General features: G+C 43.7%; 56 protein-coding genes and 1 riboswitch (2 of these 57 cut by a window edge). Of the genes, 14 read left to right on the forward strand and 42 right to left on the reverse strand.

Annotated features, from left to right (window positions below; genetic code table 11):
- The 7 genes in view from murD to mraZ are tightly spaced (at most 11 nt apart) and all read right to left on the reverse strand, a layout consistent with a single transcriptional unit that may run on beyond the window.
- Window positions 1-1,129: the 5' portion of a UDP-N-acetylmuramoyl-L-alanine--D-glutamate ligase gene (murD, locus tag EO131_RS10335; RefSeq protein WP_127021566.1), read on the reverse strand. Its footprint begins 206 nt before the window's first position; the window shows 1,129 of its 1,335 coding nt (coding positions 1-1,129); its start codon is at window positions 1,127-1,129; the stop codon falls past the left edge of the window.
- A complete protein-coding gene (gene mraY / locus EO131_RS10340; protein ID WP_127021568.1) occupies window positions 1,130-2,350 on the reverse strand; it encodes a phospho-N-acetylmuramoyl-pentapeptide-transferase in 1,221 nt (406 codons plus the stop codon).
- Window positions 2,351-2,358: 8 nt separating this feature from the next.
- A complete protein-coding gene (locus EO131_RS10345; RefSeq protein WP_127021570.1) occupies window positions 2,359-3,822 on the reverse strand; it encodes a UDP-N-acetylmuramoyl-L-alanyl-D-glutamate--2,6-diaminopimelate ligase in 1,464 nt (487 codons plus the stop codon).
- Entirely contained in the window at window positions 3,819-5,828 is a 2,010-nt protein-coding gene (locus EO131_RS10350; protein ID WP_127021572.1) for a penicillin-binding protein, read from the reverse strand. The genes EO131_RS10345 and EO131_RS10350 overlap by 4 nt, the downstream gene beginning before the upstream one ends.
- Entirely contained in the window at window positions 5,828-6,145 is a 318-nt protein-coding gene (locus EO131_RS10355) for an FtsL-like putative cell division protein (protein ID WP_127021574.1), read from the reverse strand. The genes EO131_RS10350 and EO131_RS10355 overlap by 1 nt, the downstream gene beginning before the upstream one ends.
- A gap of 11 nt (window positions 6,146-6,156) precedes the next feature.
- On the reverse strand, window positions 6,157-7,059 hold the full coding sequence (gene rsmH / locus EO131_RS10360; protein ID WP_127021815.1) for a 16S rRNA (cytosine(1402)-N(4))-methyltransferase RsmH: 903 nt from the start codon (window positions 7,057-7,059) through the stop codon (window positions 6,157-6,159).
- Window positions 7,052-7,507, reverse strand: coding sequence for a division/cell wall cluster transcriptional repressor MraZ (gene mraZ / locus EO131_RS10365; protein ID WP_127021576.1), 456 nt, complete (start codon window positions 7,505-7,507; stop codon window positions 7,052-7,054). The genes rsmH and mraZ overlap by 8 nt, the downstream gene beginning before the upstream one ends.
- A 265-nt stretch (window positions 7,508-7,772) precedes the next feature.
- Between mraZ and EO131_RS10370 the strand changes: the two genes are divergently transcribed.
- From EO131_RS10370 to EO131_RS10390, 5 genes are all read left to right on the forward strand, one after another.
- The gene (locus EO131_RS10370; protein WP_127021578.1) at window positions 7,773-8,537 is read left to right on the forward strand and encodes an alpha/beta fold hydrolase; all 765 of its coding nucleotides are present in this window, start codon (window positions 7,773-7,775) and stop codon (window positions 8,535-8,537) included.
- Window positions 8,538-8,539: 2 nt separating this feature from the next.
- Window positions 8,540-9,151, forward strand: coding sequence for a ribosome biogenesis GTP-binding protein YihA/YsxC (yihA, locus tag EO131_RS10375; RefSeq protein WP_127021580.1), 612 nt, complete (start codon window positions 8,540-8,542; stop codon window positions 9,149-9,151).
- A gap of 102 nt (window positions 9,152-9,253) precedes the next feature.
- The gene (locus EO131_RS10380) at window positions 9,254-9,982 is read left to right on the forward strand and encodes a pirin family protein (RefSeq protein ID WP_127021582.1); all 729 of its coding nucleotides are present in this window, start codon (window positions 9,254-9,256) and stop codon (window positions 9,980-9,982) included.
- An 86-nt stretch (window positions 9,983-10,068) separates the two neighbouring features.
- The gene (locus EO131_RS10385) at window positions 10,069-10,725 is read left to right on the forward strand and encodes an SH3 domain-containing protein (RefSeq protein ID WP_127021584.1); all 657 of its coding nucleotides are present in this window, start codon (window positions 10,069-10,071) and stop codon (window positions 10,723-10,725) included.
- Window positions 10,726-10,754: 29 nt separating this feature from the next.
- Window positions 10,755-11,252: a hypothetical protein gene (locus tag EO131_RS10390; protein ID WP_127021586.1), complete on the forward strand. Its 498-nt coding sequence runs from the start codon at window positions 10,755-10,757 to the stop codon at window positions 11,250-11,252.
- On the opposite strand, the gene gldC is transcribed toward EO131_RS10390, so the two are convergent.
- Both gldC and gldB read right to left on the reverse strand, forming a co-directional pair.
- Window positions 11,249-11,590, reverse strand: coding sequence for a gliding motility protein GldC (gene gldC / locus EO131_RS10395; protein ID WP_127021588.1), 342 nt, complete (start codon window positions 11,588-11,590; stop codon window positions 11,249-11,251). The genes EO131_RS10390 and gldC overlap by 4 nt on opposite strands.
- Window positions 11,591-12,580, reverse strand: coding sequence for a gliding motility lipoprotein GldB (gene gldB, locus EO131_RS10400; protein WP_164731674.1), 990 nt, complete (start codon window positions 12,578-12,580; stop codon window positions 11,591-11,593).
- 66 nt (window positions 12,581-12,646) lie between these two features.
- Here gldB and nadE point away from each other — a divergent pair, with 66 nt between their 5' ends.
- Window positions 12,647-13,435 carry an NAD(+) synthase gene (gene nadE, locus EO131_RS10405; protein WP_127021592.1) on the forward strand — a complete coding sequence of 263 codons (789 nt, stop codon included), beginning with the start codon at window positions 12,647-12,649 and terminating at the stop codon, window positions 13,433-13,435.
- 161 nt (window positions 13,436-13,596) lie between these two features.
- Window positions 13,597-14,226 carry a response regulator gene (locus EO131_RS10410; RefSeq protein WP_127021594.1) on the forward strand — a complete coding sequence of 210 codons (630 nt, stop codon included), beginning with the start codon at window positions 13,597-13,599 and terminating at the stop codon, window positions 14,224-14,226.
- Between the two features lie 60 nt (window positions 14,227-14,286).
- On the opposite strand, the gene dnaG is transcribed toward EO131_RS10410, so the two are convergent.
- Window positions 14,287-16,260 (reverse strand): DNA primase, encoded by a 1,974-nt coding sequence (gene dnaG, locus EO131_RS10415; protein WP_127021596.1) that lies wholly within the window; start codon window positions 16,258-16,260, stop codon window positions 14,287-14,289.
- Window positions 16,261-16,435: 175 nt separating this feature from the next.
- Between dnaG and EO131_RS10420 the strand changes: the two genes are divergently transcribed.
- Both EO131_RS10420 and EO131_RS10425 read left to right on the forward strand, forming a co-directional pair.
- The gene (locus tag EO131_RS10420; protein WP_164731669.1) at window positions 16,436-16,957 is read left to right on the forward strand and encodes a flavodoxin domain-containing protein; all 522 of its coding nucleotides are present in this window, start codon (window positions 16,436-16,438) and stop codon (window positions 16,955-16,957) included.
- Window positions 16,958-16,977: 20 nt separating this feature from the next.
- Window positions 16,978-17,286 (forward strand): phosphoribosylpyrophosphate synthetase, encoded by a 309-nt coding sequence (locus tag EO131_RS10425; RefSeq protein ID WP_127021600.1) that lies wholly within the window; start codon window positions 16,978-16,980, stop codon window positions 17,284-17,286.
- Window positions 17,287-17,289: 3 nt separating this feature from the next.
- On the opposite strand, the gene EO131_RS10430 is transcribed toward EO131_RS10425, so the two are convergent.
- Window positions 17,290-17,919 (reverse strand): 2OG-Fe(II) oxygenase, encoded by a 630-nt coding sequence (locus tag EO131_RS10430; protein WP_241243828.1) that lies wholly within the window; start codon window positions 17,917-17,919, stop codon window positions 17,290-17,292.
- 117 nt (window positions 17,920-18,036) lie between these two features.
- Here EO131_RS10430 and EO131_RS10435 point away from each other — a divergent pair, with 117 nt between their 5' ends.
- Window positions 18,037-18,279 (forward strand): zinc-ribbon domain-containing protein, encoded by a 243-nt coding sequence (locus tag EO131_RS10435; RefSeq protein ID WP_127021602.1) that lies wholly within the window; start codon window positions 18,037-18,039, stop codon window positions 18,277-18,279.
- Window positions 18,280-18,334: 55 nt separating this feature from the next.
- Here the strand turns inward: EO131_RS10435 and EO131_RS10440 are convergent, their stop codons facing one another.
- The 13 genes from EO131_RS10440 to rsgA form a co-directional block, all read right to left on the reverse strand.
- Window positions 18,335-19,408, reverse strand: coding sequence for a porin family protein (locus EO131_RS10440; protein WP_127021604.1), 1,074 nt, complete (start codon window positions 19,406-19,408; stop codon window positions 18,335-18,337).
- An 84-nt stretch (window positions 19,409-19,492) separates the two neighbouring features.
- On the reverse strand, window positions 19,493-20,227 hold the full coding sequence (locus tag EO131_RS10445) for a hypothetical protein (protein WP_127021606.1): 735 nt from the start codon (window positions 20,225-20,227) through the stop codon (window positions 19,493-19,495).
- A gap of 4 nt (window positions 20,228-20,231) precedes the next feature.
- A complete protein-coding gene (locus tag EO131_RS10450) occupies window positions 20,232-20,807 on the reverse strand; it encodes an RNA polymerase sigma factor (RefSeq protein WP_127021608.1) in 576 nt (191 codons plus the stop codon).
- 108 nt (window positions 20,808-20,915) lie between these two features.
- The gene (locus tag EO131_RS10455) at window positions 20,916-21,890 is read right to left on the reverse strand and encodes a polyprenyl synthetase family protein (protein WP_127021610.1); all 975 of its coding nucleotides are present in this window, start codon (window positions 21,888-21,890) and stop codon (window positions 20,916-20,918) included.
- Window positions 21,891-22,062: 172 nt separating this feature from the next.
- A complete protein-coding gene (gene rlmN, locus EO131_RS10460; protein WP_206512878.1) occupies window positions 22,063-23,106 on the reverse strand; it encodes a dual-specificity RNA methyltransferase RlmN in 1,044 nt (347 codons plus the stop codon).
- Window positions 23,107-23,176: 70 nt separating this feature from the next.
- Complete coding sequence (gene queA / locus EO131_RS10465) at window positions 23,177-24,226, reverse strand: tRNA preQ1(34) S-adenosylmethionine ribosyltransferase-isomerase QueA (protein WP_127021614.1); 1,050 nt, start codon at window positions 24,224-24,226, stop codon at window positions 23,177-23,179.
- Window positions 24,227-24,312: 86 nt separating this feature from the next.
- The gene (locus tag EO131_RS10470; protein WP_127021616.1) at window positions 24,313-25,542 is read right to left on the reverse strand and encodes a 3-phosphoshikimate 1-carboxyvinyltransferase; all 1,230 of its coding nucleotides are present in this window, start codon (window positions 25,540-25,542) and stop codon (window positions 24,313-24,315) included.
- Between the two features lie 69 nt (window positions 25,543-25,611).
- Entirely contained in the window at window positions 25,612-25,938 is a 327-nt protein-coding gene (locus tag EO131_RS10475; RefSeq protein WP_127021618.1) for a nucleotide pyrophosphohydrolase, read from the reverse strand.
- Between the two features lie 63 nt (window positions 25,939-26,001).
- Window positions 26,002-27,921, reverse strand: a complete 1,920-nt coding sequence (locus tag EO131_RS10480; RefSeq protein ID WP_164731670.1) for a DUF3857 domain-containing protein — start codon at window positions 27,919-27,921, stop codon at window positions 26,002-26,004.
- Window positions 27,922-27,984: 63 nt separating this feature from the next.
- On the reverse strand, window positions 27,985-29,937 hold the full coding sequence (locus EO131_RS10485) for a DUF3857 domain-containing protein (RefSeq protein WP_127021622.1): 1,953 nt from the start codon (window positions 29,935-29,937) through the stop codon (window positions 27,985-27,987).
- Window positions 29,921-31,828 (reverse strand): DUF3857 domain-containing protein, encoded by a 1,908-nt coding sequence (locus EO131_RS10490; RefSeq protein ID WP_127021624.1) that lies wholly within the window; start codon window positions 31,826-31,828, stop codon window positions 29,921-29,923. The genes EO131_RS10485 and EO131_RS10490 overlap by 17 nt, the downstream gene beginning before the upstream one ends.
- An 83-nt stretch (window positions 31,829-31,911) precedes the next feature.
- On the reverse strand, window positions 31,912-32,364 hold the full coding sequence (gene dtd, locus EO131_RS10495; RefSeq protein ID WP_127021626.1) for a D-aminoacyl-tRNA deacylase: 453 nt from the start codon (window positions 32,362-32,364) through the stop codon (window positions 31,912-31,914).
- A complete protein-coding gene (rsgA, locus tag EO131_RS10500; protein WP_127021628.1) occupies window positions 32,364-33,302 on the reverse strand; it encodes a ribosome small subunit-dependent GTPase A in 939 nt (312 codons plus the stop codon). The genes dtd and rsgA overlap by 1 nt, the downstream gene beginning before the upstream one ends.
- 95 nt (window positions 33,303-33,397) lie before the next feature.
- Here rsgA and EO131_RS10505 point away from each other — a divergent pair, with 95 nt between their 5' ends.
- Window positions 33,398-33,838, forward strand: coding sequence for a hypothetical protein (locus EO131_RS10505; protein ID WP_127021630.1), 441 nt, complete (start codon window positions 33,398-33,400; stop codon window positions 33,836-33,838).
- A gap of 77 nt (window positions 33,839-33,915) precedes the next feature.
- Window positions 33,916-34,638 carry a DUF2756 domain-containing protein gene (locus EO131_RS10510; protein ID WP_241243829.1) on the forward strand — a complete coding sequence of 241 codons (723 nt, stop codon included), beginning with the start codon at window positions 33,916-33,918 and terminating at the stop codon, window positions 34,636-34,638.
- A 52-nt stretch (window positions 34,639-34,690) separates the two neighbouring features.
- Here the strand turns inward: EO131_RS10510 and EO131_RS10515 are convergent, their stop codons facing one another.
- The 5 genes from EO131_RS10515 to EO131_RS10535 form a co-directional block, all read right to left on the reverse strand.
- Window positions 34,691-35,365, reverse strand: coding sequence for a head GIN domain-containing protein (locus EO131_RS10515; RefSeq protein ID WP_127021632.1), 675 nt, complete (start codon window positions 35,363-35,365; stop codon window positions 34,691-34,693).
- Between the two features lie 126 nt (window positions 35,366-35,491).
- Window positions 35,492-36,574: a bifunctional 3-deoxy-7-phosphoheptulonate synthase/chorismate mutase type II gene (locus EO131_RS10520; protein ID WP_127021634.1), complete on the reverse strand. Its 1,083-nt coding sequence runs from the start codon at window positions 36,572-36,574 to the stop codon at window positions 35,492-35,494.
- A gap of 8 nt (window positions 36,575-36,582) precedes the next feature.
- The gene (locus EO131_RS10525; RefSeq protein ID WP_127021636.1) at window positions 36,583-37,443 is read right to left on the reverse strand and encodes a prephenate dehydrogenase; all 861 of its coding nucleotides are present in this window, start codon (window positions 37,441-37,443) and stop codon (window positions 36,583-36,585) included.
- Between the two features lie 2 nt (window positions 37,444-37,445).
- Window positions 37,446-38,588: a pyridoxal phosphate-dependent aminotransferase gene (locus EO131_RS10530; RefSeq protein ID WP_127021638.1), complete on the reverse strand. Its 1,143-nt coding sequence runs from the start codon at window positions 38,586-38,588 to the stop codon at window positions 37,446-37,448.
- Window positions 38,585-39,415 (reverse strand): prephenate dehydratase, encoded by an 831-nt coding sequence (locus EO131_RS10535; protein WP_127021640.1) that lies wholly within the window; start codon window positions 39,413-39,415, stop codon window positions 38,585-38,587. Before EO131_RS10535 ends, EO131_RS10530 begins: the two co-directional genes overlap by 4 nt.
- A gap of 370 nt (window positions 39,416-39,785) precedes the next feature.
- On the opposite strand from EO131_RS10535, the gene gldA reads away from it, so the two are divergent.
- Both gldA and EO131_RS10545 read left to right on the forward strand, forming a co-directional pair.
- The gene (gene gldA / locus EO131_RS10540; protein ID WP_127021642.1) at window positions 39,786-40,682 is read left to right on the forward strand and encodes a gliding motility-associated ABC transporter ATP-binding subunit GldA; all 897 of its coding nucleotides are present in this window, start codon (window positions 39,786-39,788) and stop codon (window positions 40,680-40,682) included.
- 90 nt (window positions 40,683-40,772) lie between these two features.
- Window positions 40,773-42,224 carry a pyridoxal phosphate-dependent decarboxylase family protein gene (locus EO131_RS10545; protein ID WP_127021644.1) on the forward strand — a complete coding sequence of 484 codons (1,452 nt, stop codon included), beginning with the start codon at window positions 40,773-40,775 and terminating at the stop codon, window positions 42,222-42,224.
- Here the strand turns inward: EO131_RS10545 and EO131_RS10550 are convergent.
- The 13 genes from EO131_RS10550 to EO131_RS10610 form a co-directional block, all read right to left on the reverse strand.
- Window positions 42,221-43,285 carry a serine hydrolase domain-containing protein gene (locus EO131_RS10550; RefSeq protein WP_127021646.1) on the reverse strand — a complete coding sequence of 355 codons (1,065 nt, stop codon included), beginning with the start codon at window positions 43,283-43,285 and terminating at the stop codon, window positions 42,221-42,223. The two genes, EO131_RS10545 and EO131_RS10550, sit on opposite strands and share 4 nt — an antisense overlap.
- Before the next feature lie 53 nt (window positions 43,286-43,338).
- Window positions 43,339-44,001, reverse strand: a complete 663-nt coding sequence (locus tag EO131_RS10555; protein WP_241243830.1) for a head GIN domain-containing protein — start codon at window positions 43,999-44,001, stop codon at window positions 43,339-43,341.
- Window positions 44,002-44,142: 141 nt separating this feature from the next.
- Window positions 44,143-45,243, reverse strand: coding sequence for an acyloxyacyl hydrolase (locus EO131_RS10560; protein ID WP_127021650.1), 1,101 nt, complete (start codon window positions 45,241-45,243; stop codon window positions 44,143-44,145).
- Window positions 45,244-45,262: 19 nt separating this feature from the next.
- On the reverse strand, window positions 45,263-46,216 hold the full coding sequence (gene metF / locus EO131_RS10565) for a methylenetetrahydrofolate reductase [NAD(P)H] (protein WP_127021652.1): 954 nt from the start codon (window positions 46,214-46,216) through the stop codon (window positions 45,263-45,265).
- Window positions 46,217-48,916, reverse strand: a complete 2,700-nt coding sequence (metH, locus tag EO131_RS10570) for a methionine synthase (RefSeq protein WP_127021654.1) — start codon at window positions 48,914-48,916, stop codon at window positions 46,217-46,219.
- Complete coding sequence (locus EO131_RS10575) at window positions 48,913-49,263, reverse strand: four helix bundle protein (RefSeq protein WP_127021657.1); 351 nt, start codon at window positions 49,261-49,263, stop codon at window positions 48,913-48,915. The genes metH and EO131_RS10575 overlap by 4 nt, the downstream gene beginning before the upstream one ends.
- Before the next feature lie 21 nt (window positions 49,264-49,284).
- On the reverse strand, window positions 49,285-50,286 hold the full coding sequence (locus tag EO131_RS10580; protein ID WP_127021659.1) for a homocysteine S-methyltransferase family protein: 1,002 nt from the start codon (window positions 50,284-50,286) through the stop codon (window positions 49,285-49,287).
- Window positions 50,287-50,389: 103 nt separating this feature from the next.
- Window positions 50,390-50,501: riboswitch (SAM riboswitch) on the reverse strand.
- Between the two features lie 141 nt (window positions 50,502-50,642).
- Window positions 50,643-51,404 carry an SDR family oxidoreductase gene (locus EO131_RS10585; protein ID WP_127021661.1) on the reverse strand — a complete coding sequence of 254 codons (762 nt, stop codon included), beginning with the start codon at window positions 51,402-51,404 and terminating at the stop codon, window positions 50,643-50,645.
- 83 nt (window positions 51,405-51,487) lie between these two features.
- On the reverse strand, window positions 51,488-52,405 hold the full coding sequence (locus EO131_RS10590; RefSeq protein ID WP_127021663.1) for a helix-turn-helix domain-containing protein: 918 nt from the start codon (window positions 52,403-52,405) through the stop codon (window positions 51,488-51,490).
- An 81-nt stretch (window positions 52,406-52,486) separates the two neighbouring features.
- Window positions 52,487-53,548, reverse strand: a complete 1,062-nt coding sequence (locus EO131_RS10595) for an NAD(P)/FAD-dependent oxidoreductase (RefSeq protein ID WP_127021665.1) — start codon at window positions 53,546-53,548, stop codon at window positions 52,487-52,489.
- 46 nt (window positions 53,549-53,594) lie between these two features.
- Entirely contained in the window at window positions 53,595-54,371 is a 777-nt protein-coding gene (cobA, locus tag EO131_RS10600) for a uroporphyrinogen-III C-methyltransferase (RefSeq protein WP_127021667.1), read from the reverse strand.
- The gene (locus tag EO131_RS10605; RefSeq protein ID WP_127021669.1) at window positions 54,364-56,454 is read right to left on the reverse strand and encodes a HEPN domain-containing protein; all 2,091 of its coding nucleotides are present in this window, start codon (window positions 56,452-56,454) and stop codon (window positions 54,364-54,366) included. The genes cobA and EO131_RS10605 overlap by 8 nt, the downstream gene beginning before the upstream one ends.
- A 78-nt stretch (window positions 56,455-56,532) precedes the next feature.
- Window positions 56,533-57,671, reverse strand: the 3' portion of a protein-coding gene (locus EO131_RS10610) for a sulfate adenylyltransferase subunit 1 (RefSeq protein WP_127021671.1). 109 nt of this gene lie beyond the right edge of the window; the window shows 1,139 of its 1,248 coding nt (coding positions 110-1,248); its start codon lies beyond the right edge, outside the window — the gene reads right to left on this strand; it ends in the stop codon at window positions 56,533-56,535.

The following is a 57,671-nucleotide window of genomic DNA, read 5'->3' on the forward strand; positions in this document are numbered from 1 at the left end:
CCATTCCCAAACAGACAATCGCCTTTACCTTTTCGCGCACCAAAGGCATCAATTCCGCATAGTCGTTTCCTTTGTCCACACCGCCCACGATCCAAACAATGGGTTTTTTAATGCCATCCAAGGCATAAAACGTAGCGTTCACATTGGTCGCCTTGGAATCGTTGATGTATTCCACATGGTTGATTTTCAACACCTTTTCCAATCGATGGGGTGCTCCCTGGAACGACTGGATACTTTGGCGAATGGTCTCCTTGCGTACCTTCACCAGCAGGGCGGCCATACTTGCGGCCATTGTGTTCTTCACGTTGTGTTGCCCTTCCAAGGCTAAAATATCTGTACTCATTTCCAAGGTTTTATGTTCTAATTTTATTTTTATCGTTTCATTTTCGAGCCAGGCTCCTTCTTCCACCTTTCCCCTCAGGGTAAATGGAACCAATTTGGATCGAACTGGGTGTTGTTTCAACCAACCTGTTATCACTTCATCGTCGGCATCATAAATCAGGTAATCGTTTTCATCCTGGTTCATGGCTATCCGAAATTTGGAGGCGATATAGTTTTCAAATTGGTACTCATATCGGTCCAAATGATCGGGCGTAATATTAGTGATCACTGCAACATGGGGCTTGAAATCGACAATCCCATCCAACTGAAAACTGCTGATCTCCAGCACATACTGATCAAAATCCTGCTCCGCTACCATTTTAGCATAGCTATCACCAATGTTTCCTGCCATTCCCACGTTCAGCCCTCCTTCTTTCAAAAGATGGTAGGTCATCATGGTCGTGGTGGTCTTTCCGTTGCTCCCGGTTATTCCCAATAGGGTCGCATCCGTGTATTTGGATGCAAACTCGATTTCCGAAATCACAGGAATGCCCTTGGCGACCAATTGTTTTACCAGTGGCACCTTATCCGGAATTCCAGGACTTTTCATGACCACATCGGCATTCAAAATCTTGGATTCGGTATGAGTGCCCGATTCCCATTCAATCCCAAAATGTTCAAGAACTTCTTTGTATTTCTCTTTGATCTCGCCTTTGTCCGAAACAAAGACTTCAAATCCTTCTTTTTTTCCCAAAATGGCGGTTCCCACACCACTTTCTCCACCTCCAAGTATCACCAACCGGCCCATCTATCGAATTTTTAGCGTAACAATGCTAATGATGGCCAACAATATGCCTATGATCCAAAAACGGGTCACGATCTTACTTTCGTGATAGGATTTTTTCTGGTAATGATGGTGCAATGGCGCCATCAGGAATATGCGTTTGCCTTCCCCATATTTCTTCTTGGTATGCTTGAAATAGCCTACTTGCAACATCACCGACAACGACTCGGCAAAAAAGATTCCGCACAAAACAGGCAGCAACAATTCCTTTCGAACGATGATGGCTATGACTGCGATGACACCACCAATGGTTAAACTTCCCGTATCGCCCATAAATACCTGGGCCGGATACGCATTGTACCATAAAAACCCGACCAATGCCCCTGTGAAGGCAGCAATGAACACTACCAATTCACCCACACGTGGCAGGTAAAAAATATCGAGGTAATCCGAGAATTGGATGTTGCCCGAAACCCAGGCAAAAATGCCCAGCGTGAGCACAATGATCGCGGAAGAACCGGCGGCCAATCCATCGATTCCATCCGTTAAGTTGGCTCCGTTGGAAACTGCAGTAACAATCAAAATGACCACAGGTATGAAAATGAGCCAAGCATAATCGGCCATACCCTCTCCCATCCAACTGATGAAATCTGCATAATCCAACTCATTGTTCTTAAAAAAGGGAACATTGGTGCGAACTGCTTTGGTCTCCTCACCAAATACCCGCTCTACTTTAAAATTTTCGGTGATAGTGCTGCTATCTTTTTCCTTGATGGTCACTTGGGGATGGAAATAGAGCGTCAATCCCACTATGAGTCCCAAACCGACCTGGCCCATGACCTTGAAGCGACCTTTTAGGCCTTCCTTATCCTTTTTGAAGATTTTTATATAGTCATCAATAAAGCCGATGATGCCCATCCAAACGGTGGTCACAATCAACAAAATGACATAAATGTTCTTGATATCCGCAAAAAGAACTACAGGCAATAGGGTTGAAATTATGATGATGATACCGCCCATTGTGGGTGTTCCCGCTTTTTGTTTTTGCCCCTCCAGTCCCAAATCGCGGATACTCTCCCCTATCTGTTTCTTCTGAAGGTACAGGATGATTCGTTTACCGTATACCATTGCAATTAAAAGAGACAACAATACGGCCATGGCCGCCCTAAAGGTGAGGAACTGGAACAGGCTAGCTCCCGGCAGTTGGTATTGTTTCTCTAAAAACTCGAACAAGTAGTATAACATGGACTACATTATTTATTAAGGCTTTCCAGCGCTTCTTTAACTTCTTTAAAATCATCGAACTCTACCCGAACCCCATTGGTTTCCTGATAGGTTTCATGGCCCTTTCCAGCCACAAGAATGATGTCGTTGGGCACGGCCAGTTTACAAGCCGTTTTTATGGCCTGCTTTCTGTTTTCGATGGACAACACTTTTCTTGCATTTTGGGGCTCCACACCCGCTTCCATTTCTTCAATGATTGCTGATGGTGATTCCGTTCTTGGGTTATCGGAGGTGAAAATGGCTTGGTTGCTCATCTCTGTGGCGATATGACCCATAACCGGACGCTTAGACTTATCTCTGTCACCACCACACCCCACTACGGTGATAACATTTTCATTTCCAGTCCTCAATGCATTGATTGTAACCAATACATTTTTTAGTGCATCCGGCGTATGGGCATAATCAACAATAGCCGTTATCTTATTTTTTGAAATGTAATATTGGAACCTTCCGTCCACATTCTCCAACTCGCTCATCAACCGTAGAATCTCCATTTTTTCCAATCCCAAAATATCTGCAGTGGCATAAATGGCAAGCATGTTATAGGCATTGAAATCACCTATCAATCGGGACCACAATTCATTGTCATCCACCTTCAGCAATTGACCGTTGAACTGCTTTTCCAAGATCTGTGCCCTGTAATCCGCAAAGGTTTTGAGGGCATAGGTATATTTTTTGGCCTTGGTGTTCTGCAACATTACCAAGCCATTTTTGTCATCGATGTTCACCAATGCAAAAGCGGTCTTGGGCAGGCCATCGAACAATTTTTTCTTGGTATCTCGATACTCGGCAAAGGTTTTGTGGTAATCCAAATGATCGTGGGACAGGTTGGTGAAAATGGCACCGGTAAAATGCAAACCCTCCGAGCGCTTTTGATGGATACCATGCGAGCTGACCTCCATGAAACAGAACTCCACTCCGGCAGCGTTCATCTTGCTCAAGTAGCTGTTGATGGTCATCACATCCGGTGTGGTATGGGTGGTTGGATATTCCTTTTCATCCACCATGACCTTGATAGTCGATATCAACCCGACCTTAAATCCTGCCTTCTTGAACAAATTGTACAACAATGTGGTCACAGTAGTTTTGCCATTGGTACCCGTAACACCGACCAACTTTAGGTTTTTTGATGGATTATCATAAAAGTTGGACGCAATTATGGCAAGGGCACTGTTACAATCCGTTACTTCCATATAGGTAACACCATTGACCATAAGTTCTGGCAGCTCTTCGCACACTATGGCCCTGGCCCCGGAATCGACTGCCTTTTGGATATAGTTGTGGCCGTCGGTAACGGTGCCACGAACGGCAACAAAAACATCATCCATTTCCACTTTTCGGGAATCGAAATGAATATTGTTCACCATTACATTGGTATCCCCGCTGACAGCGTTAAGGCCTACACCATATAATATGTCCTTCAATAACTTCATGAAAGCTCCAGTACTATTTTTTTCACTTGTTTAATGTCCGTTCCTTGATCAATGGACTGCTTCTTCACTTTGCCATTGCCATGAACTTCCACTTCAATACCCAAATTTTCCAACAAGGAAACGGCATCCATACCGCTCATGCCTTTTACATTGGGTACGGTATTGTATTTTTTTTGCGCTGCGGCATAATATTTTTCAAAATCTTGATCCAATTCCTCATCTCCCAGTTGACCTTCTTCCACCTCATCCACCATAGGGGATATAGCATGGATTTTCTGGGCCATGGATTTAAAAACCGGTCCAGAAACATCGGCACCATAATACCCGACACTCTTATCGGGCTCATGAATGATCACGATGCAGGAATATCTAGGATTGTCAGCCGGAAAGTAGCCAGCGAATGTGGATATATAGGCCAATCGGTCTGGATCCTTTTCTACATAGTTCTTTTGGCAAGTCCCTGTTTTTCCGGCCATGGAAAAGTTTTTGGAATAGAGTTTATGACCGGTCCCGTAATCCTTTTCCACCACATCCTTCATGAGTTGCTGTACCTTCTTCACCGTTTCCTCGGAACAAATGGATGGGTTAATGACCTGCTTTTCAAAGCGTTTTACCACCTTGTTGCCTTCGCGTACTTCTTTGATCAACTGTGGTTTCACGAACTCACCATCGTTAGCAATCGCATTGTAAAAGGCGAGGGTCTGCATGGGGGTCAGGGAAACTTCATAGCCATGGGACATCCAGCCCAATGAAATTCCGGACCACCCTTTATCTCCAGGATAACGAATCACGGGATCTCCCTCACCGATAATGGGAAGACCCAATTTCTTGTGAAGGCCCATGTTCATCAAGCGGTCGACAAACTTTTCAGGGTGTTCCTTGTAATTTTCGTTGATGATCTTGGCAAATGCCGTATTGGACGAAACGGCAAATGCTTTGGCGGTTGAGATTTTTCCATAACCTCCCCACCTGGAATCCTTGACCACTCCATCATAAATGCGGTACCTTCCATTTTCCGTATCGATAACCGTGCTGGTATCGACCACTTTATCTTCCAAGGCAGCGACCAAGGACATCAACTTAAAAGTGGATCCTGGCTCGTGTGACTCGCCAATGGCATAGTTCAACTTTTCATAATATTTTCCTTCGGAGGTGCGGCCCAGATTGGAAATGGCCTTAATCTCTCCTGTTTTGGTCTCCATCACCACCACGCAACCATGGTCGGCTTTGTATTTTTCTAATTGCGCCAACAATTCATGATGTGCAATGTCCTGAATGTTCACATCGATGGTGGAAACCACGTCCAAACCATCTTCGGGCTCCACAATATTGTCCAGACCCACCGGCTTCCATTGCCCCTTCGCTATTTTTTGCTTTAAACGCTTGCCTTCCTTCCCTCGCAAATAGGATTCGCCAAAGGCGCCGTCCATACCCACACGGGTGTAGTAGCCGTTTTCATCCACACGCTCGTAACCAATGCTACGGGCCGCCATTTTACCCAAGGGATATTCGCGCACCACACGATGGGTTTCGATAAAGCCCCCTTTATAAGGTCCAAGATTGAACAATGGAAACTGCTTTATACGAACATAATCGAGATAATCTACATCACGGGCCACCAATTTGTAGCGGTTACCGTTAGCCCTCGCCTTGCGGAACAATTGTCGGTAATAGGATGATGGCCGGTTGAACATTTTGCCCAACGAATCGGAAAGGGCGGCCACATTGTTCTGGAAATTCTCTTCGGTTACTGTCTTGGCATCAAACCTGATTTCATATTTGGGCACCGAGGCGGCCAGCAAACTGCCATCTTCCGAATATAGGTTGCCGCGATTGGGCTCTATGGTGAACATTTTTTCGGTTTTGCTCAAAGCCAGTTCCTTGAATTCATCCCCTTTCACCATTTGGATATCCACCAGCTTAACTACCACGGCAATGGCCAATACCAAAAGACCCCCGGAAACCAGGTACAGTCTGTTCATGATATTTTTTTCAGTGATAGGCATCAATCGGCTGATTTAACTTTTATTTTTTTAGGGGGATCCTGGGACGGCACCAGTCCTTTGTCGGCCACCGCTTCTCGCAAGGTGGACTCCAATTTGAGTTGCTGTACCCTGGAACGACCCTCCACAAATTCACTGCGGAGCTTGCGAACCTCTTCGCTCAAGGATGCTATTTCCAAAACTTTTTTATCGGCATTGTGGCTACTGGAAATCATGAGTGCAGCCAAAAAGGAGGCATATAACAAAAACATCCAGTTCTTGGGTGCATCGCCGCTCACCAAAAACTTTCCTTTTAGTATGTCCAGTAATCCCTTTTTCATTTTATTGTTCTCTATATGCGTTCCGCGATGCGGAGCTTGGCACTTCTCGCCCTGTTGTTCCTTGCAATTTCTTCCGCTGATGGCACAATCAATCCGCCAACTTTTTTTAAGGGCACATTAATGTTCCCGTAGAAATCCTTTTCCGGCTCTCCCTCAAAACGCCCATCCCTGATGAAGCGCTTTACCAATCGATCTTCCAAGGAATGGTAGCTGATCATGCTCAGCCGCCCCCCTTCCTTCAACACTTCGGGAACCTGTTCCAAAAATTCCTTCAATGCTTCAATTTCTTGGTTGACCTCGATTCTGATCGCCTGATAGATCTGCGCCAGAATTTTGTTTTCTTTCATCTTGGGAAGGAACCGTTTCAAGACGGTTTTCAGGTCGTCCGTTGTCTTTATCGGATTTTGCCCCCTTGCCTCCACAATGGCTTTTGCCATGGCGTTGGCATTGCGCAATTCCCCATATTGAAACAGCACCGACGCAAGATCCTCCTGCGGATAGTCATTGACCACTTCAAACGCTGACAATGCTCCGGATCGGTTCATCCGCATATCCAAATCAGCATTGAACCGGGTGGAAAACCCGCGTTCCGCCTCGTCGAACTGATGGGAGGAAACCCCGAAATCCGCCAAGATTCCATCAACTTTCCGAATGCCATAGAACTTAAGGTATTGCTTGAGGTAGCGAAAGTTTTGATTGATCAACTGAAATCGCTCATCATCAATCGCATTCTGTAGGGCGTCCTCGTCCTGATCAAATGCGAACAACTTTCCCCCTTCTCCCAATCGCTTCAATATTTCTTTGGAATGTCCTCCGCCACCAAAGGTGACATCTACATACACCCCATCCTTTTTTATGTCCAATCCGTCCACCGACTCCTGTAACAAAACCGGATTGTGGTACGCACTATTCATCATCAGCAAATATCTCTTCGGCTAGATCAGCATAATCCTTCTCCCCTTCGGCCAAGACTTTTTCGTACATGTCCTTGTTCCATATTTCGATCTTGTCAAAAACGGCATTGAGGACGACCTCCTTTTCTATTTTGGCATATTCCACCAAATTTTTGGGAATCTGAAGTCTTCCGGTATCCCCATCGATGACCACTTCCTTCATGCCTGCCACAAAGTTTCTCACGAAAGCATCGTACTTTCTATTGATCTTACTTTTCTTCATGACCTTTTGCATGAGCACATCAAATTCCTGCTTGGGATACAGCTCCAGACATTGCTGAAAAACGGACCGCTTGATCACGAACCCCTCCTTTAAAACAGGCAACAACTGGTTCTTCAAGGAAATAGGCAGGAGCACCCTTCCCTTGGAGTCAGCTTTACAATCATGTTGTCCTATGATATGGGTCACTAGAAATCAATTGGTTAGTTAATACAACTCAAATATATATATTTTATTTCCACATTTCTCCACATAACTCCACATTTGTTAATAAATTCCCCACTTTTCGATGTAAAACCTTTTTTTGGGACCAAAAATCCACTTGATGGATGCTTTTGGGAACTTCTTCAATTTTCCATTACACAAATATTCTTGTGCGCCATATGACAAAAACCTGAAATCTTTGTGATATGAATTGCCTATATTTGCGCCTCCTACCACCAACTAACTATAGATGGAAGAGCATTTAAAAGAGGATGGCAAATACAGGTATATAGAGAAGGGCGAAGGAACCCCAATGATCATTTTACATGGATTGATGGGCGGATTGAGCAACTTTCAGGGTGTATCGGAATATTTCCCATCCAAAGGGTACAAGGTGTTGATTCCCGAACTACCCATTTATGACATGCCGATTCTAAAGACCACCGTAAAAAACTTTGCCAAGTTCTTGGAAGAGTTCATCGAGTACAAAGGATTGAAGGATGTGATTCTTTTAGGCAATTCGCTGGGTGGCCATATTGGCCTTTTGCACACCAAAATGTTTCCAAAAATGGTGAAGGCCCTGGTGATCACAGGAAGTTCCGGGCTTTACGAAAGTGCCATGGGCGATGGTTATCCAAAGCGTGGTGACTACGAGTTCATCAAAAAGAAGGCCCAGGATGTTTTTTACGATCCAGAAGTGGCTACCAAGGAAATCGTGGACGAAGTTTTCGCAACGGTGAACGACCGGATGAAATTGGTCAAGACCCTCGCCATTGCCAAAAGTGCCATTCGCCATAACATGTCCAAGGATTTACCCAAAATGCACACCCCTACTTGCATTATTTGGGGAGAGAACGATACGGTGACCCCCCCAAATGTAGCGAAGGAATTTCATGAGTTGTTGCCCGATTCCGATCTTTATTGGATCGAGAAATGTGGGCATGCCCCGATGATGGAGCATCCTGAGGATTTTAATCGCATACTGGACGCTTGGTTGAAAAAGCGTAACTTCTAAGCATGAAAATTACATCGGCGGAATTCGTAATGAGCAACTCAAGTGTGGCCAAATGCCCCAATGAGCCTTTGCCAGAGTATGCCTTTATTGGTCGATCGAATGTGGGTAAATCATCATTGATCAATATGTTGGTGGACCGCAAGGGATTGGCCAAAACTTCCGGCCGACCCGGAAAGACCCAATTGATCAACCATTTTAAAATCAATAACAATTGGTTTTTGGTGGATTTGCCAGGCTACGGGTATGCCCGGGTTTCCAAAAAGGACAAAAAGACCTTTCAGAAATACATCACCGAATATTTCCAAAAACGCAAACAATTGGTGTGCGGCTTTGTACTTGTCGATATTCGCCATGATCCACAACCCATAGATCTGGAATTTATGGAATGGTTGGGCACCAATCAAATTCCATTTGCCATCATCTTTACCAAGGCAGACAAACTGAAGCCCGGGGCAGTGGAAAGACAGGTAAACGCCTACTTGCGAAAAATGGTGGAAGGTATTTGGGAAGAAGCGCCCCCACATTTTACCACCTCATCCACCAATAGAATGGGTCAAGAAGAGCTATTGGCCTTCATAGACGGAATCAATCAGGATTTTTTCAAACAATCCTAAACCGCTGCTTTGTCCTCTTGTTCGGGAGCAACCCAAAATCGTAAGGAATTTAGGCTCTTATCGACTAAATTTGCTTGAAAATTGGTTAGAAAAAGAAGATTTATGAAGACAGTTTACCACAAAGCCAACACTCGAGGACACGCCAACCATGGTTGGCTGGATTCCCACCACACCTTCAGTTTTGCGAGCTACCAAAATCCGGAACGGATGCATTTTGGGGTGCTTAGGGTTCTTAACGATGACCAAGTGGCTGCCGGACAGGGTTTTGGCACGCATCCGCACGACAACATGGAAATTATTTCCATTCCCTTGGAAGGCGACTTGGAACACAAAGACAGTATGGGCAATGTGGCCACCATTAAGGAAGGGGATGTACAGGTTATGAGTGCAGGCACCGGAATTTACCATAGCGAATACAACAAGAACCAAGACAAAGAGGTCAAGTTTTTGCAGATTTGGGTGTTTCCCAACAAGCGCAATGTAGAACCACGTTACGATCAGATTTCCATCCGAGATATTGAAAAGAAGAACAGCTTTTATCAAGTGCTTTCGCCCAAAGCAGATGATCAAGGGGTTTGGATCCATCAGGATGCCTGGTTCCATTTGGGGAGATTTGATGCAAACGCCTCCGATATCTATACCTTGAAATTGAAAGACAATGGTGTTTATGTCTTTGTCCTGGACGGTGAAGTGGAAATTAATGGGCAAAAATTGGAAAAACGGGATGGCTATGGGATTTGGGAGACCGAATCTTTCGAGCTCAAATCCCTTACCGATAGTCGAGTGTTACTGATGGAAGTCCCGATGAGCCTCGGCAAAATTGGGAGATAACCCTTAAATAGAATTTGAAAGCCCCTTTTTGGGGCTTTTTTTATGGAATAATTGGATATTTTAGTGGCAACCAACCATTTTCCAAAATGAAAAAATTACTGTTACCGCTACTATTTCTCGTTGCCTTCCAAATTTCAGCTCAAGGTAAATTGCAGCCTCCCTGTCCCGAAATCTCCGATTATTCCCTTTCCCAATTTTTAACCAAACTGACATTGGCCGTTGGCAAAAAGGACAAAAAATTTATTCTGGACCATATGTCACCCCACATACTCAATAGTTTTGGGGGCGATGGCGGCATAGAGGAGTTTAAGGCCTATTGGGATTTTGATTCGGCAGACTCAAAATTTTGGGAGGTCACCGAACAAGTATTGCTCATCGGCGGACCCAAACACAAAAAGGACGCTGAAGACTATATTATACCGTTCACATTCAGCGATTGGCCCGAAGATTATGATGCCTTTGAACATTTTCTGGTATTGGGCACCAATGTAAATGTTCGGGACAAACCCAACACCCAGGATTCCCAAATTTTGGGACAATTCAGCTATCAAATTGTAAAATGGAACAGGACAGAAAATGATAATTCCAACACGGAACCGCAATGGTACAATGTGAGTTCTGTGGATGGTAAGCTTACAGGATATGTTTTTGGCAACTACTTGGTAAGTCCCATTGGATATCGAATGGGCTTGACCAAAACTGAAAAGGGCTGGGTCATTTCCTTGTTGGTGGCAGGGGATTAATCTGTATTTTGCAACCAAACTTTTTGATTATGGCAAATACCGTAAACCGAATTACACCAGGAGGATTTCTAAAAATGCTATCGTTTTTGCATCTAGGCATTGCGGCAACCCCAATTGCCCTGGGCATCTTTTTTTACGTGCAATCCCAAAATGCGGAGCTTAGTCTAGAGGATGAGGGCGATATGTTTATGGCCATTGTTCCCTTAATAGCCGTCAGTAGCATTTTTATTGGAGACTTTCTGTTCAAAAAATGGATAGGGAGCCTGCCCGAAAAAATGGCACTACGCGACAAATTGGCCAAGTTCCAGTCGGCGGCGATCATCAAATATGCCTTAATGGAAGGGGCAGCTCTGTTCGCCATGGTCATTTTCTCGAACACACAAAACCTCACCTATCTTTTAATAGGGGTCTTCATGATTTTCTATCTCATCCTTCAAAGGCCCACAAAAGATAAAATCGAAAGAATACTGAATCTTAGAGGTGAGGAAAAGGCCCAATTTGACCAATTGAACGAGCCTTTGGACTAGCGCAGTTTATCCAGCTCCAATTTTTCTTCGAAGTAATCGCAAAAATCCTTCATGGTAGCGGTCATCTTCTCGTCTTGGGTGGCTTTCATGAAAGTATCGGCCATGGTCACCAAGGTCTGATGGAAAAATATCTTCATTTCATCCACGGGCATGTCCTTCGTCCAAAGATCTATCTTCAATGATTCCCTATTGTTGCTGTCCCAAACTGAAAGAAACATGGCCTTGGCTTCTTCATTGTTCACACCGCCATCTTCGGCAGACCAATGCAATGTTTCGGGCACCCGATTTTCATCCAACCCTACTTTTAATTTTATTTCTGATGTATGTTCTACAGCCATCTATTTTCTTGGTTTGTAATTCGATTGTTTTAAAATTTCGTCAGCTGGCATATCCAACAACTGTTTTAAGGATATCGGATTTTTATCAACAAAGGCCCTCACAATCTGCCAGCCCATGTACCTTCCCAATCGTGGTGGTGACTCATTATCGAGCTCCAGACCAAACTTGGAAAAAGGGGCCGGATCCAAAAACCTACGATCCAATTGGGAGTCTGTGCTGTACAATAGTTCCCGTTCCACAAAATACGTCCAGATCTGCTCTTCGTTGGCCATGGCCCAATCCATTTCGGCATCGGAATAACCCATCTTTTGGGCATCGGTATCGTTTGGCAATAGCCTATCTTTCAGATACAACTCTTTGCCATAATAGATCATTCGTGCCAAAAATGTACGGTTTCTTGGCATGGGAACCACTCTTTTTGAAAAGGCACTTGCCACATCGGAAGCCATAAATTTTTTATCAAGACCTGCGGCAATATAGCGTTGGATACCTTCATAAAAATGATGGTCCTCGCCCAAATAATTATCAAGTCCGATCAATAAAAGGGTATCGGTGAGTATGATGCGGTCTTCATAACGCACATCAGAAGTCAAGGTGACCACCTTGGGCACCGGAAATTGGGGAAAATAATACTTGATATGTTGAAACAGGGATTCCAATGCATCGGTTTCCTTGGTAAAACTCCCAAATTCCCTATCCACTTCACTGGATAGTTCCATTTGTATGGTATCCGTAAGCTTGGCCACCCAAATACTGTCGGGAAACTGGGTCGGAAACAGATAGGGATATTTTGATTTCAAACCTGGTATGGCCGCTGCATCAGCTTCTGCAAACTCGCGATCGAACCTTGCAATTTTCAGTTCCAAAGGAATTTTGGCAATCTCGGCCTCCACCTTATCTTCTTCCTTACAGGATAAAACCAAAAGGGAAAATGCAAAAAGCACCCCCATTATAACTCTATTTTTAAAGTATTTGGACAACCACTTCATTTTTAAGGGCACAGCGATTAAATTTACAGGCCACAAAGGTAAATTATAGAAACTAAATAGGAAGATATGCAAACAGAAAAGGTGATAGACCATATCGTAAATTGGCTAAGGGATTATGCCACCAATGCAAAATGCAAGGGATTTGTGATCGGTGTTTCCGGTGGGATCGATTCGGCAGTTACCTCCACATTATGTGCCAAAACAGGTCTGGACCTTCTTTGTCTGGAAATGCCCATTCACCAAGGCGAGAACCAAGTAACCCGAGCCGACAGGCATATTGATTGGCTCATGGAGCATTTTCCCCATGTTTCTCGTCAACCTGTGAACCTGACACCTGTTTTTGATAGTTTGGTTGCAGCCTTTCCGAAGGTGGACAATGAGGAGTACAGACATATGTCGCTGGCCAATACCAGAGCCAGACTTCGGATGACGACCCTATATTATTTTGCGGCACTTGAAGGCTATTTGGTTGCAGGCACAGGCAATAAAGTTGAGGACTTTGGCATCGGATTTTACACCAAATATGGTGATGGAGGTGTAGATTTGAGCCCAATCGCCGACCTTGTTAAAACAGAGGTCTATGAATTGGGAAGGGTTCTTGGCGTAAACCAGGACATTATGGAAGCGCCACCAACGGATGGACTTTGGGGTGATAGCAGAACCGACGAAGATCAAATCGGCGCCAGTTATCCCGAATTGGAATGGGCTATGCAAATGGATGAAGCGGGGAAAAATTTGGATGACTTTTCTGATAGGCAACGGGAAGTATTCGCTATTTACAAAAAGTACAATACTGCCAATAAACATAAGATGGTTCCCATCCCCATATGTGAGATTCCAGAAGACTTAAAATAACCATTCAACCTATAAACCCCAGTTTAAAACGAAAAAAACCATAGTTTTTCTGTGGTTTTAAGAAAAAAATTACAGTTTTACGACCGCAATGTGTTATCTTGCTGGCTATGTTAAGCTTATTGCGCAGCACTAACCAAACGAAAAATTAATTTTATTACCGAATGATAAAAGTATTGATCGCTGACAGCCATCCCGTAGTCAGATTAGGTATAAAAAAGGTACTTGAATCCAGTTCAGACATCGAAATCATTGGCGATGTTTCCACCACAGAAGAGCTTTTTGAATCCTTAAAAAACGTTTCCCCGGAGGTCATCATTTTGGAGATGGACATTCCCGAAATCAATGGCATTGCAGCCCTAAGAAAGTTGAAATCAGAGTTCCCTGACATCAAGACTTTGATGTTCAGCGGACAATCCGAAGATGTGTATGCCCTGAGCACCATCCGTGCAGGCGCTTATGGCTACCTATCCAAAACAGCCGATTTGGACTACATCGTATCCGCCGTAAAAAAGGTGAGCGAAGGCAACATGTTCATCACCAATGAACTTGCGCAGCGTTTAGCATTTGACGAAGGCACACAAAAACCACGTAGGTTCTTTAGAAAATTATCTTCAAGAGAGGTCGAAGTACTTAAACTTTTGGCCAGTGGAAAGCGTAACAAGGAAGTGGCCGAAGGCCTCAACCTTAACGAAAAAACCGTGAGCACCTACAAGGCAAGGTTGATGAAGAAGTTGAACGTTGATAATTTGGTGGACCTATTACAGCAGGCCAAAGCCTTGGAATTGTATTAAAATACCCAACCAAACCAACTATAGTAATTCCCTTTCGTTTTTACGGAAGGGTTTTTTTGTTCAGGAAAGTACCCGGTTCAATTTGGCGTTCAATAGTTTGTTCAGCTGAAGGTAATTCACTATTTCTTCCAAGATCTCGGAATTGTCGCCATTGTGGTCCTCGGTTTTCTCTTGCAGTTTTTGGATACGGTTTTTGATCAGATTGCATCGCAAGGTCAATATGGTTTCCCCTACCAATTGGGCCACGCCCAGTTGTTTTTCTTTGGGGTAGATTTCCCTACGCTCCCAATCGTGCAATACATATTGCTCTTCTTCCATTAAAATGGAAGAAACCTCAGCAACAATCTCTTGATCCAACTCTGCCATAAAGGTATTGATGGAAAAATCGGCATCCTCATTCAACCGTTCTATCAACTTATAGTAAATGACCTTAAATTGTTCGTTGGTAAGTTCAATCTCATCTTCCTGAAGGTCCAAATACACTTTTTCATAGACCTTAGCCTCCACAATTTCCGGTTCCAAAACCAATTCCCCTTTTTCATTTTCCTTAAGGACCAAATCCTCGAACTCCTGTTTTTGGTCCCCATAGAGCAATAGCATCTCAATGATCTTGCGCTCGAGTTCGTACTGCACGTCCACCTTTTCGACCACAGCATCGTTTCGGACCACTTCGAAGGCCTTTTGTTCCTGCTTCACCTTCTTGGAAGCGTCGGACAGTCCTTTTTTATCGATTTGTGCCAGCGTGTTGTAGAGCACTTCTTCCGAGATTTGCATGATCTTGGCGCACTCTTGCACATAGATTTCCTGCTGTATCCGATCGGGAATCTTGCTGATACTATTTACGATGTCCCGGACGGTATCGGCTCGTTTTATGGGGTCGTTGGCAGCTTCGTTGGCCAACAATGAGGTCTTGAACTGGATAAAATCCTTGGCGTTCTCTTCCAAATAGAGCACCAAATCTTCATAGGTGTTGCCCTTGGCAAAACTATCGGGGTCTTCACCTTCTGGAAAGGTACACACCTTAACGTTCATGCCCTGTTCCAAGATCAAATCGATTCCACGGAGCGAGGCCCGTAATCCGGCCGCATCGCCATCGAACAATACCGTGATGTTCTTGGTCAACCGATTGATCAACCGAATCTGTTCGGGAGTAAGTGCCGTGCCACTGGACGATACCACGTTTTCCACTCCTCTTTGGTACATCTGGATCACGTCGGTATACCCTTCCACCAAGTAGCAATTGTCTTCTTTGGCTATGGCCTGTTTGGCATAATAAATACCGTACAGCACCTTACTTTTGTGGTAAATCTCACTTTCAGGGGAGTTCAGGTATTTGGCCGCTTTCTTGTCGTTGCCCAAAATTCGGCCACCGAATCCCAGCACCCGACCGCTCATGGAGTGGATGGGAAACATGACCCTTCCCTTAAACCGGTCAAAAGTTTTGGCATCACCACCGGTCTGCTCCTTCACAATGGTCAAACCTGTTTTTTCCAAGAACTCCAGTTGATAACCTTCATCCAAAGCACTTTTGGTAAAGGCTTCCCACTCATCCAAACTATAGCCCAGTCCAAATTTCTTTATGGTATCGTCGGTAAACCCACGTTCCTTAAAATAGGAAAGTCCAATGGCCTTGCCCGGTTCTGTTTCCCAAAGGGTATTTGAAAAATATTTTTGTGCGTACTCCGAGACCAAGTACATACTTTCCCTTTCGTTGGCCTGTTCCTTCTGCTCGTTGGTCTGCTCGGTCTCCTCTATTTCAATGTTATACTTTTTGGCCAAATATTTTATGGCCTCCGGATAGGTAAAATGTTCGTGTTCCATTAAAAAAGCAACCACATTGCCTCCTTTTCCGCTACTGAAATCCTTCCAGATCTGCTTCACCGGACTTACCATAAAACTGGGAGTGCGCTCATCAGTGAAAGGACTCAACCCCTTAAAATTGGAACCTGATTTTTTCAATTGCACAAAATCCCCGATCACCTCCTCTACCCGGGCGGTCTCATACACTTGGTCTATGGTATTTTTTGAAATCAAGGAGTTGTAAATCTTAGACCGATAAAGGTAACTAAAATACAAGATTCATCCCTAACGAAATCTGCCCATACCTTACCAAAGAATTTGCTTTTCCAATGGGCACATGCTGACCAAAGTCATAGGGCATTTACAATGTTTTTTGTCCCTTTGATGGATGGAACAAAACAGCGAAGTCATGAAAATTTTGATCATTTACGGAACCATTGAAGGACAGACCCGCAAGATTGCGCGGTATATGGAAGATGTACTGCAAGAGGCCAAACATGCGGTCGTAATTTCCAACGCAACCGAAGATCCACCATCACCCAAAGAATTTGACATGGTACTGATCGGAAGCTCCATACACCTGCACAAATACAACAGCGCCATCAAACACTACGTTACGGAGCACGTAGACGAGTTGAACAAGAAACCGAGTGCGTTCTTTTCCGTATGCATGGCGGTAGCCTCCAACATTCCCGAAGAGCACGAAGAAGTAGCAAAGATCGCATCCGATTTCCTGGAACAAACTGGTTGGAAAACCAATACCGTTTGGCATTGGGCAGGGGCATTACGCTATACCCAATATGACTATTTTAAAAAATTGACCATGCGTATGATTGCCAAAAAACAAGGGGGCGCCACTGATACGAGCAAGGATCATGAATACACGGATTGGGATAAAGTAAAAACTTCGGTTCTGGATTTTGTGCAATAAAATCGTTAACTTAAATGCATATGGACAAGCATAGTTTTGACACCCTTTCCGAAGCAGTAAATACATTGACCCAAGAAGGGTACGAAGAAGATTTTGAAGCTGTAGGCAATTGTATTAAAGCACTCTATTCCAAAAAGGAATACCAGCCCAATGACTTATTGATCGTTGACACCTATCGATTCGAGGGCATGACCAACCCCGACGATCAGGCAACGGTTTTTAGTATAATGGCCAATGATGGGACCAAAGGCACCTTAGTCATGTCCTATAGTGCCGAGCATAGTCAAAATGTTGCATTGATCCAACAAATTCCTATTAAAAGGGATTGATTGTTATCCGAAGAATTTCCCTAGAGCCGAAGGCTGATACAATAGCCACCCTGTTAGGCTAAATCTACTTTTGTGGGCTTCCAAAACGGCGTGGGGCACTGTGGCACTTTTAAACATCACGCAACGAGCCGCCAACGGTTCCACCAAAAAGTTGGAGCCGTCCTTTTCGAAAATTTCCAGCTCGCCCCCATCTCCTGGTTGCCAATTTTCATTCAGGTACATGATCACGGAAATCATCCGGTTGTTCCTATGTTCAAACTGGTCCAAATGTTTGTCATAATGGCCACCGGATGGGTAATGGGCCAAATGGAACTCATAACCCGACAAGCTTAAATAGCAGTATCTGTTGAACATGTGGACAATCTCATCCACCAAAAACCAAAAAGGTTCCAGTTCGGTATCACGTTTACGATCCAACCAATAGGTGAAATCGCCACGGACCTTGGTATTGATTTGGTTGTCGGCGTTCGCACCGATACCGGCTTCGGTAAAACTGTTCAACTTGGACAAAAAGAAAGAACGGACCTTTTCGTAAAGATCTTGGGGTAGAAATTGGTCCACGACCACATAATCGTTTTCGGAGATGTCATCCATCCAGGACAACCAGTTCTCCTCACCATGTACGGTTTTCAATTGTTATAAAACGTGCGCGAATGTAGAAAATATTTAAAAAGGAAATTCAAAATTTTAATCAAGCCAAAGGAATGCTATAACTTAGCCTTGTCATATCAAAACAACAACCCCTACGCAATGATTCTCTTTTTCGGAACACGGCCCGGTAAAAAAAACATCAAAAAACTGGACGGTGCAACCTGCCCTTATTGTCATCAGGTAGACACAATGACCGCTGTTATGCAACCGAATTATGCCCATCTATTTTGGATTCCGGTCTTTACCATAAGTAATGTGAAATATGCGGAATGTTCGTATTGCAAACGCGGTTTTGACAAAGAGGAATTTACACCGGAAATGGAAGGGGCACTTACTGAATAAAAAACGCAGTTGGAAACGAATCCCAACTGCGCTTGAATCAACTGCTTGTTATCGGTTAAATATCGAACCGAAGGCCCAAGGAAATATTGTTCTGTTTGATATCGGCATCCTTAAAAATGGGATTCAGGTCATATTTCAAATACAACAAAACCCCGTCAAAGCCCATGTACCCACTTACTCCGTAGATCAGGTCGCTGGTATTGTAGTCGCGTTTCAATTTATCCTTTACATTTTCGCCATCGCGGTCATATTTCAATTTCTGTCGCGTACCCAAATTGAATCCACCATAGCCGCCGACACCCAATCTAAATTGATTTCTGATGGAATAACGAACAGTGCGGTCGGTCTTTTTGAATTTTGAGGGTCCAAATTCAAAATGAACGGGGAATACAAGGTTATCCATACGCAATTTGGCCTTGTCCAGATCAAACTCGAAATCTTCCAAGACGGTTTGATCGCCATTTTGGACAAAAATCTGGTTTCCTTCGGGCTTTAACCCGTTAAACTGAAATGAAAATCCATAGTTAAAGCGCAACCAGTTGGAATTCCGAAATACACGGGTACGCCATTGCCATCCCATTTCAAAAAATCGGCTACCTCCAATTTTATAAGGTGAATCATCGATGGACTGTCCCTCGATCAAGGCATTGTTCAACCCAATGGCAAACACAAAATCGGAATACGTTCGTCGGTCGTATTTGATCTTATGCCTCCATCGATGGGTATTAAAGGAGAAGGCAGGTCTACCATCGATCATGATACCCAAGTGCACCCGGTCATCATTATCCAGGGAATCCACCGTCGTAAGAGTCAACACATCACCTTCATTTCGTTCCAACAAAGCAATTTTGTTATCGATGATACCTACACGGTTCTCGATGTTCAAGGCGCGCCTTTTGGCTACCTCTTCTTTCAGGATCTTGGCTTCGGCCTCCGAAATATCGCCCCGTTCCATTCGTTTGTTGATATCCCTGACCTCAAATTTCAGGGCCTCCTTTTCCTGTTCAATGATTCGCTCCCGTTGGGCTTTGAGGATTTCAACCTCTCTTTTGTAATCTTCTTGTCCCCTTACCTGAAAAGCAACGAACAAAAAAAACAAAGCTGCTAAATGAAGTGTAATTTTTCTCATGATTGTTTTTGATTTATGGACCTCCGCTCCCTGCCCACCCATTGTTGGGCAGGAATCTGGAAAATCCTTTTGATTGATGAATAATTAATTGTTTCTATCGGCCACGGCAGTCCGCAATTTGAGATAGCCGTCTTTAAGGGCATCAAAAATTTGGTCACGGAACGATTCGTCGAGCTCATCCTCCACTTCGGCCAAAAGGGACATCGCATCCACTGAACCGCTTTGGGTGAACAGTTTATCGGTCAGTATTTGTCGTTGTGCCCTGCGAAGCAGGGAATCTACTTCCGCGTCGCTGACCTCCTGTTTTTGGTGCTCCAAAAGTTGTACCTGGGCAACCACTTCCTCCACTTTGAGTGCAATCAATTGGTCGGTAGGCTGTTCAAGTTCATTGTTAATAGGGGTCTTGGGAGTTTGGAGGGCCAATTCCCGTTCTTCACTTGAAAGTACATCCTCTACAGCATCATTACTTTCCCCTTTGTGTTGCGGTGGCAATGCATTTTCAACCCATCCATCTTGTTCCTTAATCGGCTCCTCTTGAACGATGGTGCTCTCGCCTTGGATTTCCTCAACATATTCGATACGTTGATTTCCCTCCACCACTTGGGGTTGCATTTCCTTAGCGGACTCCGCAGTAAAGAACAAGTAAGCAACCAGTACTATACCCAGAAAACTGGCTGCAATGGCCAAAGGGTACCAAGTACGCTTTCTTTTTTGTGGGGCGGTCGAAAGTTGGGACGCAATTTTTTCCCAAGCCTCTGGCGAAGGAGCAATTTGTCGCTCCTCCAATTTGTCTTTGATATGTTTTTCCAGTTTGTCCATATCCTTATCTTTTGTTGGCCCCGGTCTTTTGGGGTGCCATTCCATTCAATCTTAAATTTTCCTGTAACATTTTTCGCGCCTTGAACAACTGGGATTTTGAAGTTCCCTCCGAGATGTCCAGCATTTTGGCTATCTCTTGGTGTCCATATCCTTCAATGGCATACAGCAAAAAAACCGTTTTGTACCCTTCGGGCAGATCATCGATCAACTGTTGCACATATTCAACATCCAATAGTCCCTCCGTAACGGAATGTTCCGGATTTTGGGACTCAAAAACGTAATCATCATATACCACAAACTGTCTTTTTCGCAAGTAGGAGATACTTTCCCGGACCATAATGGTCCTGATCCATCCCTCAAAACTTCCCTTGCCCTGAAAATCAACCAAGTGGTTGAACACTTTGATAAAACCATTGATCATTACATCTTCGGCAAAATGTTGATCTCGTATGTACTGTCTGCATACCCCTAACATTTTGGCAGCATACTTATCGTACAAAACCTTTTGGGCCTGTCGATCCCCCTTGATCGACTTTTTGATCAATTGGGTTTCATTGCTATATAAAGAAATAATCTTCAATGGTTCGGTTTCAACAGTGTTTCTATTTACATAGACGGAAAGATGGGACAAAGCGTTGCCTGAAAAATAAAATTTTTCACAACAAATTGAATATCAAAATATTAAAAATTACTTTTTTCGGTCGACCACATATTCGACCATTAAGGTGAGGGCGCTTTTATATTCAGAATCGGGGTAAGCATCCAAAAGGGAAAGGGCCTCATCCTTAAACTGGAGCATTTTGGCAACGGCGTACTCCAATCCCCCCATTTCCTTGACATAGGCAATAACCTCCTTAACCCTTTTTTTGTCCTTGTTGTGTTTTTTGATGGAGTTGATCAACCATTTTTTCTTTTGGTCGTCACTTTGATTCAAGGCATAAATAAGGGGCAGGGTCATTTTTTGTTCCTTGATATCGATACCTGTGGGTTTGCCAATTTTCTCGGCGCCGTAATCAAAAAGGTCGTCCTTGATCTGAAATGCCATACCACAGAGTTCCCCAAATTTTCGGAAGGTCTCCACCTCTTCGGAATCGGGACGTACGGAACAGGCCCCCATACTGCAACAGGCTGCAATAAGAGTGGCTGTTTTTTGGCGGATGATATCGTAGTACACCTCTTCGGTGATATCCAATAATCGGGCCTTTTCAATTTGAAGGAGTTCACCTTCACTCATATCGCGGACCGCATTGGAAATGATATGTAGCAGATCATAGTCCTTGTTTTCCAAGGACACCAACAAGCCTTTCGAAAACAGAAAATCGCCCACCAATACGGCAATCTTGTTTTTCCAAAGGGCATTGATGGAGAAAAAACCGCGGCGTTTGTTGCTATCGTCCACCACATCGTCGTGCACCAAACTTGCCGTATGGATCAATTCGATGATGGAAGCCCCGGTATAGGTACGTTCGTTGACTTCCCCATTGAGTAATTTGGCAGTAAGGAACACAAACATGGGGCGCATTTGCTTGCCCTTCCTATTGACGATATAATAGGTAATCCGGTTGAACAACGCCACCTTGGAAGACATGGATTTAAGGAATTTTTCCTCAAACAATTCCATTTCAACCTCTATGGGTTCCCTTATCTGAGATACAATTTTCAAGGTTTGGGTTTGGCCTTTGGTTTTGAATGTCTAAAAGTAGCGAAAATGACAGAGTTGCTCGAATGAAATCGAAGTTTTAAGATAGTGTACAAAATCTATCGACGATTGGTGACGGATTGAGGGTGAAGGGTGAAGGGTGAAGGGATAAAACTAAATGATAATTGTTAATTGGTCATTGCTTATTCGCCAACTGTCCACAGGCAGCGTCGATATCTTTGCCCCGGGATCTACGAACCGTTACCGTAATCCCGTTTTGTTCCAGGGTGTTTTTGTACAGCTCCACCGCTGAATCCGAAGCTTGTTGGAACTCTCCATCATCAATGGGGTTGTATTCGATGATGTTTACTTTGGATGGCGCAAACTTGCAGAACTTTACCAAAGCATCGGCCGCTTCTTGGGTATCATTGATCCCTTTCCAAACCACATATTCGTAGGTGATCCTGTTTTTGGTCTTGTTGTACCAATATTGAAGGGCCTCCCTCAATTCTTTGAGTGGAAAAGTGGCATTGAAAGGCATTATGGAGGTCCGCACCTCATCGATAGCGGAATGAAGGGATACTGCCAATCCGAACTTCACTTCTTCGTCCGCCATTTTTCGGATCATTTTGGGTACGCCCGATGTAGAAACCGTGATACGTTTGGGTGACATCCCAAGCCCTTCCGGCGAAGTGATCATGTCAATGGCCTTGAGCACATTGTTATAGTTCATCAACGGCTCGCCCATGCCCATGAACACAATATTGCTCAACGGACGATCATAATACAATCGACTTTCGTTATCGATGGCCACTACTTGATCATAGATCTCATCGGCATTCAGGTTACGCATACGTTTCATTCGGGCTGTGGCACAAAATCGGCAATCCAGGCTGCACCCCACCTGACTGGACACGCAGGCCGTGGTTCGGGTATCGGTCGGGATCAACACGGACTCGACCACCAAGCCATCGTGCAACCGAACCGCATTTTTAATGGTCCCATCGGAACTGCGTTGCATTTGATCTACCCGAATATGGTTGATCACAAAGTTGTCCTCGAGCATCTGGCGGGTTTCTTTGGAAATGTTGGTCATTTCATCAAAAGAATGGGCAGACTTTTGCCACAGCCATTCGTAGACCTGATTGCCACGAAAGGCCTTGTCGCCCTGCGACACAAAAAAATCGCGGAGCTGATTTTTGGTCAGTGCCCTTATGTCCTTCTTTTTTATTTCCACCATTTAAAGATACGCAAGAAAAAATCCCGTCGGTCGATTCACCGGACGGGATTTCCATCTATGAAATTAGTTGTTATAGAATCAACATGGCATCCCCGTAGGAATAGAACCGATATCCTTCCAAGATAGCCTGTTTGTAGGCCTTTTTAATCAAATCATGACCCGCAAATGCCGATACCATCATCAACAGGGTTGATTTTGGCAAGTGGAAATTGGTGATCATACAGTTGGCAATGCTAAAATCATACGGAGGGAATATGAACTTGTTGGTCCATCCTTCAAACGTATTCAAGGTGTGTTCGGAGGAAACCGCACTTTCCAAGCCCCGCATCACAGTAGTTCCCACGGCACAAACCCTTTTCTTATTGGCCTTGGCCTTGTTCACGATTTCAGTGGCCTTTTCATCGATGACCAACTCTTCACTGTCCATTTTGTGTTTGGACAAATCTTCCACCTCAACTGGGTTGAAGGTTCCCAAGCCTACGTGAAGTGTCACTTCGGCAAAATCGATGCCCTTGATCTCCAAACGCTTCAATAGGTGTTTGGAAAAGTGCAGCCCGGCTGTAGGAGCTGCAACGGCACCTTCGTGCTTGGCATATATGGTTTGGTAACGCTCTTCATCTTCTGGGGTTACTTCCCTTTTTATGTATTTTGGAAGCGGGGTTTCGCCCAACTCCCTCAATTTTCTTCTAAAATCGGTATAGGATCCATCATACAGAAAACGCAAGGTACGACCTCTGGAAGTGGTGTTGTCGATTACCTCTGCCACCAAACTTTCGTCATCTCCGAAATACAGTTTGTTCCCGATTCGAATCTTTCTGGCCGGATCTACCAAAACATCCCAAAGACGTTGTTCTTGATTCAATTCACGCAACAAGAAAACCTCGATACGTGCCCCGGTTTTTTCCTTGTTACCATACAATCGGGCAGGAAATACCTTGGTATTGTTCAAGACCATTACATCACCTTCATCAAAATAGTCGATAAGATCTTTGAACATTTTATGTTCAATTTTTCCAGTATCCCTATGAATTACCATTAGTCTGGATTCGTCCCTGTTTTCCGCAGGATGTTCCGCCAATAGTTCCTTTGGCAATTCAAAATTGAAGTTGGATAATTTCATGTATGCTTTTTTTGGATTTTTTAAAGAGGGGCAAATATACAACCTCGTGATAGGGGATGTCAAGTAAATCCATGATTAAATGTCCCTTACACTTCCGCAATGCCAAAACCAAGGGTTTCGAGGTCGCGCCAGAAATCGGGATAGGATTTGGAGACCACACCTGCATCGTTCACGATCAAATCGGTTCGGAGGGCCAAGGGGCCAAAGGCCATGGCCATGCGGTGGTCATTGTAGGTATCTATGGCAACACCAGTTTTAAGGCTGTTTGCCGGTTGCAATGTTAAACTTTCTGAATCGATTGCTACCTGGGCTCCAAATTTGGACAACTCTGTTTGAAGAGCCGCCAATCGGTCGGTCTCCTTAATGGGAAGGGTGTGCAACCCTGTGAGGTGACATCCCATTCCGAGTCCAAGACAAGTAACCGCAATGGTTTGGGCAATATCAGGAGCATTGGCCAAATCATAATTGACGGTTTCAGGATGTTCGTTTGAGATTTTTGAAAGTGTTATTTGATTTCCATAAAAGTTTGTTTTCACCCCAAAATCAGCATATATTTTTGAGAGCACACTATCTCCTTGCAACGAGTTCTGTTTGTAGGACGATAAATCAATTGTTGTACCCACATCGCAAAGGGCAACAATACTGTAAAAATAGCTGGCCGAACTCCAGTCGGACTCCACGACTAATGTGATATCTTCCACCGAAGTTTTCGGCAATACCACAATGGTGTTGCCCTCAAAAGTTGTCTTTATCCCAATCTGTTCCAGCAACCCCAGTGTCATTTTAATGTAGGGCACCGAGGTAATCTTGCCCACCAGTTCTAACTCCAAACCATTGGGTAAACTGGGAGCTATCAACAAAAGGGCAGAAATATACTGGCTACTGATGTTGGCCGGTAGGGAAACTTTGGACTGCTCCAATTTTTTCCCACCGATCTTTAGAGGGGGATAACCCTCATTTTTCACATATTGAATGTCTGCTCCCAAGGTGCGCAAAGCCTCGACCAAAACCTTAATGGGCCGTTCCTGCATACGTTCTGAACCTGTGAGCACCACTTCCTTGCCGGGTTGAGAGGCAAAATAGGCGGTCAAGAACCGCATGGCGGTGCCTGCATGGTGAATATCCACTTCCCCTGTAGCAATTTTTAATCCTTTTTGCATGACCTCCCCATCGTCCGAATTGGAAAGGTTCTCAATATTGATTTGGGGATACAGGGCCTGCAGCAATAAAGATCGGTTGGTTTCACTTTTGGAACCCGTGATCCGCACAGATTTCTGAATCAATTTTACTTGAGGGAAGGAAAGATGAAGTCTCAATTCGTTTTAGTTAGCATGAAATTTCAAAACTAGAAAAAACCGAACCAATATGCCCTTAGGGCACCAACTTTATTTGAGCTTTTTGTTATTTTGGTGACGATCGTGGTCGCGTTTGGTCTTCAAATCCAATTTTTTGTCGAATGCCGCCTGAAGATCGATGCCCGTTTGATTGGCCAAACACAACACCACAAACACTACATCGGCCAACTCTTCACCAAGATCCTTGGCCTTGTCGGATTCCTTTTCACTTTGCTCCCCATAACGCCGGGCAATAATACGCGCCACTTCTCCCACTTCTTCCGTAAGTTGAGCCATATTGGTAAGCTCGTTAAAATAGCGAACCCCATGGTTTTGAATCCACTCGTCTACCGCCTTTTGTGCATTTGCTATGTTCACCTTCGATGCTTTTTTTTGATCATTTGTTTCCTATTCCAAATGTACCAATCATTTTTTTAAAAGCTATTCCTTTTCGAAGACCATGTAACTTTGGTTCTGCACTGCCACAGCATTTTCAAAAAACTTTTTGACGTAGGCGTACCCCTCACTGGTATATTGGGTCGACTTTAATTGAAGTGCAAACTGCACCATGACCATACCTTCCGACTCGATACAATTGAAACGCAAAATCCCGCTATTATCCGGTAGGCCGATATTTATCGATTCCGGCAGTTGCTTTAAACGATAACCGGACGGGACCTTGAAATTTGCAAAATATTTGTAGGATCGTACATACCCGAAATCAATCGGATAGTTCCTTGTTTCTGTTTTAAATGGATTGGATTTAAAAAATTGGATGATAAACGGATTCACGTACATGGTTTGTTTTGCTTCCAAATTCTCCGTTTCAAAAGAAAAACGTTCCACCAACTTGAGCTCATTGGAACTTTCCGCATCCAAACTGTAGGATCTGATGAAAAAATCTTCGAGAGTGCTCTCCTCTATTTTCTTGAGATAGTCCTCTTCGGCCAAATTTGCCAATTGATTCCTTTTAAAATAAGCTTCATATCCAGTAGAAATTTCATCCATTTCCCCAGTTCCCTTGCCGTTTTCAAAATCCAGTTCCATTAGTACCCGAATGGCACGTCCGTGCGATTTTTCAGGCTCTATTTCATACCAATAGCTGTCGCCATCCAAATCCATGACTCTTCCATAATAATTGAGACAGCGGTAGGGCAACATTCCAAATGGCAGTTCTTTTTCGGTTGCATCCAAAAGGTAGATTACTCCATCAATTTCTGTCTTGGCCACCAAATAATTGAAATCAGTCATTACGGGATGGCTTCTTTTAGGAAGTCCGTGTGCCCTGGTTGAGATCATCATCAGGTCGGTTTCGATGTCAGCAGCATTTAATAAGTTGATCAACGTAATATTGATTTCTGCCACATTTCCCGTTCTTTCATCAAATGCCTGTTTTACCCGATTGTCCCTTAGTACGCCGAACTTTTCGTTCCACGTATAATGGGACTTGACAAATGCATAGATACGCTTTGCCTTGGTTAGTTTATCCTCATTTGCCGATAACAATTCCAAAGGAACATTTCTCTCGAAATAATTTTTCTTACGTAGCTGCCCCCCTATATCGCGATCGGTCCTAAATTCCTTGTCCACATCTTTCCAAGATTTGGTGAATTTCTCTTTTCGTCCATCAAACCCAAGGTATTCGGACATTTCGAACTCCAACCTTGCCCTATAATTATTTTCAGACAACATGTAGTCTTCATCTGCCTTGAAAGCAGGAACGTCATGCATGACATATTTGAGCACTTCGCAATCGGCAGGTTCTACTGAAGAATCTGGAATCCTGAAACAATTCTTGCGTATGGTTGCATCATTCACATCAAGGGTCAGCTCACCAATTAAGGCTCTATTGTACCTATAATTTCCAGGAATTTTGGCAGCATACTCGGTATATACTTTTGGTATATCTCCTTGAAAGTCCCAACCGTTAAGATTAAATAGAAAAGGGGACTGTACCTCATAAACGTATTCCAAAATGGAGCCTTCTTTTACATTGGGAAATGTGAACCGTTTTTCGGACCAGCGATCATTTACATCCACTTCATATACATCTTCTTGCAGCAAACTGGATTTGACAATACCGTTATGGGTAATGGCCCTGATGTTACTGATTTTTTCGGTCCGATCCTCGGTGTGGTAATAGGGAATGGCAATTTTGGATTCATCAAAACCCTGCTTATCCAGAATCTTAATTTTGGCATGGTATTTTGTGATCAAATACACATAGTTGCGTCGTACCTCAAAGTAATTCTCCCCTTTTTCAAATAGATACACGGCATGGGCCGTAGTATCCTTTTCATAGACCTTGAAATTTTGTTCCGAAGGAGCAAGTTGGCCAAATTCTGTTTCTTTTTGCGCCATGGCTGAAGTTCCAGCAAAAAGAAGTAAAGCCAAAATTGTCTTTCCAACGAGATTCATCTTCACTTATGCTTTGACCAAAACTACCTTTTCCGCTTCCTTTTCCACCACTTGACGGTACAGCTCTTTTAAATTTTGATAGTAATGTGGCGGAAAGATCGACGCATTGACCTCCATTTCCACACGAAGTGAAATTTGATTGTTGGTTGCCGAAATATTATAGGTGAATTTACCCAATCCTTCCGGTAATGCCAGACTGATGGGTTCAGGCAAATGTTCCACTTTGTACCCTTGGGGTATTTGAATTGTGACAATGTGCTTATCCTCCCAAGGAAACCCATAATCTATTGGATATTCCCTACTCTCAGATTTGAACGGATTTTCCTGTACCGCCAGATGAAACAAAGGTGATACATAAATTTTCCCCGCTATGGCCTCAAAGGCATCTTCCTTGTAGAAGTCATATGTTTGGACAATTGGTTTTCCAAGATCCAAATTATTGTCCAATTTATAGTCATTTATCTCGATATCTCCCTGCTCTTTTTCCAATTCATCCAAAAACGCCTCTTCTGTTCCCTTATTGTATTGATTTCTAAACACAAAAGCATTATTATTGGTGTATTGTTGTCTTAGTTTCGCTTCTATGGATCCATCCTCGTTTAAGGAAACACTCATCATAACAGCATCCATGGATTTGTGTTTGGGCATTAAATCGATTACCTCTGATGTACCTCCCTCAGAAACAATTCTTCCGAACCAATTTAATGCCCTTGTTGGCAAAACATTGACTGTACTGAAAGCATTGGTGGCATCCAATAACTGATAAGTTTCCCCAACCTTTGCTGCAGCAACTACATAATTGAACCCTTCCAAAGTGGGGAAAATGGGGATTCCGTTATCCCGTGTGCTTACCAATACAGGATAGGCTTTAACATTGGCATGATTTAACATGGAGACCAACATAAGATTGATATCGGCGCTATTGCCTGTGCCTTCCTTGTAAGCCTTTCGTGTACCTTCATCAGAACCAAACCCCAGATAGGTATTCCATTTCACTTTTTGTTTGACAAAGTTCAGCACAATAAACATTCTTGCAACCTCATCCGATGTTGTTGCCAGCAATGCGTCCAATTCTTCTTCAAAGTAATTTGTGCGCTTGAGCTCCTCTCCAAACGAACTACTTTCATAAATGGTACGCACTACATCATCCCAAGTTTTGGCATAAACTTCGTACAAAGAACCAGGTATTTCCAAGGATACAATTTCAAACTTCACACCGGATCGGTAATTGTCCATATTGGTCACAAACCTCTCTTCTTTTAGGGCCGGTATATCAGCCATGTCAAAAGCCACTTCCGTCACATTGATGCCCAAACTATGGTCGGTAACCACATTGGTATTGGAGTCGATTATCAAAAATCCCTTTGTTCTCTGGTTAAACTTAAAATATTCCAATATCCGCATCTTTGCCACCAGCTTTTTAACCGGTATGGCATGCTGGAAAACAAACTCATCTATACTTTGTACGAATGGAGAGGTAATTTTATATTGGTATTCAACCACCGAACCTTCCTTAACGTTCGGCATTGTAAATTTTACTTGTTTGTGATTTTTTGATACTTGGGTGTCAAATATGCTTTCCTTGTCCAATTTGGTCTCGACCATTTCCCCGTCATCCATAGTATAGGTATAACCCTTTAACCCGCTTACCCTCTCATCTGCCCCACTTGTCTCATATAAGTTGATAGCCTCGGAGGCATAATCAAATCCATCCTTAGAATAGATTTTAATCCTGTTATGAACTTCGGTGATCAATCGTAACCCAACACCTTTGTCGTAACGGTAATAGGAATTCCGCTTTTTGAACAGATAGGCAGCTGACGCCGAGGAATCAGTAGGATGCTGTTTTTCAAGTACTTCCTCTTCAGAAACCTTCCCAAATTTATAGTCTTGGGCATGCACGGACCCGAAAAAGAACAAAACGATCAATAGTTGTACAAGTTTAGTTTTGGCTGTCATTCTTTAAAATGATTTTTTGGTTGTCATTTTTTGCAATTGCTCTCATAAACGCCCTGAAATCTTGATAGGATTCCTTGGGATATTCCCCAGCATTGAGCTGTAGGGATCTTTTGAACAGCAATTGTTTTTCACTTTTTTTGATGACCTCGGTCTTGTAAGCACCAAAAATTGTTTCTTGAACCATTTTTTCCGGAAGCGCGGTAAAATGAAAATTATCTGGGATTTCTATTATGGTTTCGTCTTCATCCAAAAACCCACGTTGTACCACAAAGGGCATTTTCCTGTCCCTGTACCTGGGGGGCACATACAAACCATTGTTGAATGCATTGAGGGTTAGGAGATAATCATTACCATTTTTGGACAGATAGTTCAAGGCACTCAATTTCACATTTTCCGTGAAAACTACATTCTCCTTATCATTATCAAACTTAAAATCGAGTATGTCAAGCCCATTGATGTTGTCCCAGAAGTTTTTGTAATACTCAGTGTTGTCTTCTCTAGATCCTTTCTCCAAGGAAAATCGACCATCATATTGGATTCCCGTTGTTTTCAGTGTAACCTCACCCTTCATTGAAAGATTCTCCAAAACTCTATATCTGGCTTTAATGCTCTGTTTGTTCTGTTGGTTCAAGTATGAAGTTGTCGTCATAATCTCGCCACCATCAGGTTTAACCACCAATACTTTTCTACCATCGGTAAAATCTCCGATAAATCCAAATGGTAGGATTTGAGAGGTACAGTCTACCCAATAATACTGACCTTGATAGGGTATGGCCAGAATTACATGGTCTCCCTGGACCAAATCCGCAAAATCTTCCTCAAAATCAATTTTTGCACTACCCGATTCCACTACCGCATAAAAAGATTCGACTCCTACAGCCTTTAGCAAGGCCTTGGTGTAATTGGTCAAGCCTTTGCAGTCACCATATTTAACCTTATCAACTTCTATGGCACTGATGGGCTGGATACCCCCTATTCCAATTTGAACACTGATATACCTCGTGTTGTCCTGGACATAGTTGTAGATTATTTTGGCCTTTTCCAGGTCATTATCAATCCCTTTGACCAGTTGTTGTATTTCTTTTACAGTGTTCTCCTCCAAAACATCCCTTCCTGCCAGCAATTCTTCTTGTATCCATATACCCATCTCGTGCCAATCATTCACTACGGCTTGGTATCCCTTGTAATGGAATTTGGGCAAGCGTATGGATAAGCTGGGTGCCAACAAACTGAATGAAGGGCTCAAACTTTCGGCCTCCATTGCTGGTATATTGGTGGCACTATACTGAAGTGAGCCCGCAATATCTGTCTTTTCAACCTGAACATTCTCCAAGTTCTTTTCCTTTACGATAGGTTTAAATTCAATAGAGGGATAGACAATGGAATATTCACTTTGCTGCACACTTATCCCATAACCTGATAAAAAATACCACGGTGGAAAAAATCCGGTGTCCGAAGTTTCAATCTCATAAGTAAATTCAACCGTATAAGGATATTGGGTTGGCACGTACTTATAGTACAACACCCGATTGTCCAAATACAATGAAAAACCATCCACAGCAGCAACATCCTTGAAATCCCTTCTTTTTGCAACTTCAAGTTCATTTCCAAAAGCATCAAAAAAGGTAGCTTCAATTTTTTTTATTTTTCTTTCATCATCATACATTACCCTAGTGGCAGCATATTCGCTACCTGACTTGTTCAGGACTGTAACCACCTGCTTTACTGAATAGGTCATTTTATCTATGGATTCAATATGGATATCCATCCGATCTAAACGACCAACGGCATCGGCATTCTCCAACATTTCTTTGGGAATCTCGGCTACGCTATAATTTTGGGAAATGGAAAACTGGGCAACTAGGAAAAGGAGAAACGTAAGAAATCGCATTCGAGGTTAAGTCTGGCTAATTAATGGTCTGGCTAAAGTGGTTAATTTCTTACAATGTAAAGAACTTTTTCGACAAAAAACAACTATTCTTTGTTTTTGGTGTCGATACTGATCGTCACTGGACCATCGTTCAACAGTTCCACTTTCATGTCGGCACCGAAGATTCCCGTGCCCACTTTTTTGCCCAAAATTGCTTCCAATTTATCCACAAACTCCTCATACATTGGAATGGCAATAGCTGGTTTTGAAGCTTTTATATACGACGGACGATTGCCTTTTTTGGTGAGTGCGTGCAAGGTAAACTGGCTTACCACAATAACTTCGCCACCGGTATCCATCACCGAAAGATTCATAACACCGGCTTCATCATTAAAAATTCGAAGATTGGCAATTTTTTGGGCCAACCAATCAATATCATCAGTTCCATCGGCATCCTCAATGCCCAATAGCACCAACAGTCCATGACCAATGGAGGAAACTACTTCACCATCAACGGTAACACTTGCTTTGGAAACACGCTGAATTACTGTTCTCATTATCGTTCCCTATATGGATTATCCTCTTCCCCGGTCAACATTTGCACATAACTGCGGTAACGGCTCCATGCCACCTCATCATTTTCCAGTGCTTCCTTTACCGCACATTTGGGTTCATCCAAATGCAGGCAATTATTGAACTTGCAATGCCCCTTCAATTCGAAAAACTCCGGAAAATAATCCCCGATTTCCTCTTTCTCCATATCCACGATACCAAATCCTTTAATGCCGGGGGTGTCAATGATCCGGGCATCGAATGATAGATCATACATTTCGGCAAAAGTTGTGGTGTGCTGCCCTTGAAGATGTTGCTCGGATATTTCTGCGGTTCTTAAATGGAGGCCTGGTTCCAGTGCATTTACCAAGGTAGATTTACCAACACCGGAATGGCCCGCGAACATACTGGTCTTACCCAGCATCATTTCCTTTACCTTATCCACGTTTTTGCCAGATTTCGCTTCTATTTGCAAACAAGTGTAGCCAATTTTGGAATAAAGATCCATAAGAAAGGCCACCTCACCTGTTTCCTCTTCGGAATAGGTATCCATCTTATTGAAAAGTAAGACTACTGGGATATCGTAGGCTTCGGCGGTGACCAAAAAACGGTCAATAAAACTGGTGAAGGTCATGGGGTTGTTCAAGGTGACCAACAAGAAAACCTGATCCAAATTGGATGCAATGATGTGGGTCTGTTTGGACAACTTGACCGATTTTCGGATAATATAGTTCTTGCGCTCCCCTATCGCTGAAATGACCCCAACAGTTTCATTGCCAATGGTTTCCAATTCGAACACCACATGATCTCCCACTGCGACCGGATTGGTGCTCTTGATGCCTTGGGTACGGAACTTTCCTTTGATGCGACATTCGTAAAATGCACCATCTTCAGCTTTTACGGTATACCAGCTACCGGTTGATTTATAAACAGTTCCGTTCACAATTTGTTCAAATTTTCACTACAAAGAAACAATATTCCTCGTTTTCCGTCGTATATCTTTGTCAACAGTTATTAATAAACATTAACGTATCCAACATGAAAAAAATCGTTTTTATCGCAGTGATGACCCTAGCTGCCGCATTCGGAGGGAATGCCCAAGAGTACAAGGTAATTACCAGTGTGGAGTCCATTGTGCCCAACGGATTGGGAAGATCCAGGATCATCAATGCCCTTGAAGACAAAGATTATAGGGAGTTTACCAGTGTTCAGACCGAAGATGACAACACCCGAAACAAGTCGGACAGGGGCGAAATCAGGGTAAAAAACTTTGAGGAGACCAAATTGTTGAACTTCTACAACATTGGTGGTATCCGATTCCAGAACATTGCGGCCAACGATGCCGTGATCACCTCTATGATCAACGACATGATCGCCAACGGCTGGGAATTGGCCTTTGTGGTAAGTGGTGTGGAAAGTGAAGGCGGAAAAGGAGACGGACAGGGCATCTTTATCACCCGTTATATTTTTAGAAAATAACAATCTTTGTTTAAATAACTATTGCCCTTTGATTTGGTTCGAAGGGCTTTTTCATTTCATCTACTTTTAAAGACAATTTGACAAAAAAACTAACCGTAAGCTTTTTCTTTCAAATAATTGAATTAGTTTTTACCTCAATTTTAATAACTAAACACATTTTTATGAGAAAGTTCTTATTGCTTTTTTTACCATTTTCGGTATTTGCACAAACCAATCTTTATGAAAATCCAGATTTTGACAGAATTGCGATTGATCACAAAATAATTGCCGTCGTGCCTTTTAAAACACAGGTCAAACTTAGACCCAAACAAATGAAGGATATGACCAACGAACAATTACATAGGCTTGAAAAATCGGAGGGAGAAAGCATACAAACCGCTATGTACTCGTGGTTTTTAAAACGAAAAAAGAGAGGTGACATGCAACGCATCGAGGTACAAGATCCAAATACCACGAATGCCATATTGGGAAAACAAGGTATCGACTATAATAATATAAGGGACTATACTCCCATGGAACTTGCCAACATTTTAGGTGTAGATGCCTTAATTTCTGGTAATTACGAAACCGATAAGCCAATGTCTGAAGGTGCATCGGTCGCCCTTGGACTTTTGATAGGCTTTTGGGGAAGTACCAATAATGCACTGGTAAATATGAGTGTCCACAACGCAGCAGATGGCATTTTGCTTTGGAACTATAACAAAAAAGTAAGTGGCAGCATTGGTAGTAGCCCTGATGATCTAATTAATAAATTGATGCGAAAAGCTTCCAGGAGATTGGCTTATACAAAAGAAAACTAACAAAAAAGCCCCTTCAGTTTTGAAGGGGCTTTTTTTATCCATCTATTTTTCATCAGTCTTTTATATAGACCCTGCCGCCTACAAAGGTCTTTTTGTTGACCTGTTTTGGACTACCGTACACATACACATCACCACCGGCCTTCACATTGATATCCACCACTTCGGAAGCGAACACATCGGCCTCTCCCCCTGCTGAAATTTTAACATCGGTATTGGTGGTTTGTAAAGCCCTGCCTTCAAAAATACCACCGGTATTGAGCACCACAGTTTGGCTTTTGGCCAACCCGGAAGCTTCAACAATACCTCCGGTCACAGCCCTAATGTCGGCATAATCGACATCCATTCCAATATGGATCCTGGCACCTTCCTGGGCACGCAATTCGATCCTGTTCCTTTTCACCAGCTCATTACAGGTAATTTGGGCTCCTTCGTTCCCATCGATCACATCGAGGTCGGTGTAATAAACTTCAATCATCGTATCCTCACCCTGAAACTTTTTGTCCAATTGCATGCGTAGTTTTAATACGCCGTTTTTGTTGGTCCAGATAATGTCGTCCACGTTCCAACCCTTGATCAAGATTCGGTTTTCATCGGATTGGATCAAATTGACTTCAATAAGATCAAAAACCTTGATTTCGCGGAATTCTCCCACCTCCCTGTCAATGATTCGCTGGGAAAACATGACCAAGGGAAGCAAGAGCAAATTAAGTGTATATATTTTTTTCATGATAGAGTGTTTTTACTTTTGAAAGAGGGCAGAGAAATGAAATTGTTACAGTAGAAAACAAAAAAACCACCCAAAGACTGGAAAAATTCCTATCCTTGAATGGTTCCTTATCAAAGAATTAAACGACTATGCGTTGATGATCTTTTCTTGGTGGTTGATGGATTCCTGATGGATGGCTTTGAACATTTTCAACACAAATTCCTCGCTCAATCCACGTTGCTCTCCTTCCAAGATCATATTGCCCAAAATGGCGTTCCAACGATTGCTTTGCAAAACGGCAACGTTTTTCTGTTTCTTTAATTCACCAATCCCGTCGGAAACCTTCATTCGTTTACCCAACAACTCGATCAATTGGTTATCGAGCACATCGATCTGTGCGCGAAGATTGCTCAATTTGCTATTGTATTCTGCTTCTTCATCGGTTTCCTTACGAATGCGAAGATCTTTCATGATCTGCACCAATCGTTCCGGGGTCACCTGCTGAGCCGCATCACTCCATGCGTTATCTGGATCACAATGGGTCTCAATCATCAAACCATCGAAGTTCAGGTCCAACGCGGTTTGGGATACGTCAAAAATCATATCGCGCTTTCCGGTAATGTGGCTTGGATCGTTGATGATGGGCAGATCGGGGAACTTGGTCTGCAACTCAATGGCCAACTGCCATTCCGGGATGTTACGGTATTTCGATTTTTCATACGTTGAAAATCCACGATGGATAACACCCAATTTTTCGATATTGGCAGAGTGCAACCGTTCCACTGCACCCAACCACAAGGACAAGTCTGGATTTACCGGGTTTTTCACCAAAACAATTTTATCGGTCCCCTCCAAAGCATCGGCAATTTCCTGAACAATAAACGGACTTACCGTTGACCGAGCTCCGATCCACAACAAATCCACATCATATTCCAACGCCAATTCCACATGTGCCCTGTTGGCCACTTCGGTAGCGGTTTTCATTCCGGTCTCCTCCTTCACTTTTTGCAACCATTTTAAACCTATGGCACCCACGCCCTCAAAATTTCCCGGACGGGTTCTGGGTTTCCAAATGCCTGCCCTATAATAGTTGACATCGGTGTCTTTAAGTTCGTGTGCGATCTTTAGCACCTGTTCTTCGGTTTCGGCACTGCATGGTCCTGCTATCACCAATGGATGACCCAAATTCATGTCATCCAACCATTTTCTCATTTCCTTCGTGTTTTCCATACTACTGTCTATTTTTTTGTAAGTGGAATTCCTTTTAGTATTTGTTTTATTTTATTGGTATTGCTCATTTCTTGATGGACATTTTCAAAATCGTTGTCCTCTATCATTTGTTTGAACGCGGTAAGGTTTTGGATATATTCTTCCAACGTCTCAACCACATTGTCCTTGTTCTGTTCAAAGATGGGCGCCCACATGTCGGGAGAGCTTTTTGCCAACCGCACGGTGCTTTCAAAACCACTGCCCGCCATGTCAAAAATATCGCGTTCGTTCTTTTCTTTTTCGATAACCGTTTTTCCCAACATAAACGAACTGATATGTGACAAATGGGATACATAGGCAATGTGCTTGTCGTGCGCCACTGGGTTCATGTACCGAATTCGCATCCCGATATCTTGTACGAGGGTCAAGGCCCTTTCCTGAAGTTTGAAGGCAGTTTTTTCCACCTCACAAATGATCATGGTCTTATCTTGGTACAAACCTTCCAAAGCAGCGGTAGGCCCTGAGAATTCGGTACCTGCAATGGGGTGGCATGCCAAAAAGTTTCTTCGCTTGGGATGTTCGGACACACTATCACAAATCAATCGTTTGGTAGATCCTGCATCTAAGACTACCGTGTCTTCACCAACCGCATCCAAAATCTTCGGCAGCTCCATTACCAAGGCATTTACGGGTATGCTCACATAGACCAAATCAGCAGAGGACAAGGAAGCATAGTCGCCCTTTTCATCAATGATTTGCAATTCCAAGGCCTTATCCAAGTGATCTTCACGTTGGTCAAGACCGATGATCTTGGCATACGGATGCAATTTTTTGACATCCTTGGCAAACGACCCTCCAATCAACCCTATTCCTATTATCGCAACTTCCATGGTCAAAATCTAGCTATGGCTTCTTTAATTTTTTCTTCCTTTACGCAAAGGGAAAACCGGATATACCCTTCCCCATTGCTCCCAAAAATGGTTCCCGGTGCAATAAAAATGTCCTTTTCGTACAACACCTCATCAATGAATTGTTCCGAGGAAGGTGCACCTTCGGGCAACTTGCACCACACGAACATGCCTACAGCATTTCTGTCATATTCACAGCCCAATTTATCGGCCAACTCAAACATCAACTCCCTTCTTTTGGTGTAGACGTGATCCAATGCTTCAAACCATTCCGGACCGCTTTGCAGGGCCACAACGGCTCCTTTTTGAATACCGTAGAACATGCCCGAATCCATGTTGCTTTTCACCTTGAGCACTGCATTGATGTGCTCCGCATTGCCCAAAACCATGCCCACTCTCCATCCCGCCATATTGAACGTCTTGCTCAAACTGTTCAATTCAAGTGTACATTCCTTGGCGCCATCAATGGACAATATACTGGTTGGGTTGTTGGACAGCACAAAACTGTACGGATTATCGTTTACCAAAAGAATATTGTTTTCCTTGGCGAAGGCCACCAACGACTGCAATTGTTCCAGAGTTGCAGTTGCCCCGGTGGGCATGTGCGGATAACTCACCCACATCAATTTCACATTGGAAAGATCTTGTTGCCCCAACGCTTCCAGATCGGGAAACCAGCCATTTTCTTCCTTAAGGTCATAGCTGATGGGTACACCACCCACCAAATTGGTCACCGATCCATAGGTTGGGTAACCGGGGTTCGGCAACAAAACCCCATCGCCAGGATTTAGGAATGCCATGCTAATGTGCATGATGCCCTCCTTGGAACCCATCAGTGGCAAGACCTCAGTGTTGGGGTCTACTTCAACCCCAAATTTTTCATTATAAAAATTGGCAATGGCTTTTCTCAGTTCCGGCAAACCTTGATAGCTCTGGTACTGATGCGCACCCGTATCCGATATACAACTTTGCAAAGTTTCCAAGACTTGGGGCGATGGCGCCAAATCCGGACTGCCTATCCCCATGTTGATAATGGGTTTCCCTTGATCGATCAATCCCCTGACTTCCCTCAATTTTTTGGAGAAGTAATATTCCTGTACGCTATGTAACCTATCGGCTGTGATCATAACAACAACGCGTTTTTATATTCACCCAAGACCTGAAAATCTTCGGACATGATGTCCAACAAGGATTTGGCCTTGGCAAAATGTTCGTATTTATCAAAGGTCACATCCACGAAAAAGGCATATTTCCATGGGGTCTCAATTACAGGAAGTGACTGTATTTTGGTAAGGTTCAAATTGCAATCGCTCATCACGTTCAAAACCGTGGCCAAACTGCCTCTCTTGTGATCGGTGATGAACCGCAACGAAGCCTTATTGATTTCCTCCTCCGGCCATACCTTGTTCTGTTTTTTCAGGATGATAAACCGGGTGGAATTGTTCTTAATGGTCTGGATGTTATCCGCTATAATTTCCAGATCATAGAGATCCGATGCCATTTTTGGTGCAATGGCTGCAATATGTTCCAATTTTTCATCATTGATGCGTTTGGCGGTTTCCGCCGTATCCGCACTTTCCACCAATTTGATTTGTGGATAATCCTTGAAAAACTCCTTGCACTGCAGCAAAGCCATCGGATGCGAATGTACTTCCTTCACATCGTCCATGGTTTTACCCCTCAACACCATTAAATTGTGATGAATGTTCAAATAGTGTTCCCCGATCACATGGATCTTGTTATGATACACCAAGTTATAGTTTGGAATAATGGAACCGGCTATTGAATTCTCTATGGCCATGATTCCCTTGTCCGCAGACCCGTCCAACAAATGTTGCACTACGGCATCGAACGAGCTGCATTCCAACAATTCGATATCGTTGCCGTAAAAATCGATGGCAACCTGGTGGTGGTTGGAACCCTTTATTCCCTGAATGGCAATTTTTAAACCCATTGCAAAAAAAAAGCCCCGATTTGAAATCGGGACTTTACATATTGGTTATACTTTAAACGTACTCAAAACAGTCCCGATCCTCTTTGAAAAAAGAAGTAAAAATAAAAACCGTTCCAGAAATACGTGTTTGTCATGTCGTTGTAAAATCTTGGCTAATTTAGGTATTCAATTCGAAACAGGCCTTCTTCCTTAAATTTTTTTTGATTTTTCTCAAATTCGGAATATTCATTGCGTTTTGCCTTGAAGAATCATTACTTTTTTGAGAATATCACTGTTTCCAATCCGTACAACTCCAAACTTGGATGTCCAATCAAAACATCCTTCAACTAATGGTGTAAAAGTGTATTTTTGGATTTCAAAACCTTTTCGAATGTCGATAACCGTTCAAAACATCACCAAATCCTTTGGCCAACAAAAAGCATTGAACAACGTTTCCTTTTCCATCAAAAAAGGAGAAGTGGTCGGTTTTTTGGGACCGAACGGGGCTGGAAAATCGACTATGATGCGCATTTTGACCACCTACTACAAAGCAGATGGCGGTGATGCTGAGGTAAACGGATTTGATGTGTTGAAATCGGAACGGGACGTGCAGAAAAGCATTGGCTATCTTCCGGAGCACAATCCATTATACCTGGAAATGTATGTTAAAGAATACCTTGCTTTCAATGCGGATGTGTACAAAGTGCCAAAGTCAAAAATTGAAGCCATCATTCAACAAACCGGACTTACGCCCGAAGCACACAAAAAAATAGGACAACTGTCCAAAGGTTATCGCCAGCGGGTCGGATTTGCAGCAGCTTTGCTCCATGATCCCGAGGTGTTGATCTTGGACGAGCCGACCACGGGTCTTGACCCCAACCAATTGATCGAGATCCGAAAACTGATCCGGGAGATCGGAAAGGAAAAAACAATACTGCTTTCCACACACATCATGAAAGAGGTGGAGGCCGTTTGCGATAGGGTAATCATCATCAATAAAGGACAATTGGTTGCCGACAAGCGATTGGAAGAATTGCGCGAAGCGGAGGAACAAATCATCGAAGTGGAATTTGATTTTCGTGTGGAGGAGCAACTGTTACAACAAATGCCCCATGTGGCCAAAGTAATTAATACCGGAGGTTTTGTCTACGAGATTACCTTCAGCACTTCCAAAGATATGCGCCCGGCCGTGTTCGATTTTGCCCACGACAACCAATTGAAAACCCTTCAATTGAGCCGAAAGAACAAAAACCTGGAAAGCCTTTTTACGGAGTTGACCTCAAAATAGCAACTCATCCATTTAGTCGATTGATGGACAAATGTCATGGTAAAACCTATTCAAATATGGTACTTTTGCAGTTCAATTGAATCTTGATTTATGGGGAAGAACAACGCCAGATTGGAATTGCCAAAAGAAGCGATGAAAGCCTACGGGTATCAAATCGTGGATGCCATTGTGGAACACCATGTTACGCAGGACCAAAAATTTCCGGTTGCCTTCGGCTCAAGGGAAGAAATGGACAAATTGTTCTTGGAGGAAGCTCCTGAACAAGGAATGGACCCATCCGCTGTTCTGGATTTCGTGTTGGAAAAGGTAATGACCAACACCACCAATATGGCCCACCCCAAATCATTTTCCTTTGTACCCGGCCCCAGCAACTTCGTCAGTGTGATGGCCGATGCCTTGGCCACTGGTTATAACATTTTTTCCGGTGGATGGTCCATAGGTCCAGCGGCGGCGGAGCTGGAGATTGTCACCATTCAATGGTTGTTGAAAATCTTTGGCTTTCCGAAGAAAAAAGGAGGTGGCATCTTCACCAGCGGGGGTTCCATGGCCAACCTGACTGCCGTGGCGACCGCTCGACGAATCAAATGTGGTGATGATTTTTCCAATGCGGTGATCTATTTGTCCGATCAAGCACATTCATCCAATATCAAGGCCATTAGGGTATTGGGCTTTAAAAAAGAACAAATTCGGATCATCCCCACCGATAGCGAACTTAAGTTCTCCTTGAACAAACTCAAAAACTGTATTGCCAAAGATCGTCTCGAAGGGCTTCACCCCTTCTGCTTAATCGCTTCTGCAGGAACTACCAATACGGGGACCGTGGACCCGTTGAGTGAACTGGCCAAAATCTGCAAGAAAGAAGATATCTGGTTCCATGTCGACGGGGCTTATGGCGGGGCTGCCTACCTTTCCCCAAAGGGGAAAACCATGATGAAGGGCATTGAAAAGGCCGATTCGTTGACCGTTGATCCCCACAAATGGTTTTACCAACCCTATGAAATGGGCTGCCTTTTGGTGCGGAACCACAAAGATCTGAGCCATACATTTACCGAACACCCTGAGTATTTAAGGGATATTGAAGGAAACACTTCAGAAATCAATTTTTATGACCACGGCATCCAATTGACACGAAGGTTCAGGGCCCTCAAGTTTTACATGTCATTAAAAACCTTTGGTTTAAAAGCATTCAGGGATGCGATTACCTATAACATCGACCTTGCGGAAGAAGTGGAAAACCTGTTACGGGGCAGTAAAAGTTGGGAAGTGGTGTTTCCTGCCACCTTGGCCGTAATCAATTTCAGGTACCATCCTATCCACAAAAATTACAGCGAAAAACAACTGGATGAAATCAACCAGTACATCTCTGAAAAAGTTGTTGCCTCGCGAAAAGCTTTGTTGGTCACTACGCTATTGAACAACCAAGTGGTATTGCGCATGTGTTTGATCAACCCCAGGACCACCATGGACGACGTGACAGAAACCTTGGACCTTTGCCGAACCTTTGCTCTGGAAATTGAGGAGAAAATGGCGCAAAAAGTCTAAACCATTTGTTCGAAAAAGCAAGAAATAGCTTCATCCAGTTCCTTTTGCACTTTGGGATCGGTACAATTGATTAAAATGGAAACCACTTTTTCTTCTTTTGGATAGATAAAAAGATTGGTGTAGACCCCGACACTGTTGCCCACATGACCCACAAATGATTTTCCTGCAGCATCTTGGCTCACTTGAAAGCCCAAACCATAATAAGTTGGCTTTCCATTTACGTTTTGCGAGGTCAACAATTGATCGTAGGTTTCCTTTTTGAGCAATTTGCCTTCCAGTACCGCCTGTCCCAATTTGGCGATATCAACACTGGTGGACAAAAACCCACCTCCTGCCAATTTGTAGGTATTGTTCACGGGCACCGCATGTTTAAAACAATGGGATCTTTTGGTATAAAAGTTAGCGGCATTCTGTTGTCGGTCCTCCGTAGTGTATGTGGAATCCAATCCCAAGGGCATCAACACTTTTTCCTTAACATATAGAGGAAATGGTATTCCGCTGGCCTCCTGCATGGCTAAAGAAAGCAAAACAAAATCAAAACTGTTATAGAGGTATCCATGACCAGGTTGAAAGATCAGGGGGTCGTTTTTAAAGACTTGGATACTATCCTTAATGGAAAAATCCCGGTCCATGGCGAACTCTTTTCCTTTGTAGGCCCGAATGCCAGCTGTATGGCTTGCCAATTGACGTAGCGTTATATCAAAACCCTTTTTGGGGAAGTAGGGTACGTGATCGTACAAAGAATCGTCCCAACCCAAGATACCTTCTTCCACCATCTTTCCGAAAGCCAATCCGGTTATGCATTTTGAAATACTGGCAATCCTAAAAACAGTGCTTTTGGGGTCTATTTTTGTCCTGGATGCCAAATTGGCAAACCCATATCCTTTTTGCAGGAGGACCTCCCCTTTATCAAAAACACTGACTGCCAATCCAGGTACTTTACGTTCGGCCACCAAATTGTGGAACAACACATCTGCTTTTTCCAAACCGTGGAGTCCATCCAATGACCTAATCTTTGGAAACGGAGCAAACCAACTTTTGATAAGCGATAGTAAACGCATTCAACCTGTTTTATTGAAAATCGAAAATACCAAGAATTATTTGGGACTGGTGCTTAATCCCTAAAAATTAGTCGCCCATTGAACAGTTCTTCCACCTCGATATTTGGCGGTCGGTTTACACTGATCACATCCCCAGTGGAACGAATGACCCCACTAATACGTTGTTGTGGATTCACAAATACATCATTGGTGCCACGATGATCCAGAACCACATTTTGCGCCACCAGATTTTCGGCCTCAATGCGAGAATCCCCTGCAGCAATGGAAACATTGAAGGTTTGAGCGGCACCCTTTAACTTAAAATAAGCAATGCCATTCACAATGATTCGGACATTGGTCGAGTTCAGTTCCAAATCAAAAGAACCATCGGTAGTTTCCGTTTCCGGGTTGGTAAAGCTTTCGGAAATCAGGGTCAAACTGGGATAATCCAAAACACCATCACTGGAAATAGGAAAACCAGTGCTGCTTCGAATTTCTGAAATATTGGGAGAAGTTATATAAATGGTGGTCAACCCATACTTCCGCACATAATTACAACCATTTTCGTTGCGCAAAACTAGGCGACCATCGATCACTTCCGCTGAAACATCGTTCAATAAAAACTCCCCAGTTTCCACTTCCACCTGTTGGGTTTCACCCTGTTTCAAAACCACATTAAGGTTTTCAAAAGCGGTAATTTTGGTAAACTCGGATACATCCAAAGTTTTTCGGGACAAATCCCCTGCATTTTGGAAGCAATCGGGTACATTTTCACCATTACAGGAGATTTGGAGAACAGTACAAAGCAAAACAAATACTTTCCAGATTCCTCTGGAAGCGATTAGTGTGCCATTTTTTTCCATTGTCAACATCCCTGCCTAAATTCTGATTCCTATTCCAAATTCCACTGCCTCTGCCTTCGCTGCATGCGATTTTAAGGTGATTGCTCCATACACCTTATCCCCGAAATATCTTTTGAGTCCAATCCTGTTGTACACCCTTCCTTCAAAATCGAACGGATAGTACACGTAGTAGCCCAATTGGGCGATAACGCTCATTTTGTTGATGAACAGTTCGTGCCCCAAAAACAGCCCTACCCGTTTATAATCCGTATCGGCGGCCACATTGTTTTCAGGAAATGCGATGGATTGGTAACGAATCAATTCCTTTAAAAAATTGGAGAAATAAACGTCCGTTCCCAGTTGAATGGCACTCCACCGCCCTACTCTCTTATCGGCATAGGCCGAAACTATCAAAAATCCGTAACGCCCCGAATTGATCACATCACTTTCGTTCACCCCTGCGCGTAACGCCAAATTCAACCGAATCGGTTCAGTAATTTTAACTTTCTCCCCGGGTTCCACAAATTCGAAAGTTTGATGATTGTCCAGATCATAGGTCAACCCAAAGTTCACCGCCATGGTATTGGTGGATGTATTGGGCGCCTTAAAATTGGCGTTCGAATAATGAATGAGGGAAATCCCAGCCTTGAAACCAAATCCCGCAACCAAGTTTTCCTTATGGTAGTTGAACATGACCAAGGTGCTTGCCAACAAGTGGGTACCATAGGCATTGTTCCTAAAATTGGTGTTTTTATCGTACGGGTTGGTACTGTAGGCCATTCCTTGCCCTATTCGAAGCTGCAGATTTCTTTTAAAAAAATAGAAGTTGTAATGGGCATACAATCCATAGAGGTCCCCCAATGTTGCATTGTTGGTGTTTTGGTAGACGAAGGAAACACCGGTATCCGGATAACCGAAATCGGATTCCCAATCCTCATGGCCATATCGTTTGCGGTTGAATCCCAAAATGAGCCCACCGGGATGCTCCGTGATCAAATGGGAAATATCGGTATTGTGCAACAAAATGGAGCCATAAAATTGACTGGCATCCACCGTATATTTTTTGGGCACTTCCCCGTTTTGGGAAAACCCAAAGAGCACACTTAAAAATAAAGTCAGGCTAAGTAGGTACCTCATTGGGCGCAAAAGTAGGAAATTAAAACACCTCCTTGGCAATATCCTTGATGTTATCCGATTTTCCCATGGAATAATAATGCAACACTGGCACTCCTGCAGCCTTCAATTCCTTGGATTGTTGAATGGCCCATTCCACACCAACCTGCCGTACCTCTTGATTGGATGTACAGGCTTCCACAGCCTCGATGAGCTCTTGTGGAATGTCTACTCGGAATACTTGGGGCAACAACTGCAGATGTCGTTTTACCGCGATGGGCTTTATTCCAGGAATGATTGGCACATTGATACCCAGGGCACGTGCAGCTTCCACAAATTCGAAGAATTTTTTATTGTCGAAAAACATCTGGGTCACCACATAATCGGCTCCGAGTTCCACTTTTTCCTTCAATCGTTTTAAATCGGATTGCAGGGATGGGGCTTCCATGTGTTTTTCGGGATAACCGGCCACCCCTATACAAAAATCACCACATTCGTTGGATTCAATGGTATCGTGCAGGTATTTACCCTGATTGATGTCATGAATCTGTTTCACCAATTCGGAGGCGAATTGATGGCCACCTTTGGTGGGCGTAAAGTATTTCTCCTCTTTTCTGGCATCCCCACGAAGTGCCATCACATTTTCAATTTCCAGATATTGACAATCCACCAATAGATATTCGGTTTCCTCCTTGGTAAAACCGCCACACAATACATGGGGAACGGTATCCACATCGTATTTATGCTTCAAAGAGGCACAAATACCTAAGGTTCCGGGCCGTGTTCGAGTCAGTTTTTTGTCCAACAAACCATCTTTCTCTTTATAGATGTACTCTTCCCGTGAGGTGGTGACATCAATAAAAGGTGGTTTGAACTCCATCAAGGGATCGATATTCCTGTAGAGTTCCTGTATACTTTTTCCCTTTACCGGCGGAACAATTTCAAAACTGAAAAGCGTTTCTCCCTTCGCTTTTTTTATATGGTCCGTTATTTTCATTTAATGGTCGTCTGCTATATTCGGTGCCAGCCACTTCTGGGCTTTCTCCAAAGTTATCTGTTTTCTGTTTGCAAAATCCGCTACCTGATCTTGGGTTATTTTGCCCAGTCCAAAATACTTTGCTTGTGGATGTGCAAAATAGTAACCGCTTACACTGGCCGCTGGCCACATGGCCAAGCTTTCGGTCAGGGTTACCCCAATATTTTTCTCGACATCCAACAATTCCCAAATGGTCAATTTTTCCAAATGATCGGGGCATGCAGGATAACCTGGGGCCGGACGAATGCCTTGGTACTGTTCCGCAATCAATGCCGTGTTATCCAATTGTTCATCGTCGGTATATCCCCAATAATTGGTCCGTACCTCTTTATGCAAGTATTCGGCAAATGCTTCCGCCAAACGATCGGCCAGTGCCTTAACCATAATGGAATTGTAATCGTCATGTTCCTTTTCGAAAGTTTCGGCCAGTTCTTGGGCGCCAAATCCGGTACTCACACAAAAACAACCTATGTAGTCCTCAATACCCGATTCTTTGGGCGCGATAAAATCGGCCAGTGCGATGTTGGGCACTCCTTCCCTTTTCTTGGATTGTTGACGCAGTGTCCTGAAAATTGCTTCCTCCCCTTTGGTCACAACCTCAATATCATCCCCATTGATTTGGTTGGCAGGAAACAATCCAAAGACCGCTTTCGCTTTCAATAATTTTTCGTCGAATATCCTCTGAAGCATCACCTGGGCATCCTTGAAAAGATCAGTGGCATGTTCGCCCACCACCTCATCCTTCAAAATGTCAGGATATTTTCCGTGCAGGTCCCAACTTCTAAAAAATGGGGTCCAGTCAATGTAATCCCTCAACAGGTTCAAATCTACATCCTCCAGCACTTGTATGCCCAATTGGCTGGGCTCTTTGACATCCGATGGGTTCCAGTCGATTTGAAGTTTGTTCTTTCGGGCTTCTTCAAGCGACAGATATTCCTTTTGCTTGCCCCGGTTCAGGAACTTTTCCCTGAAACTCTCATAATCGAGCTTGATAGATTTTTTGTAGTTCTCCGAATCTTTATGCAACAAATCACCCACCACGGTCACCGCCCTGGATGCATCGTTCACGTGCACCACGGAATGACTATACATCGGGTCGATCTTGACCGCTGTGTGTGCTTTACTGGTGGTGGCACCTCCAATCAAAAGGGGCACGTTGAAATTTTGGCGTTCCATTTCCTTGGCCAAGAACACCATTTCATCCAAGGATGGGGTAATCAAACCACTCAATCCAATTATATCCACCTGTTCTTCCTTGGCCTTGTTGATGATTTTTTCAGGAGGCACCATCACCCCCAAATCAACAATTTCATAGTTGTTACAGGCCAATACCACGCTGACAATGTTTTTGCCAATATCGTGCACATCGCCCTTCACTGTGGCCATCAGTATTTTACCAGCAGCCTTGGTATTTTTATCCTTCGATGCTTCGATATATGGCGTAAGGTGAGCCACGGCCTTTTTCATCACCCTTGCCGATTTGACCACTTGGGGCAGAAACATTTTTCCACTGCCAAATAAGTCACCCACCACGTTCATGCCGGTCATCAAATGACCCTCGATCACTTCCAATGGTTGCTCGACACTCAATCGGGCCTCCTCAACATCTTCCACGATGTATTGATCGATACCTTTTACCAAGGCTCGGGTAATTCGATCTTGTAAGGGTTCTTCCCGCCATGATAGATCTACTTTGCTTTCCTTCGCAGTACCTACAACAGTTTCCGCAAATTCAAGCAATCGTTCGGTGGCATCCTCGCGTCTATCCAGCAACACATCCTCTACATGCTCCAGTAAATCCTTGGGGATATCATCGTACACCTCCAACATGGTGGGGTTTACGATACCCATGTTCATCCCTGCCTTTATGGCGTGGTACAAGAATGCGGAGTGCATGGCTTCCCTTACCGTGTTGTTTCCGCGAAAGGAAAAGGACACATTGCTAACCCCACCACTCACACTGCAATATGGGAGATTTTTGCGCACCCACCGTGTTGCTTCGATAAAATCGATGGCATTGCGACGGTGTTCTTCCATCCCCGTGGCAACGGGAAATATATTCAAATCAAAAATGATGTCTTCCGGGGCAAATTTTACTTTGTTCACCAAAATATCGTAGGAACGCTTTGCGATTTCAATCCTGCGCTCATAATTGTCTGCCTGGCCCACTTCATCAAAAGCCATCACAATGACCGCTGCACCGTAGCGCTTGATCAATTTTGCCTGATGGATGAAGGTTTCTTCACCTTCCTTTAAACTGATGGAATTCACCACACACTTACCCTGGACCACCTGCAATCCGGCTTCGATGATTTCCCATTTGGAGCTATCGATCATGATGGGCACACGGGCAATATCCGGCTCGGAAACAATCAAATTCAAAAACTTGACCATGGCTTCCTTGCCATCGATCAGACCATCATCCATATTCACATCAATGATCTGGGCTCCCCCTTCCACCTGGTTTCGGGCAATGGCCAATGCCTCGTCGAACTTTTCTTCCTTGATCAAACGCAGGAACAGCTTGGAACCGGCCACATTGGTGCGTTCCCCCACGTTGATGAAATTGCTTTCCGGGGTAATGACCAGGGGCTCAAGACCACTCAGACGCAATACGCGTTCTTGGTTATGCGTTGTTCGTTTTTCGTTAAAAGCGCTCATAACTTCTTGTGATAGTTAATGAATCCATTCAGTAATTTTTTTACTCTTTCTACTTCATTCAGAATTCCATCAACGTCTGTTTCAGTTAGCTTTAAATCCTTTGCTAAAAGAATTTGGGTTTCAGCTTCAAACAGTGAACCTCTTGCAATATGTAAAAAATCTATGGTTTCCTTTGCTGTTTGTCTACCACATCCTTCTGCAATGTTGGAAGAAATGGAAATAACACATCTTCTTAATTGGGACGTTAGAGAAAACTGCTCTTCTTTTGGAAAAGTTCCAGAAAGCTCGTACACTCTCTTTACCAACTCTCTTGCTTGCACCCAAACATCCAATTCTTTGTAATCCATATCTTTGATTTCCAACAACGATTAACGATTAACGGATAACAACCTGGGTTTATAATTTTTTACCACCTCTGCAATTTGTTTGATGTGTTCCGGGGTGGTACCGCAGCATCCGCCCACAATGTTCACCAAACCTTTTTCCGCATATTCCTTGATTTGGGCCGCCATTTGTTCCGGGGTTTCATCATATTCCCCAAAAGCATTGGGCAAACCGGCATTGGGATGTGCAGAGGTTGCGAATTCCGTTTTGGCCGAAATCACCTCTAAATGGGGCACCAATTGTTTGGCTCCAAGAGCACAATTGAACCCGACCGATAGAATGGGGATATGGGATATGGAAATTAAAAAGGCTTCAGCTGTCTGCCCCGATAAGGTCCTGCCGGAAGCATCGGTTATGGTTCCACTGACCATTACGGGCACTTCAATGTTGCGTTCGTCCTTTACTTCTTCAATAGCAAAAAGGGCCGCTTTGGCATTCAACGTATCAAAAATTGTTTCGACCAACAATAGGTCTGCGCCACCATCCAACAACGCTTCGACTTGCTGTTTGTAAGCTTTTCGGAGTTCATCGAACGATACGGCTCGATAACCAGGATCGTTCACATCGGGCGACATACTCGCCGTTTTGTTGGTGGGGCCCATACTGCCTGCCACAAAACGTGGTTTACTGGGATCTTTTTCGGTATACTCTTGGGCAACTTGTTTGGCTATTCTTGCTGATTCATAGTTCAACTCGTATACCAATGCTTCCATACCATAATCAGCCATGGCAATGGTTGTCCCTGAAAAGGTATTGGTCTCAATGATATCGGCACCGGCATCCAAATAGGCTCTGTGGACATCGGCAATGGCCTTCGGCTGGGTCAACGACAACAGGTCGTTGTTTCCTTTTAGGTCACTTGGCCAATCCTTGAACCGTTCGCCCCTAAAATCTTCCTCCTCGAATTTATAGCGCTGCAGCATGGTACCCATGGCACCATCAAGCACCAAAATTCGTTCGTTCAGAATGTCTTCAATCTTTTGCATAACATAATCTCCTTTCTAAAAAGGCTATAATGGGATCAAGAAAAGCAAAGGAAATACTGCGAAGTATTCGATTCGTTATCCTTCCCCATTTGGCAGGACTTGCTCCTGACCTTCCCGAGAATAGTTCAGGATAAGGGTAGAATGTAGCACCTTCTCGAAGACGAGGGTTGCTAAGGCTTCGCAGGGTCCAATCCCTCCACCTTTCTTGATAACACTTTCAACTTATTAATGAACTGGACTGCAAAGAAACGGCTCTCCCTACTGAAAAGCAAAAAATGGACCTTGATTTTTACATTTCAAACAATAAAAAAACGGATTGAAAAATCAACCCGTTTTATAACACTCATTGTTAGATTTTAAATCATCATACCGCCGGAAGCTTCAATGCGTTGGGCGTTGATCCATCGGGCATCCTCGGTACAGAGAAAAGCCACTATGCCACCAATGTCTTCCGGCACACCTACACGCCCCAAGGCCGTAAATTTGGAAACAATGTCCCTTTTCACCTCATTGGTTTTGTTCTCACCCCCTCCAAAATCGGTTGCAATGGCCCCCGGTGCCACTACATTGGCCGTTATTTTTCGCGGTGCCAATTCTTTGGCCAAATACCGTGTAAACACCTCCACTCCCCCCTTCATGGAAGCGTATGCCGACGAATTGGGAATCGTAAATCGGGCCAATCCGGATGAGATATTGATTATTCTTCCACCATCGTTCAAATAAGGCAATGCTTTTTGGGTGAGAAAATAAACACCTTTCAAATGCACGTTCATCATCTCATCAAACTGCTCTTCCGTAGTGGACACAAAAGGTTCATAAACTCCCGTACCTGCATTATTGATCAGAAAATCGAAGGTGGAGGTTGCAAAGGTTTTTTTTAATCCATCCGCCAATTGATCATAAAACCTATCAAACGATTTAACATTGGAGGTGTCCAATTGCAGGGCCAACCCTTTCTGGCCCATTTTTACAACTTCGGAGACTACTTCATGGGCACTGCTTTTATTTGAATGGTAGGTCAACACCACGTCGAAACCTTTTTTTGCCAAGTTGACAACCATATTTCTTCCCAGTCCGCGACTTCCTCCGGTCACTAGTGCAATTTTGTTTTCTTTCATTTTAAATTGATTTTATTTTTCATGCAAATGTTGGGCTATATCCTTGAATGGATTTGCATGCTTCAATCCATTTCTTGCAAAAATCAAATTTCGATGCCCTTCCGAAATTTCAGAGGAGAAGTATTGGACAATTTTTTGAAGAAGTTGGAAAAATGGGCGGGATCTTCAAAACCAAGTCCAAAAGAGATCTCCGAAATGGTCCAATCCGTTCTTTTGAGCATTACCTTCGCCTCCTCAAAAATGCGCGCATGTATGATTGCCGTGGTAGTGAGTCCGGTGGTTTCCTTTAATACTTTATTGAGATGGTTTGCATGCACCGCCAAACGTTCGGCAAAATCGTTGGCCGTTCTAAGCGCCAATTGTTGTGAAGGCGTATTTATGGGAAATTGACGTTCCAACAATTCAACAAACAAATCGGTTATACGGGTGGAAGCATTTCTGTTGATTTCCATGGGCTGAACAGGATGTAGTTTTTGGCCCAGGTGCAACAGTTCCAACACATATGCCCTAATCAAATCAAATTTGTACACATAATCTGATGACAGTTCCCTTTCAATTTTTTTAAACAGGTGTTCCACTTCGGTAAACTCACCAGTATTGATGGTGAATATGGGCAGCCCACCAGGTTGGAACAGAGGCAGACTATCCAAGACCATCCCACTTTTATCCTTGGATAAAAAGTTTTCGGTGAAGACACAGAAGTAACCCGATTGATCCTCATCCTGGGGTACATAATGATAGGGAATGCGAGGTGATGCAAATAACAGGGCCCTATCTTCAATCTGAATTTCCTTGTCCGCATATTCGGCCTTGTTCCTTCCTTTGATCAAACTGATCTTGTAATAGGATCGTCGATCGTACCGCATTTCCCCATTGTTCAATCGAGTTCGGTATTCGGCAATGTTGAACACATTGAAATGACCAATGTCCTTTCCCAAGCCTTCGGGAAACGGAAGATTCAACTTTCCATAGAAATCCGTAAGGGTATATAAATCTTGCATCTTGTAAAATTCAAATATACTCCAAAACAAAAAAACCTTCCAAAAACAGTTTTGGAAGGTTTTGAGATAGATATAATGATTTTAATTGATGCTCTGAACCACTTCTTTTTTGGCTTCTTTTTTGGAACCATCAAATCCTTCAACCCCTCCAACGGTGGTATACTTCATCACATACCGCTTATCTGGATTGATGATCTGATAGGCATATTGACACATCACGGCCGCCTCATGGAACCCGGACAAGATCAATTTCAATTTTCCGGGGTAGGTATTTACGTCGCCGATGGCGAACACTCCGGGAACATTGGTTTGGTAGTCCATGGCATTGTTCACCTTAATGGCATTTTTCTCGATTTCCAGTCCCCATTTGCCAATCGGCCCTAGTTTGGGTGATAGGCCGAACAAGGGTATAAAGTAATCGGTTTCCAAATAGGTTTGTTCCTTGGACTCGTCATTGTATTTGATGACCACGGCCTGCAAATCGTCCTTGCCATGAATTTCGCTTACTTCAGCTTCGGTAAACAGTTGGATCTTGCCCAACTTGGCCAATTCCCTCGCTTTTTCAACTGAATCCAAAGCACCTCGGAACTCGTTTCTACGGTGGACCAAAGAAACTTCGGATGCCACATCGGCCAAGAATATGGACCAATCCAAAGCGGAGTCGCCCCCTCCGGAAATCACCACTTTTTTATCGCGGAACTCTTCGGGATCTTTGATCATATATTCCACGCCTTTACTTTCGAACAGGTCCAAATTGGCAATCAATGGCTTTCTGGGTTCAAAAGAGCCCAAACCTCCAGCGATGACCACGACGGGTGCCTGATGTTGTGTTCCTTTGTTACTTGTGACGATAAAAGAACCATCTTCTTGCTTTTCCAGGGTTTCGGCTCTTTCGCCTAAGGTAAACCCAGGTTCAAATGGTTTGATTTGCTCCATCAAACGTTCCACCAAATCCCCGGCCAATATTTCTGGGTAGGCCGGAATATCATAAATCGGTTTTTTGGGATAGATTTCCGCACACTGACCTCCTGGCTGTGGCAAGGCATCTATTAAATGGCATTTGAGTTTCAACAAACCTGCTTCAAAAACGGTAAAGAGTCCTGTGGGCCCCGCACCAATAATGATGATATCTGTTTTGATCATAATTTTCCTTTTAATTCCTCTCGGCTATCCATGGCCGATGACTTGATTACACTTTTACTAGCAATTCTTTTCCCTTGTTCCGGTATTCCTTTTGAATATCCTGTATTTTTTGGCGATGGTTGACTACCTCACCGATGATAATTATGGCAGGATTGGCCAACTGCTGCTCCTTTGCCTTGTTCTCAATGGAAGCAACAGTGCCAATTCCTATTTTTTCGTTTTCGGTGGTTCCATTTTGAATGATGGCCACCGGAATGTTTTCCTTTCCTTCGTTCTTGAAGAGTTGCATGATTTCTCCCAATTTGGACATGCCCATTAAAATGATGACCGTTGCGCTTGACTTTGCAGCTAAGGCCACATCATTGGACAGTTTGTGTTCTTTGGTGGTTCCGGTGATTACCCAGAAACTTTCTGCGGCACCTCTTTTGGTAACTGGAATATGTTGTGATGCTGGGACTGATACCGAAGATGAGATGCCAGGCACTACAGCCACTTCCACTCCAAAAGCAGCAGCATGTTCCATTTCCTCGGCACCACGGCCAAAGACAAACGGGTCCCCCCCTTTTAGGCGAACCACATGCTTCCCTTGTTGTGCACGTTCCACGATCAGATCATTGATTTGTTCTTGTTGGTAGGCATAACACCCTTTGCGTTTGCCCACGAAAATCTTTTCGGCTTTTGGTGCATACGCCAACAACTCCTTGGACACCAAAGCATCATACAGCACCACATCTGCACTTTGTAAGGCTTTGACTCCTTTTAATGTGATCAAATCCACATCCCCGGGTCCTGCCCCTACCACTGTCAACTTTCCGCTACGCATGTTGCAATTCCAATTTTCTGTATGCCTCCAACCGTTCCAACACGGTTTTGGCATCTTCCAAATAACTCTTGGCAAATGCTTCAGAAGGTTCATTTTGGTTCAATTGCAATGCCAATTGTTCAAATCCTCCTTCGAAAGCAATCTTTTCTGTCGCCACATACAATGCATCAAAATCCTTGATGATGCTCGCATGGGTATTGGTCTTCACTTTTTCTGCCGTGAGCAGGGCCTTGGCCGAGTTCACGATGGACTGGTAGGAATAATAGATACTTGCAGCCCATTTTTCTTCCTTGATGGCTTCTTCAGCGCTTTCCAGCTTCTCTTGGCTTTCAAAGAAAAGGGTGGCCACCAAATCCACAATGGCACCGGCACATTCCCCAATTCCTATTTCTTGTTTGTATTTCTCCTCATTTCCCCAATCGATAAAGTCTTCCGTGGTAAGGTTTTCCACATCGGTCAAGGGTTTCAGCAACTCATAGAAGTACAATTCTCCTTTTTCCGCATAATAATCAGTATAGGAGGTACCGTTTCCATTGGCTTCAAAATCATCCAAGATCAAACGAAGGGCCTGTGGACCTCTTTTACTTGGAATCTTTGCAACCTTGTCGGCAAACTTTCCTTGTCCATTACCCAGATTGCCACCGCCCAACAAAACTTGAAGTGCAGGTGCCACCAATTTATCCTTGGTTCGGATGGACATGCCCTGAAATCCAATATGGGCCATGGTATGTTGTCCACACGCATTCATACAGCCACTTATTTTAATGACTACATCGGGATTACTGATGTATTGTGGGTATTCTGCCTTGATAACACGTTCCAATTCGTCCGCTATTCCTGTACTGCTGGCAATGCCCAAGTTACAGGTATCGGTTCCCGGGCAAGCAGTAATGTCCAGTGCTTTGTTGTACCCTGCGTCCGCAAATCCGAGTTTTTTCAATTCCTGGTAGAAAAAGGGCACCAGTTCGGTTTTCACAAAAGGGATCAAGATGTTTTGTCGCAACGTCAAACGAAGTTCGCCAGCAGCGTAGTCTTGGACCAATTTGGCCAATTCCCTTGCTTTATCGGTATAGAAATCCCCCAGAAGCACCTTAATTCCAATGGCCACATATCCATCTTGTTTTTGGGGCACCAAGTTGGTCGATTTCCATTGTTCAAAAGCTTGTTCATCTTCAACTTGAACGTCCGGAACTTCCACTTGGGCCACTTTAATGGCCGGATAGTTCCAAAATTCTATGGGATAGGATTGATGGGGCACTGCCAATTGTTCTTCCTCCAACAAGGCCTTAAATCCATCCAAGCCAATATCCTTCAATAAAAATTTCATACGGGCTTTGGCCCTACTTTTTCGTTCTCCATACCGGTCGAATACACGAACCACCTGTTCCATAAGGGGAATTATTTGGTCTGTAGGCAAAAAGTCATACAAAGCATCGGCATGTCGTGGTTGTGAACCCAATCCGCCTCCCAGCATCACTTTAAAACCCCTTACCCCGTTTTGCAATTTGGCGATAAAGCCGAGATCGTGCATGTAGGACAATCCGGTATCGGCATCACTTGAGGAAAAAGAAACCTTGAATTTCCGACCCATTTCCTGACCGATGGGATTCCGTAAAAAATATTCAAAAACGGCCTGGGCATACGGCGATACATCAAAGGGTTCATCCACATCGATGCCTGCTGTTTCACTCGCGGTAACATTACGGACCGTGTTGCCACAGGCTTCCCGTAGCGTTACCTCATCGCGTTCCAGCTCGGCCCACAATTCTGGGGTGCGTTCCAGGTCCACGTAATGGATCTGGATATCCTGACGGGTGGTGATGTGCAAACGTCCTCGGGAATATTCATCCGAAACATCGGCAATGCGCAACAATTGCTTGGATGTCACTTTTCCGTAGGGCAGTTTGATACGAATCATCTGAACGCCTGGCTGACGCTGTCCATAAACCCCGCGTGCCAATCGAAGGCTACGGAATTTCTCCTCGTCGATATTTCCTTCCTTGAACTGGCGGATTTTTTTCTCCAATTCAATGATATCCTTTTCTACAATCGGATTTTCTATCTCTGTTCTAAAACTTTGCATATCCTAGTTATCCTATTATTTTTATAGGTTTATAACAAAAACCTTTCCCTACCCCTGAAAATATAACACGGGTTGATTTTACTCTATGAACCCAACACCTGCTGTGTTGTTGGTTCTACTGTCGATAATGATAAAGGAACCGTTGGTTCTATGTTCTTTGAACCTATCGTAAAAAATGGGCTTGTTCAATCGCAATTGCACTCGGGCAATATCGTTCATCTGCAATGAAACCACATTTTCTTCTATCCCGGAATAATCGGGATGAATCTTGTGTTGAATGGCATCCACTTTGGCCAAAACTTTGTTCACCCCGTGTTGTACCACATATTTTCCGCCGGTCACCAAATTATTGGAATCCATCCAGGAAACCGTTGCGGTCAATTGTTTGTCGATGGTGGGCAAATCTCCCACTTTGACCAACATATCACCACGACTCACGTTGACCTCATCCTCTAAGGTGATGGTAACGGATGAACGTCGAGGTGCAGTTTGATACTCTTGGTCGTAAAAATAAATGGCCTTGATCTTGGAACGGGTCATGGAGGGCAGAACAACCACTTCATCACCCACACTTAGTTCACCACCATATACTTTACCGGCAAACCCACGGAAATCATGGAACTCGTCCGTTTTTGGCCGTATCACATATTGTACGGGAAAACGCGGGGTACCTGTATTGTAGATATCCTGAAGATCCAATTCTTCCAAATGTTCCAACAAGGTTGGACCTTGGTACCACGCAGTGTTAACGGATTGATGTACCACATTGTCACCTTTAAGGGCACTTACCGGTATAAATGTGATTTTTTGATCTTGATAGTCCCGTTTGCCCATCAACTCCTCAAAGTCCGATTTTATTGAATTGAAAACATCTTCTGAGAAATCCACCAGATCCATCTTATTGATGGCCACAATCACATCCTTAATGCGCAACAGGTTGTTGATAAAAAAATGCCTATTGGTTTGTTCGATCACCCCTTTTCGGGCATCGATCAAGATAATGGCCGCTTGTGATGTAGAGGCTCCGGTAACCATGTTCCGGGTATATTCCACATGGCCAGGGGTATCGGCAATAATGTAGCTCTTGGATGCGGTTGAAAAGTAGATATGGGCCACATCAATTGTAATACCCTGCTCCCTTTCGGCCACCAAGCCATCGGTTGCCAATGAAAAATCGAGGTAATCGTACCCTTTTTGTTTACTGGTTCGCTCTATGG

Source organism: Flagellimonas beolgyonensis (assembly GCF_003992615.1).
In the GTDB taxonomy this organism is placed as follows: domain Bacteria; phylum Bacteroidota; class Bacteroidia; order Flavobacteriales; family Flavobacteriaceae; genus Flagellimonas; species Flagellimonas beolgyonensis.

Excerpts from the sequence above, each read along its gene's own strand:
- EO131_RS10590 (WP_127021663.1), bottom strand. The coding sequence starts at position 52,405 with ATGCAAGATTTATATACCCTTACGGATTTCTATGGAAAGTTGAATCTT.
- EO131_RS10480 (WP_164731670.1), bottom strand. The coding sequence starts at position 27,921 with ATGGCGCAAAAAGAAACAGAATTTGGCCAACTTGCTCCTTCGGAACAA.
- EO131_RS10385 (WP_127021584.1), top strand. The coding sequence starts at position 10,069 with ATGAAAAAATTACTGTTACCGCTACTATTTCTCGTTGCCTTCCAAATT.
- gldA (WP_127021642.1), top strand. The coding sequence starts at position 39,786 with ATGTCGATAACCGTTCAAAACATCACCAAATCCTTTGGCCAACAAAAA.
- EO131_RS10355 (WP_127021574.1), bottom strand. The coding sequence starts at position 6,145 with ATGAAAAAGGGATTACTGGACATACTAAAAGGAAAGTTTTTGGTGAGC.
- EO131_RS10345 (WP_127021570.1), bottom strand. The coding sequence starts at position 3,822 with ATGAAGTTATTGAAGGACATATTATATGGTGTAGGCCTTAACGCTGTC.
- metF (WP_127021652.1), bottom strand. The coding sequence starts at position 46,216 with ATGAAAATAACGGACCATATAAAAAAAGCGAAGGGAGAAACGCTTTTC.
- EO131_RS10485 (WP_127021622.1), bottom strand. The coding sequence starts at position 29,937 with ATGACAGCCAAAACTAAACTTGTACAACTATTGATCGTTTTGTTCTTT.
- EO131_RS10550 (WP_127021646.1), bottom strand. The coding sequence starts at position 43,285 with ATGCGTTTACTATCGCTTATCAAAAGTTGGTTTGCTCCGTTTCCAAAG.
- EO131_RS10525 (WP_127021636.1), bottom strand. The coding sequence starts at position 37,443 with ATGGAAGTTGCGATAATAGGAATAGGGTTGATTGGAGGGTCGTTTGCC.
- rlmN (WP_206512878.1), bottom strand. The coding sequence starts at position 23,106 with ATGGTGGAAATAAAAAAGAAGGACATAAGGGCACTGACCAAAAATCAG.
- EO131_RS10505 (WP_127021630.1), top strand. The coding sequence starts at position 33,398 with ATGAAAAAAATCGTTTTTATCGCAGTGATGACCCTAGCTGCCGCATTC.
- EO131_RS10595 (WP_127021665.1), bottom strand. The coding sequence starts at position 53,548 with ATGATCAAAACAGATATCATCATTATTGGTGCGGGGCCCACAGGACTC.
- EO131_RS10445 (WP_127021606.1), bottom strand. The coding sequence starts at position 20,227 with ATGGACAAACTGGAAAAACATATCAAAGACAAATTGGAGGAGCGACAA.
- EO131_RS10390 (WP_127021586.1), top strand. The coding sequence starts at position 10,755 with ATGGCAAATACCGTAAACCGAATTACACCAGGAGGATTTCTAAAAATG.
- EO131_RS10535 (WP_127021640.1), bottom strand. The coding sequence starts at position 39,415 with ATGGGTTTAAAAATTGCCATTCAGGGAATAAAGGGTTCCAACCACCAC.
- gldB (WP_164731674.1), bottom strand. The coding sequence starts at position 12,580 with ATGAAGTGGTTGTCCAAATACTTTAAAAATAGAGTTATAATGGGGGTG.
- EO131_RS10440 (WP_127021604.1), bottom strand. The coding sequence starts at position 19,408 with ATGAGAAAAATTACACTTCATTTAGCAGCTTTGTTTTTTTTGTTCGTT.
- EO131_RS10370 (WP_127021578.1), top strand. The coding sequence starts at position 7,773 with ATGGAAGAGCATTTAAAAGAGGATGGCAAATACAGGTATATAGAGAAG.
- EO131_RS10410 (WP_127021594.1), top strand. The coding sequence starts at position 13,597 with ATGATAAAAGTATTGATCGCTGACAGCCATCCCGTAGTCAGATTAGGT.
- yihA (WP_127021580.1), top strand. The coding sequence starts at position 8,540 with ATGAAAATTACATCGGCGGAATTCGTAATGAGCAACTCAAGTGTGGCC.
- EO131_RS10575 (WP_127021657.1), bottom strand. The coding sequence starts at position 49,263 with ATGGATTACAAAGAATTGGATGTTTGGGTGCAAGCAAGAGAGTTGGTA.
- EO131_RS10585 (WP_127021661.1), bottom strand. The coding sequence starts at position 51,404 with ATGAAAGAAAACAAAATTGCACTAGTGACCGGAGGAAGTCGCGGACTG.
- EO131_RS10425 (WP_127021600.1), top strand. The coding sequence starts at position 16,978 with ATGGACAAGCATAGTTTTGACACCCTTTCCGAAGCAGTAAATACATTG.
- cobA (WP_127021667.1), bottom strand. The coding sequence starts at position 54,371 with ATGCGTAGCGGAAAGTTGACAGTGGTAGGGGCAGGACCCGGGGATGTG.
- EO131_RS10580 (WP_127021659.1), bottom strand. The coding sequence starts at position 50,286 with ATGCAAAAGATTGAAGACATTCTGAACGAACGAATTTTGGTGCTTGAT.
- EO131_RS10420 (WP_164731669.1), top strand. The coding sequence starts at position 16,436 with ATGAAAATTTTGATCATTTACGGAACCATTGAAGGACAGACCCGCAAG.
- EO131_RS10560 (WP_127021650.1), bottom strand. The coding sequence starts at position 45,243 with ATGAGGTACCTACTTAGCCTGACTTTATTTTTAAGTGTGCTCTTTGGG.
- EO131_RS10515 (WP_127021632.1), bottom strand. The coding sequence starts at position 35,365 with ATGAAAAAAATATATACACTTAATTTGCTCTTGCTTCCCTTGGTCATG.
- EO131_RS10530 (WP_127021638.1), bottom strand. The coding sequence starts at position 38,588 with ATGATCACAGCCGATAGGTTACATAGCGTACAGGAATATTACTTCTCC.
- EO131_RS10435 (WP_127021602.1), top strand. The coding sequence starts at position 18,037 with ATGATTCTCTTTTTCGGAACACGGCCCGGTAAAAAAAACATCAAAAAA.
- EO131_RS10380 (WP_127021582.1), top strand. The coding sequence starts at position 9,254 with ATGAAGACAGTTTACCACAAAGCCAACACTCGAGGACACGCCAACCAT.
- nadE (WP_127021592.1), top strand. The coding sequence starts at position 12,647 with ATGCAAACAGAAAAGGTGATAGACCATATCGTAAATTGGCTAAGGGAT.
- EO131_RS10350 (WP_127021572.1), bottom strand. The coding sequence starts at position 5,828 with ATGCCTATCACTGAAAAAAATATCATGAACAGACTGTACCTGGTTTCC.
- metH (WP_127021654.1), bottom strand. The coding sequence starts at position 48,916 with ATGAGCGCTTTTAACGAAAAACGAACAACGCATAACCAAGAACGCGTA.
- gldC (WP_127021588.1), bottom strand. The coding sequence starts at position 11,590 with ATGGCTGTAGAACATACATCAGAAATAAAATTAAAAGTAGGGTTGGAT.
- mraY (WP_127021568.1), bottom strand. The coding sequence starts at position 2,350 with ATGTTATACTACTTGTTCGAGTTTTTAGAGAAACAATACCAACTGCCG.
- rsmH (WP_127021815.1), bottom strand. The coding sequence starts at position 7,059 with ATGAATAGTGCGTACCACAATCCGGTTTTGTTACAGGAGTCGGTGGAC.
- queA (WP_127021614.1), bottom strand. The coding sequence starts at position 24,226 with ATGAAATTATCCAACTTCAATTTTGAATTGCCAAAGGAACTATTGGCG.
- EO131_RS10545 (WP_127021644.1), top strand. The coding sequence starts at position 40,773 with ATGGGGAAGAACAACGCCAGATTGGAATTGCCAAAAGAAGCGATGAAA.
- EO131_RS10605 (WP_127021669.1), bottom strand. The coding sequence starts at position 56,454 with ATGCAAAGTTTTAGAACAGAGATAGAAAATCCGATTGTAGAAAAGGAT.
- EO131_RS10520 (WP_127021634.1), bottom strand. The coding sequence starts at position 36,574 with ATGGAAAACACGAAGGAAATGAGAAAATGGTTGGATGACATGAATTTG.
- EO131_RS10490 (WP_127021624.1), bottom strand. The coding sequence starts at position 31,828 with ATGCGATTTCTTACGTTTCTCCTTTTCCTAGTTGCCCAGTTTTCCATT.
- dtd (WP_127021626.1), bottom strand. The coding sequence starts at position 32,364 with ATGAGAACAGTAATTCAGCGTGTTTCCAAAGCAAGTGTTACCGTTGAT.